Here is a 57,671-nt window from a genome sequence, read left to right as displayed (position 1 = left end):
ACATATTCTCGACTCACTCCGCAATCTCACGGCTGAGAATGAAATTGTAGAGTTTAAGGAAGCCAAATCAGGCTATGACTTCGGCAAATTAGGCAAGTATTTTTCTGCCCTGAGCAATGAAGCCAATCTAAAAGGTACGCCTTACGCGTGGCTGGTATTTGGTGTGGAAAATAAGAAGCATAATATTGTGGGTAGTCAGTTTCGCCCACAGCGAAAAGATTTAGACAGTCTTAAAAGTGAAATAGCGAACAAAACCACCAATCGGATTACTTTTATTGAGATTTATGAATTAAACGAACCCGAAGGTCGTGTGGTGATGTTTCAAATCCCTGCTGCCCCAAAAGGCTTTCCTGTTGCTTTTGATGGGCATTATTATGGCAGAGATGACGAAGAACTTTCCCCATTGAATTTAGAAGAAATTGAACGTATTCGTGCACAAGCCACCACAGAAGACTGGAGCGCTGCCATTGTGCCTGATGCAACAGTAGATGATCTAGATCAAGAAGCGATAGCCTTAGCCAGAAAAAATTTCAAGAATAAATTCCCTGAAAAAGCCATAGATGTTGATGGGTGGGACGACATTACCTTTTTAAACAAGGCGAAAATTACTATCAAGGGAAAGATTACCCGCACGGCTATTATTCTGTTAGGTAAAGAAGAGTCTGAACATTATATCAATCCGGCGGAAGCAAAAGTGAGATGGCTATTGAAAGATGTACAAGGGAATGATAAAGACTATGCCATTTTTAGCTGTCCTCTGATTTTAGCAGTTGATAAAGTGTATTCAAAAATTCGTAACCTAAAGTATCGCTACATTAAAGAAGGAACACTTTTCCCTGATGAAGTAAATCAATACGAACCCTACTCCATTCGTGAGGCATTGAACAACTGTATTGCACATCAGGATTATACCAAGCATGGTAGAATCAATGTGGTAGAAATGGACGATCAATTGGTGTTTACCAATCTTGGCTCCTTTATTCCTGGAAGTGTAGAGAAGGTGGTTAAGGAAGATGCCCCTGAGGAACACTACAGAAATCGTTTTTTAGCTACAGCTATGTTCAATCTCAAAATGGTTGATACGGCCGGAGGGGGTATCAAAAGGATATTCAATTACCAACGTGAACGCTTTTTCCCAATGCCGGATTACGACCTTGCCGGCGGCAAGGTAAAAGTGACCATTTCAGGTAAGATACTTGACATGGAGTATGCCCGCTTGCTGGCCAGAAACAGAGACTTGACTTTGGAAGAAATCATTATACTCGACAAAGTCCAAAAGAAACAGATGTTAACTGAGTTAGAAGAAAAGCACCTGAAAAGCAAAAAATTAATTGAAGGGAGGAAACCCAATTATTACATCGGTTTAAAAGTAGTTGAAAAAACAGGTCAGAAAGCTGCTTACTCTAAAAATAAGGCTTTTGATAAGCGTTATTATCTTGATTTAATAGAGAAGGCAATTAGCGAACACACAAGTTTAGAAAGAAGTGATGTGGATGAGTTGCTATGGAATAAGCTGCCGGATTGGATGGAGGAAAAGCAGAAGAAAATAAAGATAAACAACTTGTTATCAGAGTTGAGAAAGAAGAATAAAATAGAAAACAAGGGGACATTCAAAATGCCAAAGTGGGTTCTAATAAATCAGAAGTAATTAGAAGGTCTATTAGAAGGATTATTAGAAGAAATGAATAAGTATAAACAGCTAATTGTCTATATACAGTTAAAGATTCTCTGTAATTAGCATCCGGTTCTTAAAAAAATTAGAAAATAATGGACACGCCGAGTTTTAAAGAAGACCATATCAGCCAGGTTCCGGCATTACAGATGTTGGTGAATTTGGGTTATACCTATTTAAGTCCATCAGAAGCCGAGAGGCAAAGAGGGGGCAAAACCACTAATGTCTTGTTGGAAGACGTTTTGCGAAAACAATTGAAAGAAATTAACAGCATCAGGGTAAGTGCCACTAAAACCAGCATTTTTACCGACGAAAATATTGAGCGGGGCATACAGGTTTTGAAAAACCTGCCTATGAATGAGGGCTATATGGTAGCCAGTGAAAAGGTCTACAACCTACTCACTTTAGGACAGGCATTGGAGCAAAGTATAGATGGCGATAAGAAGAGCTTCACCCTTCAATACATTGACTGGAAAAACATCAACAACAATGTATTTCATGTAACCGAAGAATTCAGTGTTATTCGAAGTGCCAGCAAAGAGCATTACCGTCCGGATTTGGTATTGTTCATAAATGGCATTCCACTATGCATTATTGAGTGCAAGCGACCTGATATGAAAGAGCCGTTGAAGCAGGCAATCAGTCAGCATTTACGCAACCAACAAGAAGATGGGATTAGAAATCTATATATTTTTTCGCAATTGATATTGAGCATTGCCACACAAGAGGCAGCTTATGCAACCAACGCCACACCCGAAAAATTTTGGGCAAAATGGCAAGAGAAATTCAGCAATGATGAGGAAGAGCACAACTTCAAAAACAAATTAGAGGAACTCAAAAACAAACCACTTTCAGTTTCAATAAAAGAACAACTGTTTTCAGACCGCTTTAAATACGTTCGGCAATACTTTGATGTACTGGAGCAAGAAAAAATTCTGCCAACCGAGCAGGATCATTATTTGTTTGGCTTGTGTCGTCCTGAACGATTGATGGATATTATTTTCAATTACATTTTATTTGACAATGGAGAAAAGAAAGTAGCCCGTTACCAGCAGTTTTTCGCCATTAAGAAATCCATGCAGCGCATAATAACTGTAACAAACGGGAAACGAAAGGGCGGTGTAATCTGGCATACACAAGGAAGTGGAAAGTCGTTGACCATGGTGATGTTGGCACAAGCCATTGCTATGGAACCAAGTATCCGCAATCCTAAAATCGTATTGGTAACAGACAGAACCGATTTGGATAACCAAATTACCAATACTTTTAGAAAGTGCGGCATGTTTGTAGAAAATGCAACCACAGGGCAACGATTAGTGGAGTTATTAGAAAGTAAAAGTGATGCTGTAGTAACCACTATCATCAACAAGTTTGTTGCTGCAGTAAAGAAAATTAGTAACCCCTTACAGAGTCAAAACATTTTTGTATTAGTAGATGAAGGACACCGTACACAACATGGTACTTTTAATATTGACATGCAAAAGACTTTGCCGAATGCTTGCTTTATTGCCATGACAGGAACGCCACTTTTTAAGAAAGACAAAAGCACAGCAGCGAAATTCGGTGGTGTAATTGATGCCTATACTGTTGACCAGGCAGTTAAAGACCAATCGGTTGTTCCATTACTTTATGAAGGAAGATTGGCTTTGCAGGATGTAAATGCAAGCCCGATTGACACTTTCTTTGGTATGGTATCTGAGCCTTTAACCGAATACCAAAGAGCAGATATCAAGAAGAAATTTGCCCGATATGATCATTTGAATTCAGCCGAGCAGAAAATGAGAATGATTGCATGGGATATTAGCTATCATTTTCGTGACAACTGGCAAGGGAGAACACCATTCAAAGCTCAGTTGGTTTGTGATAAAAAAGTGAATGCTATTAAATACAAAGAGTATTTGGATGAAATAGGTATTGTAAGTAGTGAAGTATTGATATCATCAATAGATGAACGAGAGGGTGAAGAAAGTGCTTATGAAAAGTCTACCGAAAAAGAAAATCAGTTTTGGAAAAAGATGATGGATGAGCATGGCAATTCAAAGACCTATGAAAAGAACATAATCAATCGATTTAAAAACCAAAAAGATCCTGAGATAATTATAGTAGTTGATAAATTACTTACTGGTTTTGATGAGCCGAAAAATACGGTTTTATATCTCACGAGAAATTTACAAAGTCACAAACTCTTGCAAGCCATTGCAAGGGTAAATAGAATTTACCCTGATAAGGAGTTTGGTTACATCATAGACTATTATGGTGTAATTGAACATTTAGATGAGGCTTTACGGTTGTACTCTTCATTTGAAGATTTTGATGAAGAAGACTTAGCGGGAACGCTGACCAATATTTCTGATGAAATTAAAAAACTGCCACAAAAGCATTCAAACCTTTGGGATATATTTAAAACTATTGCCAATAAGCGTGATGCGGAAGCCTATCAGCAATTATTGAAAGATGAAGTGGTCCGTGTACTGTTTTATGACAAACTGGCTGCATTTGCCAAGAGTTTAAAACTGGCATTATCTTCCATTCAGTTTCATAAAGAAGTAGAAGAAAGGGTGATCAACCGGTATAAAGAAGATTTGGCCATGTTCTTGAAGTTGCGTTTAGCAGTCGTAGAAAGATACAGCGATGAAATTGACTACAAACAATTTGAAGGGCAAATACAAAAACTGATTGATACACATATCACCACAGAAAAGATTAAAACCATCACAGAACTGGTGAACATTTTTGATAAAGATAAATTTCAGCAAGAAGTAGAAAATACTATAGGCAAAGCTGCCAAAGCAGATAAAATTGCGAGCAGAACAGCCAAGCATATAACAGAAAAAATGGATGAGGATCCGGCTTTTTATAAAAAGTTTTCTCAAATGCTGAAAGAGACAATAGCAGACTATGAAGCTAAACGAATCAGCGAAGCGAAATATCTGAGTAATGTTCAAAATATCATGAATAATGTTTTGGCTCATACTGATAATGATATTCCAGAGCAACTGAAAGATAGAGATATAGCTAAAGCATTCTATGGTTTAACAGTGGAAGCATTATCTGAAAAAATCCAGGACAACATAATTCGTAAAGAAGTTTCAACCCAGGCTGCTTTACAAATTGATGACCTGATTCAAAATGCTGTTTTAGATAATGAGAAAGCTATTATTGACTGGCAATACAAGACAAACATTACCGGAAAATTGCTCATTGAAATAGGGGATTACCTGATTGACGAAGTGCGGGATAAATACAAGGTAGACCTGTCATTTAAAGACATGGATAAGATTGCAGAAGACTGTATTGAGGTCGCTAAAATCCGTTATAAGTAATGACAGCAGCTATACAATTTGGAAGTAAAACCATAGATTTTCGATTGGAGTATTCAGACCGAAAATCACTTGGCATTACAGTTACTCCTGAAATAGAAGTGTTGGTAAAAGCACCGATAGGCATAAACTTGGAAAAAGTGAGAGAGGCAATAAGGAAAAAAGCGCCTTGGATAATAAAGCAACAAAGCTTCTTTCTTTCCTTTCAGCCAAAAACACCTAAAAGAAAATATATAAGCGGGGAAACTCATTTGTATTTAGGAAGACAATATCGTTTACAGGTTCAAATAGGGAAACAGGAGTCTGTTAAGCTAAAAGGAAAGTTTATTGAAGTGATGGCCAATGAAAAGTCCAGAGCAAAGGGCTTGCTCAATGACTGGTATTTACAACATGCCCGGACAAAATTTCATTTAATTGCTGCATCGCTAATCGATCAATTCAAAAAATACAAAGTAGAACCTGATTCTATTGTTGTAAGAGAAATGCCAACACGTTGGGGAAGTTGCACACCAAAAGGGAAAATTATTTTAAATCCAGAACTGATTAAAGCACCCAAAGGTTGTATTGAATATGTGATTGTACATGAACTATGTCACTTAATACATCATGACCATACACAGAAATTTATAGACTTACAGACTAAGGAAATGAGAGACTGGGAAAAGTGGAAAATGAAACTTGAGAAATTATTAGCTTAAAATGAAGGCTAACTTTTGGAAAGTTCCGAAACTTTCCAAAACTCCCTTGTCTCCGGAGTTTGCTATAACCCAAGCAAGTTTATTACTATCTAACAACAGAATCTGTTATAACTCTCCAATAAAGTCAATCCTATTTTGTCCACTTTACCCATCCTGTTTCGCAAACCGTAGAGGTTTTACTCAGCTTTACAACATAACTAATACACTATCCCAACAGCCCATAACACTGTTTTAGTGTTAAACTGTGTACATACTGTGTTGTTGGTCTGAGTAACCAACTGATACTAAACGCATTAGCTTCTTGTGTTTTTGGGTGAAAAACGACTGTTTTCAGAGGGGTAAAATGGCAGAGACGATCTGCCCAATAATACGAAAATCATTTTCCAAAAGTTTGTCCTCTGCAGACCGACAAATTGAAATGCCAATGTCTTATAATCTGTGAAGCTCCTACTATGGTATGTTCAGAGACAAATATGGTATTGAGTAGATGACAGACCATTCTCACCCCAACGAATGATGGGGTTGCCGGCATTGGCATTTTAAGCCCCATTTAGCTACGCTATTTTCAAAACAGGTAAATCCTTGGAAAAGAAAAGATCATCGATTTCTCTTCGGGAAAACTACCCCTTAGCGCTGATTATTCGTGTAAACTGGTTGATGCTTCGGGTTTTGTTTATACCATCGCCGTATCATCACCGTACCTGCTTCAAGCGTTCTTAGCGTTTTCTTCGGTAATTCCCGAAGCCGCTTCGGAAATCCTTCGGGAACGCCCGAAGCGCTCCCGAACAAACCCCGAAGAAATCCCGAAGAAAGTACGGCGATGGTGCCTGCCAAGTTCGAAAAAATACCGAATGTCTTATACTGAAAAACTTTACTGGTCGCATCGTCTTGAAAAAGCTGGTCAATTGGTGTGAAACTGTGTTTTATTGTCAGAAAAAAATAAGTTGTTCCCTTATGAAGTCAGTGGTATTTTTCCTGATGTGCTCATCTGCAAAGAGGCATCATCATACATGATGCAGCATGAATAACTATTTACTGATTATGCTGGCTGTATGAGAAAAAGTGTATCATATGTTGCGTGATTTCTAATTATTCAGGCAATCATTCTATCAATAATAGCAAACCGTCTAAATGCTGTTTTTCATGGTATTTTGTTATTACATTCGGGTGAAACGAACATCAGATGATTGTAAATAAACAATATGGAAAAAGCAACCATTATACAATTGAGCAGAACTTTTGAAGAGTATGCTTATGAAGAAGACGGTATTGATTACTGGCTTGCACGTGAACTTCAAACCCTTTTGGGGTATGCAGAATGGCGCAATTTTTTAAACGTAGTTGATAAAGCAAAAGAAAGCTGCAAAACCACTGGTGAAGCGGTTTCTGACCATTTTGTTGACGTCAACAAAATGGTCGGAATTGGTTCCGGAGCGGAGAAGTCTGTTGATGATATTATGCTCACTCGGTATGCATGTTACCTGATTGCTCAGAATGGTGATCCAAAAAAAGAACCCATAGCTTTTGCTCAAAGTTATTTTGCTATCCAGACCCGTAAACAGGAATTACTGGAAGAGCGAATACAACTCAATGAAAGGATAAGGGCAAGAGAAAAACTGGCAGCTACTGAAAATGAGTTGTCAAAAAATGTGTATGAAAGGGGTGTTGATAGCAAGGGTTTTGCTAATATTCGCAGTAAAGGCGATTGGGCCTTATTTGGCGGCCATAACACCAGTGCTATGAAAAGAAAATTGGGTATTGCAGAAAAAAGACCTTTGGCCGATTTCCTGCCCACCATTACTATCACAGCCAAACAATTGGCTACTGAAATCACCAATTTTAATGTAAAGAAAAATAACCTGAAAGGAGAGAAAAGTATTGTTAGTGAACATGTAAAAAACAATAAAGATGTAAGAGGGTTATTGGGTAAAAGTGGTATTAAACCGGAAGCATTGCCTCCTGAAGAAGATATCAAAAAATTAGAGCGGAGAGTAAAGTCGGCTGATACCGAAATTTCAAAGAAAAAATTGAAAAGGAAATAATAGTAGTATCATGAACACCGCTTTCTCTGAAAAAATGAAATAGCCGTAAAGCCAATGATGAAGCAGTTTCTGACCATTTTGTTGACGTCAACAAAATGGTCGGTATCGGGATTGTTTCTGAAGCAGGCTACCTGTATGGCAGCTGCTGTTACATCAGTTATTCCTTACTTAAAGTTGAACCAACCAGGTTATTTGACCTCGGGAACAGTTTACAACCGATCGCAACCATTCTGCCCTTTTCCTGTTAAATTTGTAACTCATATCTCATTTATGCAGGCATATTGTCATTCCCTAACGGAATATAAACGATTAAAAACCAGGGAAGTACGTGTAGGCGATCTTTTATTGGGTAATTTTCACCCCATCCGCCTGCAAACCATGACCACCACCGATACCATGGATACCCTTGCCACGGTAGAACAGAGTATCCGTTGTATAGAAGCCGGTGCCGAACTGGTACGCATTACGGCTCCGAGTAAAAAAGAGGCTGAAAACCTCTTGCATATTAAAAATGAACTGCGCCGCAGAGGTTATGCTACTCCATTGGTGGCCGATATTCATTTCACCCCCAATGCTGCTGAAATAGCCGCCAGAATTGTAGAGAAAGTAAGGGTTAACCCCGGTAACTATGTTGACAAAAAGAAATTTGAACTCATAGAATATACCGATGCCGATTATGCAGAGGAAATAGAGAGAATCCAGGAGAAGTTTACACCTCTGGTACGCATCTGTAAAGAACATGGAACAGCCATGCGTATCGGCACCAACCATGGTTCACTCAGCGATCGTATCATGAGCCGTTATGGCGATACACCCATGGGTATGGTAGAAAGTGCCATGGAGTTTTTACGCATCGCCCGCTACGAAAGCTATCACAATATTGTACTGAGCATGAAAGCCAGCAATCCGCAGGTGATGGTACAGGCTTATCGTTTACTCATACAGCAGATGGATGCTGAGTTTGGTGAATGTTACCCCCTGCACCTGGGTGTAACAGAAGCCGGCGACGGAGAAGATGGTCGTGTAAAAAGTGCAGCAGGCATCGGCACATTACTGGAAGATGGTATCGGCGATACGGTTAGGGTTAGCTTAACCGAGGATCCTGAATTTGAGATACCTGTTTGCCGCGATCTGGTAAAAAGATATACGGCTAAAGAAAGAACAACAAAACATATACCTGTCATCGATAAAATAACCTATAACCCCTTCAACTACCAGCGTAGAGAAAGTTTTGAAGTAGGAAATATCGGAGGCAAGCAGGTGCCCATTGTAGTGGCCGATCTGAGTAAAGCAGGAAAAATAACCCCTGCCACGCTGGAAAGAGTGGGTTATACCTATGATGCTGATACAGATAAGTGGAATATCAGCGATACAGCAGCCGATTGCATTTTCACCGGCGATCAGTTATTGAATTTTGCCTTACCCGGCACCTTAAAAATAATTGTGTATCCCCCCACCTGGAAGCAGGCTAAGGATCAGGAAAAATATTGTCCGATTGATGATATCAATGGATACCTCAGCAATCCGGACAGGAGTAAGACGCTGAATTTTGTGATGATTGATTGTTATAACGATGGCAGCATTCCACCAGCCGAACAGTTGCAACAACTGGGAGCAGATAAAACGGTGGTTCTCTGTTTAAGCAGTACCAACGAACACGCCATGCCTTCGGTGAGAAGAATGTTTGTGGAACTGCAGGAACAGAAAATACAGAACCCGGTTGTGCTCATTGTAGACAGTAACTGGCAAACAACCGATGAACACCTGATTCATTATGCCACAGAAGCAGGAGCTTTGTTACTGGATGGTTTTGGTGATGGTGTTTGTTTTGGTATGACCGGTAAGAGTTATGAGCAGGCAACATCGGTGAGTTCAGATACCAGTGGAAGAAATTATGTATCGAACACATCTGTTGAACAGTTTGTAAACGCCACCGCATTCAGCATATTACAGGCCACCCGTACACGCATTTCCAAAACAGAATATATATCCTGTCCGAGCTGTGGCAGAACCCTGTTCGACTTACAGGAAACTACCGCAAAAATCCGATCGGTAACCAACCACCTGAAAGGCGTAAAAATTGCGATCATGGGTTGCATTGTAAATGGTCCGGGTGAAATGGCAGATGCCGATTTTGGGTATGTGGGTAGTGGTGTAGGAAAGATTACGCTGTATAAGGGCAAGGATGTGGTGAAAAGAAATGTAGAGAGTGAAGTGGCAGTGGAAGAGCTGATCAATATTTTAAAAGAAAATGGTGCATGGGTAGAACCTGCATCTTAAAATAACCTTGTTTCAATATTTCTTTTTCTCCTTACCCCGGACTCAAGTCCGGGGTAAGGAGAAAAAGAAATACAGACAGGAGAGATAATAATTTATGCAAACAGACTTTCTCGTTATAGGATCAGGTATTGCAGGGTTAACCTATGCACTTAAAACAGCACGTTATTTCCCTGACAAAAAAATTACGGTCATCACCAAAACCCAGGCCGATGAAACCAATACCAAATATGCACAGGGAGGTATAGCAGGTGTCTGGGACGAAAACAGAGACAGCTACGATAAACATATTGAAGACACACTTATTGCGGGTGACGGCTTATGCAATTCCGCCATTGTAGAAATAGTAGTGAAAGAAGGACCGGAAAGAATCAAAGAAATCATTGCTTACGGAGCAGAGTTTGATAAGGATGAAAAAGGAGAATACAGTTTAGGTAAGGAAGGCGGACACAGTGAAAACAGGATTCTGCATCACAAAGATGTTACCGGTCAGGAAATGGAACGTGCATTACTGGAGGAGTTGAAAAGCGTTCCCAATATTGAGCTGATCAATCACTGTTTTGTGGTTGATATTCTTACGCAACACCACCTGGGTTTTCTGGTAACCAAATCAACCACCGATATTACCTGCTATGGTGTTTATGTGCTGAATCTTCATACCAACCAGATTGAAAAGATACTCGCAAAAATTACTTTGCTTGCTACCGGTGGTTGCGGACAGGCTTATCGCACGACTACGAATCCTAAAATTGCCACAGGCGATGGTATTGCCATGGTATACCGTGCGAAAGGAAGAATCGAGAACATGGAGTTTATCCAGTTTCACCCAACTGCACTCTATGAACCCGGCACTTCTCCTTCCTTTCTCATTACAGAAGCAGTAAGAGGCGATGGTGGTATACTGCGTAATAAAAACGGGGAAGCGTTTATGGAGCGGTATGATGCACGGAAAGACCTTGCTCCCCGCGATATTGTAGCCCGTGCCATCGATAATGAAATGAAAAAAACAGGTACCGAACATGTGTACCTTGATTGCAGGCATATGGATAGAGAAAAATTTATCCATCACTTCCCGAATATTTATGAAAAATGTCTGAGCATCGGTATCGATGTCATGCAGCAGATGATACCTGTTGCACCTGCTGCACATTATAGCTGTGGCGGTATTAAAACCGATGAATGGGGCCGAACTTCTGTACGGCATCTGTATGCCTGTGGCGAATGTGCTAGTACAGGTTTACATGGCGCAAACAGGTTAGCGAGCAACAGCTTACTGGAAGCCATGGTATTTGGTCATCGCTGTTACCTCGATAGTATTAATGCCCTTGAACATATTTCATTTGAAGAAACCATTCCAGACTGGAAAACAACAGGTACAACAGACCCGAGAGAGATGATTCTCATTACACAGAGCCTGAAAGAATTGCAGCAAATCATGAGTGATTATGTTGGTATTGTAAGAACAGACGTACGTTTGGAAAGAGCCATGAAACGCCTTGATTTATTGTTCGCTGAAACTGAGGAGCTGTATCGTTCCACCAAAGTATCACCACAGTTATGTGAACTACGCAACCTTATTACAGTGGGTTATCTCATTGTAAAAGGCGCACAATTCAGAAAAGAAAGCAGGGGGCTACACTATAATACCGACCACCAGGAGAAAAGTGAACTGCTGCAAAATATTATTTTATAATTTTTTTGATTTTTTAATCTTTGATTTGTCGATTTTAAATCTGAGATCAAAAAATCCGAGATCAAAAAATACATCATGTACCCCATCGTTTACGGACTCTTTTATCTTTTGTCGTTGTTGCCATGGCGGGTATTGTATTTCATAAGCGATGGATTATACCTGCTGGTGTATTATGTCATCGGGTACAGGAAAAAAGTAGTACTCCAGAATCTCGCCATTGCTTTCCCCGAAAAAACCGAAGCAGCACGTACACGCATAGCCAAAGATTTTTATCACAATTTTATAGATAGTTTCATTGAAACCATCAAGTTGCTTTCTGTTTCTGAAACAGCATTCAGAAAAAGGTTTACAGTAAATATCGATGTGCTGAATAATTTGTATACCGGAAATCAGAATGTGCAGATTGTTTCAGGACATTATTTCAACTGGGAATTTGCAAACCTGGGGGTATCGCTTGACAGTCAATTTCCTTTTATCGGCGTATACATGCCATTGAGTAATAAAACCTTTGACAAATTAATTTATAAGCTGCGCACCAAATTTGGAACCTTACTGGTACCGGCCAATGAGTTCAAGAATAACTTTCATTTCTATGCCAAAAATCGCTATGCCCTTGGGTTGGTAGCGGACCAGAATCCGGGTAATCCCGCAAAAGCTTACTGGACCTCATTCTTCGGCAAACCCGCTCCTTTTGCACGTGGTCCGGAGAAAGGAGCCAAATTGAACAATACAGCGATTGTATATGCACACTTTTATAAAGTAAAACGAGGTTATTACAAACTCGATTTCGAATTGATCACCACAGAACCCGGCCAGTATGCCGACGGGGCACTTACTAAATTGCTCGTAAAAAAAGTAGAGGACTCTGTCCGTAAAACTCCAGCCAACTATTTATGGAGCCACAGAAGATGGAAATGGTCGCATGAGTACGAGAAGTACAAGCACCTGATGGTGGAGTAGATTTTGGATGTCGGATCTCAGATGTCAGATTTGGGATATTGTTAAATCCGACATCCGACATCTGACATCAATTCAAAACTTCTTTAGATTTTTCGAACTTAAACTTATCGTTGAGTTCTTTTATCTTACCCCAGCCGCCTACAACATTTCTGAGGTTATGTATGCCTTGTCTTTTCATCAGTGATGCTGCAATTACACTTCTGTAACCACCGGCACAGTGAACATAAATGTTGTGGTTGTCTTCAAGATGTGCCATGCTTCCCGGATCGCTTAATTCATCAAGCGGAATATTGAGTGCTTCCTTGATATGACCATCTGCAAATTCGGGTACTTTTCTTACGTCAACAATCACCAGTTGATCATCGAAGGGCATATCCATGGCCAGTTCATCGGCTTCCACATCAATAATCATATCAGTAGGTTCGCCATTGTTTTTCCATTGCTCAAAGCCACCTGACAGATAACCGGCAAACTTTTCAAAACCTACGCGCGCCAGTCTTACGATGGTTTCTTTTTCTTTTCCTTCATCCGTCACTAACACAATTTCCTGGTCGAAGGGAAGCAGGCTGCCTGCCCATTCTGCAAAGCGGCCTTCAAGACCGATAAAGATGGAGCCTGGAATAAAGCCTTCGGTAAATACAGTTGCTTTTCTGGTATCAACAATGATCACATTCGCTTCTTTGATTTTCTTTTTGAAAGCAGGAATATCCAGTGCCGTCATTCCTTTGGCCAGCACTGCATCGAGGCTGTCATATCCTTCTTTATTGATGCGGGCATTAATAGGGAAGTACTGTGGTGGTGCGGCAAGTCCGTCTGTAACCGCTTTAATAAAGTCTTCTTTGCTTTGTTGCTGCAAAGCATAGTTGTTTGCTTTTTGTTCGCCGATGGTGCTGAATGTTTCGGGTCCGAGGTTTTTGCCACAACTGCTGCCCGCACCGTGTGCAGGGTAAACAATTACATCGTCTGCCAATGGCATGATTTTGTTTTGCAGGCTTTCATACATCATGCCTGCCAGATCGTCCATGGTAAGTTCATTGGTTTTTTGTGCCAGGTCGGGGCGACCTACATCGCCTACAAATAAGGTATCACCGGTGAAAATGGCATAATCTTTCCCTTCCTCATTTTTCAGCAGATAACAACTGCTTTCCATGGTATGGCCAGGCGTATGTAATACTTCTACATGCAACTTTCCGATCTCAAATACTTCTCCATCTTTTGCCACATGCACAGGGAAGCTGGTTTGGGTACCCGGGCCATATACGATAGTGGCTCCGGTTGCAGCAGCCAGATCCAGATGTCCACTTACAAAATCGGCATGGAAATGCGTTTCGAAAATATAACGGATACTGCTGTTACGTTCTTTGGCGAGACTAAGGTATTCTTCAATATCGCGCAAAGGGTCTATAACAGCGGCAATACCGTTGCTTTCAATATAATAAGCTGCTTCACTCAGGCAGCCGGTATATAGTTGCTTTACAAACATATTCGCGAGTTTAGGCAAAGATATGACCAAGGATCAGGCCAGACCCTTATCAATTACGGAAAAACAGGCGTAATGTCAGTTAAACTGTCAACCAACCAGTGATTCTACAAAACCGACCACTTCGGTTAATCGACTGTAGTTTACGGAATAGAAGATGAATTTACCGTCTCTTGTAGTACTTACAATACCGGCTCGCCTAAGGATAGCGAGGTGTTGCGAGGCTACAGACTGCTCCAGGCGAAGCTTCACATAAATTTCCGTAACCGTCATTTTTTGATGATCGTCAAGTAATTTGATGATTTGCTGTCGGAGTTTGTGATTGATGGACCGCAGGATAAGGGCCGCTTTCTTCGTGTGAAGAAAGTCCACCTTTATCGCGTTTTTCCCGTTGTTTAAAACAACAGATTGCAATGATTGGCTCATGACAATTAAGTTATGATGGGGGGTTAACAAACTAAAATTGCACTGATAAAGATATACAAATCTTTATAGTTTTTATAGTATATTTTTTATATACCATCAAGCAATCCCTGAAAATGCTATTTTTTTGAGGTGTCGAAAAAAGCCTTGAGGTATAAAGGTTCGCTATAGGCGAGGTCTGCAAAATGTGCACTGGTAAAGGCTTTGAACGAAAGTTGGGCCAAATCACCTGCATCATGTTGTATAGCGGAAAACCTTGCATTCGGGTGACCTGAAATTTTGCTTAATTTTTCCATTCCACTTCCCGAAAACTGTACAACGGCTGTATCCAGCAAAGCTGCAAACGATTGCTCTTCCAGCACCATCGCTTGTGGTGAAAGTCTGCTTTGTAATGAACGGTCATATACTGCTGTAAAAACTTCCATTCTTCTGGCATCGATTAATGGGCAAAATAACTGTACTTCTTCATCAGCATTTTTGATGGCTGCCGTCGCCATCACTTCCAGTGTATTAACAACAATCAGCGGCTTGTCCAGTGAAAAACAAATGCCTTTTGCGGTAGCCATTCCAACCCTCAATCCTGTATAACTACCTGGTCCACCGGTAACAGCAATGGCTGCAAGATCAGTTAATGCAATGCCTGTTTGCTGCATAACCGAGGCAATCGCCGGCTGGATAAAAGAAGCATGATTTTTTTGATCAGTACTGGTTAAAATAGCCAGCACATCATTATCCTTACTCAGGCAAACCCCTGCAGTTGCTGTGGCGGTATCGATATTCAGTATATAACTCATGGTTTCGTGTTGAGTTGGGCAACTTCATTCACCAATGCGGGTGCCGGGGTATAACGTTCATCTTCTTTGGAAAGCATACTTAATAATTGATAAATATTGCTGACACCAATTTTTTCGCACCACTCAAACGGACCATACGGATAATTGGTGCCGAGTTTCATGGCGGTATCAATATCTGTTTTGCTGCTGACATCATCACCCCAGGTAAAATAGGCTTCGTTAATAATCATAGCAATGATTCTCGCTGCAATCATTCCGGGAACATCTGGCACAAGGGTAAATGACCAACCCAGCTTGTTCATCAATGTTTTCACAGCATCTGCATGGCTTACCGTTGCAATTTCTGTAACAGGTCTTTCCAGAAAACCATTCCATGCATTGATACGAACATAATTGTCAGGTAACTCATTTGAAATAGATAATACTGCATTCGCAAAAACGACAGTATCTGTAAGCTCTTTAAATGCAGGGCCTTCTTCTTCATAACAAAGGTCGAACCAGGCATCGGCTTTTTCGGGTAAAACATCGCTGTCATACCAGTAAATGCGACTATTGGCTGGTAATGCTTTTGATAAAAATGCCTGTTGCTGTTGTGCCGAAGCCCTGACCACTATTTGCATGCTGCAAATTTAGGTTGGTGGGTTGATAGAAAAACAGCAATTTGCCAGTCACAAAAGAAAAGAGACCATGTCTAAACAAATCATCAACACCCCTAAAGCACCAGCACCCATCGGACCCTATAACCAGGCGGTTAAAGCCAATGGTATGGTATACCTCAGCGGACAGGTAGCTTTTGATCCGGCAACAGGCGAACTGTTAACCAGCGATCTGAAAACAGAAACCCATCGGGTGATGCAAAACCTGGCAGCAGTGCTGGAAGAAGCGCATATTACATTTGAACATGTGGTGAAGACTACCATTTTCCTGAGCGATATGGGACATTTTGCAGCAGTAAATGAAGTGTATGGCGCTTATTTCAAAGGCGATTATCCTGCCCGAGAAACAGTGGCTGTAAAAACATTACCCAGGAATGTGAATGTAGAGATCAGTATGATTGCGGTGGTGGATTTATAATAAGCTTCCCTCCCTCTAAATAGGCAACAAACCCTGCACAGGATTTAAACCCCGTGCAGGGTTTGGCTTATAATAATGTTATCCGATAACCTGTACTACATACAACTGTTTCACCCGGTTGCAGATAACGCAGCCCCATTTTATTATTAAATGCATCCGGGGCAGCAGTAAGATTTTCAATGGCAATACTCTTACGATGTGCTGGCGTATAAATCTGGAGATAAGGATAAGCAGCATCTGGTTCAATGCTTATGCTTACTTTTTTCCCTTTTAATATACAATGGCCTTTTTCATGATCGGGTAATACAAAACAATTGTCGAGTTCAATACCATCGAGTAAAGCACCCGCTAAAAAACGATCGTCTTTTTCTTCTGCACCTGTTGGTACCAGTTCATCATCAAATACCAGTTTCCTGCTGGTATTGAATGAAAGAATGGAATGATCGATAGAAGTGTCTGTTGAGAAATAAGGATGCCAGCCATCTGAAAACGGAATCACAGCATCGTGTTCATTTGTGATACTAGTACTTACAGTCAGGTAATGGTTATTGTGCAGGGTCCAGGTAACGGCTATGGTATACGGAAAAGGATAACCTTTATCTGTTGCTTTATATTGATGCGTTAATGTTACCCATGCTTTACCGTTATCGGTTCCCATATCAGTTGGTTCAAACACTGCATGGCATAATAAACCATGAATGGCATGTCCATTTAAGTAAAAGCCTTCTATTTTGAAATCGGTGTCTTCAAACCGGTATTTACCGTCCCGCATTCTACAGACAAAGGGGCTGAGTTTAGCGCTTTTAAAACCATTGTTCATTGTGGCTTTCGCATCATCCACATCCTTAAAACCATCAATTACATTCACGGAACGGCCTTCCGATTGTATGGTGAATGCATTTAATAAACCCCCAAAGCAAAATATTTCTGCATGGGTTCCTGTATGGTCATCACAAAGTGTGATCGTTTGCTGGCTATTGATTCCTTTTTCCTGTATGCTGAATGACATCTGGTTGTTTTTGTAAACTTAGCCATCAAAAAACTAACGATTGTTAACCATTCGGCTGAAAGCTGTAAATTTGCCATTCAGTGAAAAGAAAGGATATGTCGTATCAACCCCAGCATAAAATCCGCATTGTAACAGCCGCCAGTTTATTTGACGGGCACGATGCCGCCATCAATATCATGCGCCGGATTCTGCAGTCAAAAGGAGCCGAAATCATACACCTTGGTCATAACAGGAGTGTGGCTGAAATTGTAGAATGTGCCATAGAGGAAGACGCACAGGGTATTGCCATTACCAGCTACCAGGGTGGGCATGTGGAGTTTTTCAAATACATGCGCGACCTGCTGGATCAGAATGGTTGCGGACATATTAAAATCTTTGGCGGTGGCGGCGGAACCATACTTCCGGAAGAAATCAGGGAACTGCATCACTATGGTATCACCAGAATCTATAGCCCTGATGACGGAAGAAAAATGGGACTGGAAGGTATGATTGAAGACGTGATACGTCAATGTGATTTTAATTTGAATGGAAACGGTACTTATACCAAACCGATGACACTGGGTGAGGTGAAAGATATTCGTACCATAGCGCGGCATATTACCAATGCAGAGAACGGAACAGGAGACAAGGAACAAGTGAACAAACAACAGGCTACTGCCGTCATTCCGGTATTGGGTATTACAGGTACAGGTGGTGCAGGTAAAAGTTCTGTGACCGATGAAATTGTAAGAAGATACCTGCAGTTACTGGAAGATAAAACCATTGCTGTTATTTCTGTTGACCCTTCCAAAAAGAAAACAGGTGGAGCTTTATTGGGCGACCGTATTCGGATGAATGCCATTTCACATCCACGGGCCTATATGCGTAGCCTGGCAACACGCGACGATAATACAGCACTCAGTGCCCATGTACAGGATGCCATTGATATTTGTAAGCAGGCAGGGTTTGACTTTATCATTCTCGAGTCGGCAGGTGTGGGACAAAGCGATGCTTCGATACTTGATTTTTGTGATGTGAGTTTATATGTAATGACACCTGAATACGGTGCTGCTTCCCAGCTGGAGAAAATCAATATGCTCGATTATGCAGATGTGGTTTGTATCAACAAATTCGATAAAGCCGGTGCATTGGATGCGCTGCATGATGTTCGTAAACAATATAAGCGCAACCATAATTTATGGACAGCAAAAGATGAAGAATTACCCATTGTAGGCACCATTGCGGCCCAGTTCAATGACGCAGGTGTAAATGCATTATTTGAAAAAATAATGCTGGCTGTTGAACAGAACACAAAGATATCGTTTGGCGATTTCTCTGGAGAAGACAATAAAAAAGATACGACCACCAAATCGCAGATCATTCCTCCCAAACGTGTACGTTACCTGGCGGAGATTGCAGACAATAACCGTTCTTACGACAGTTGGGTAAATGAACAAACCACCATCGCCAGCAAACTATACCAGATCACAGGTACTTTGGCATCGGTAAAAGGTGAACTCGCCAAAGGGTTGGAAGAAGTAAAGCAATCTTTTGAAAAGCAATTACACACCGACTGCCAGCAACTCATTCAACAGTGGCCGGCACTGGTAAAACAATACGAAGCAGATTTCTTTGAATACAAAGTGCGTGATAAAGTCATCAGACAACCACTCACTACTACATCACTTAGCAAAACCCGCATTCCTAAAGTGGTATTGCCCAAATACAAAGACTGGGGCGATATTCTTCGCTGGCAGTTACAGGAAAATGTGCCGGGCTCATTTCCTTATACAGCAGGTGTGTTTGAACTGAAGAGACAGGGCGAAGATCCTACGCGGATGTTTGCAGGGGAAGGTGGTCCTGAGCGAACCAATAAGCGTTTCCACTATGTTTCTTTGGGGCAGCCTGCTATCAGGTTATCTACTGCATTTGACAGTGTAACATTGTATGGGGAAGACCCAGCCATCCGTCCCGATATCTACGGAAAAATTGGTAACAGTGGTGTTAGTATTGCCACAGTAGATGATGCCAAAAAACTATACAGTGGTTTCGATCTCTGCGATCCGAAAACATCCGTTAGTATGACCATCAATGGCCCGGCACCTATTTTGCTCGCCTTTTTTATGAATGCCGCCATTGATCAGCTTTGTGAAAAATACATTGAAACAAATGGTTTATGGGGCAAGGTGGAAGAAGTGCTGGCAAAGAAATATAAGCATGCGCCCAAGCCTGTTTATTATAACCCATCTTCTCCCGAAAGATTACCTGAAGGTAATAATGGACTGGGTCTTCGTTTACTCGGACTAACAGGTGATGAAGTATTACCTGCGGATGTGTATGCTACTATTAAAGCAGAAGCATTGTCGCAGGTGAGAGGAACGGTGCAGGCCGATATCCTGAAAGAAGACCAGGCGCAGAACACCTGTATCTTCTCTACTGAGTTTGCATTGAAACTGATGGGCGATGTGCAGTCCTATTTCATTGATCATAAAGTGCGCAATTTTTATAGTGTAAGTATCAGTGGTTATCATATTGCAGAAGCAGGTGCCAATCCTATTACACAACTGGCATTTACACTGGCCAATGGATTTACCTATGTTGAATATTACCTGAGCAGGGGAATGCATATTGATGATTTTGCGCCCAATCTTTCTTTCTTCTTCAGCAATGGAATGGATCCTGAATACAGTGTGATTGGTCGTGTGGCAAGACGCATCTGGTCAAAAGCCATGAAGAACAAATACAAGGGTAACGACCGTTCACAGAAACTGAAATACCATATCCAGACCAGTGGCAGAAGTTTGCATGCACAGGAAATTGATTTTAATGATATCAGAACCACATTGCAGGCTTTGTATGCGATCTACGATAACTGCAACAGTCTTCATACCAATGCTTATGATGAAGCCATTACAACACCTACCGAAGAGAGTGTGAGAAGGGCCATGGCTATTCAGTTAATCATCAACCGTGAACTGGGTTCTGCCAATACAGAAAACTTTATACAGGGAAGTTTTGCCATAGAAGAACTGACCGACCTGGTGGAAGAAGCCGTATTGGTTGAATTTGAAAGAATCAGTGAAAGAGGCGGTGTGCTGGGTGCTATGGAAAGAATGTACCAACGCAATAAAATACAGGAAGAAAGCCTGTATTATGAAACATTAAAACATACCGGTGAACTTCCATTGATTGGTGTAAATACCTTCCTTAATAAAAAAGGAAGCCCGACCGTATTGCCAGGTGAAGTTATTCGTTCAACTACAGAAGAGAAAGAACAGCAGATTCAAAACCTGCAGGCATTCTGGAAAAGGAATGAAGCAAAATCGGCAGCAGTACTCGCTTCATTAAAACAAACGGCAAAACAAAATGGCAACCTGTTTGAAGCATTAATGGAAACTGTTAAGTATTGTTCCTTAGGACAGATTACACATGCCTTGTATGAAGTAGGCGGTCAATACAGACGTAACATGTAAGCTTCCCGGAAAATTTACTAAATTGGATGCTCAATAATGTTGGTCAGATGCGTATTCAACTATCTGTAGGTACAGTTTTGTTTTTTTTCTGTTTGCCTGTTATGCTGAACGCGCAGCAACCGGCAAGGAAATACGATTCTACCATGAAAATTGGTAAAGTCGGGTATAAAGTGAATTGCAGCAATCGCAATGCCGATAAAAACACGATTAATATTTCACCGATAGGTTTTGATAACAGTATGCGCGATTTCAGCTTTGAGATCAAAGGACGCATTCGCCGCGCAGAAGTTGATGATGTAAACCGTGATAATTTTCCTGATCTAGTTTTGTATGTCTATAGCGGCGATACCCTGAACAAAGGAACTGTGATATGCATCAGTTCTGAAGCTAACAATACGGTATTACCCATAGTATTTCCGGATATTATTGATGATCCGAAATTGCGAGAAGGTTATAAAGGCAATGATGAATTTTTGTTGATGGAAGGAGTGCTCACCCGCAGATTTCCGCTGTTTACAACCGATAGTGCAGGGGTGTCAACATTTACGGGGAAAACCAGACAGGTGATGTATCGTGTAGCACCTGGTGATAAAAGCGGACAGAAATTTGTAGTGATGCGTACGTATGATTATGTAAAGCAATAAGTGAATCAACGACCACCCGCCAGTACAATTTTAGTGGCAACCCTTTCCAATCCCTCATCATCACGAATCAATACAAGGTACACGCCGCTGGCTACTTTAGTACCAAGATAATTTTTTCCGTTCCAGATAGCCTGTCCTCCCAATGATCTGGTCTGGTACACAAGCCTTCCATTTAATTCGGTGATTTTTACCAGCGCATTATTGGTCAGTCCGCGAATGGCAATGGTACCGTTATAGCCAGGGGGTACGGGATTCGGAAACACCAATACATTCTGTTGTGTGGCAGTTCCTTCTGTAGCGGTGCTCCTGAAACTACAGATACCGTTAAAGGTTGCCATAAAAACTTCTCCTGTTACCGGATCAACACTGATCTTTCGAACATCATTACTTAAAAGTGGGCTGTTTTCTGCCGTATAACGGTAAATGATTTTATCGCCATTTGAACTGATAAGCCATACCCCATTGCGTGTGCCTACCCATTTCCTGTTTGCGCCATCTACCGCCATACATTGTACCACTTCATCCCTGAACAAAAGCCCTGCCAATTGATCCTGCTGAATAATCGGCTGAATGGCTTCACATCCACTGGCGCCAAAAACTGTCTCCGGGCAGCGGATGATACCAATACCTTTATCTGTTCCCACCCAGATAAAACCATTTTTATCCTTTAGAAGTGAATACACATTGTTGGAGGGGAGGTTACCATTGCCAGTTCCCTGCCGGTAATATTTCCAGCGATCATCATTGCTGTTATCAATATTGGCGCCGGGGCTGTAACAAAATAAACCATTGCCTTTGGGACTCATGATCCATAACTGGTCAAGGTCATCCACCACTATTTGTGCCACCGCATTTTCGCTGTGTGAAAATGGAATGCTGAAAGAAGTCCAGCTACTATCTGTTTTTCTTACATGCAGATTCTGTGGAGCGCCATAATTACTGACCCATAAACGCTGACGGCTGTCAAAAGCTAAACCACTTACCCGAACACTCCCGGGGTCGCCAATAGCAGCGCGCAGAGTGCTGTTCTGTTGTTTAAATAGTTGAGTGGATGATTCCCTGAAGCGAACAAGTCCGCCTCCATAACTGCCGGCCCAGATACTTTTATCACGCGGGTCTTCGGCCAGTGTAATAAAATCAAAAACAGAATCAAGAACGGGGGTGTTGAAATAACCGCGAAACGACCAACTATCATCTTTTAACTGAAACACACCATCACGGTTATACAGATAGTTCCAGGCATCATTCACACTACCGGCAGCAGCATGAACTGCTGTTTCTGTGGCTAAGAGATCGCCTGTAGCAATTCCTGGAGGGCCATTGGGTATAAAACGATCAACACTGTTTCCAAAACGGGAGAGTCCGCCAAAACGATCGGCCACCCACACGGCAGTATGATCAATGATGGCTGAACGGGGAAAAGAGATCACACCGCTTTGTGTTATGGTTCTTTCCACCAGGCCATTGGTATTGATGATGATGACACGCGAGGCTCCGCTATTCGTACGCTGGCAAATCAGTAAACGATTTCCGCTTGCCGTAACACTTACAATGGGCCAGGCAGCATCATGATAAAGTAACTGCCAGTTGGTACCATTGAGTATGAACAAGGAGTCGTTTTTCTGCGTAACAAGTGTATTATTTACTGACAGGATATGCTGGTAAACACCGGCAGGTAAACCGGCTGAACCACTTATAGGTAACCAGTTCCTGTAATCTGCCAGGTTGCTGGCCGTAGCCGAAGCATATTTTAGTCCCTGTTCAGTGGCGGCGTACCATTGATTATTAAATAGGTTGGCAGCATAGGTTTTTACCTGCGCACCATTGTTACCAATGATCCAGGTGTCTTTAATTTCGAGACGGGCAAGATCAACCAGTACAATGCCTAATCCGGTTGAGAGATAGGCGATTCCATTGTTGCAGTAGATCTGCAGTATAGATTTATCTCCACTGATGGTACTTCTTTGAATGTCACTGATATTTTTAACGATACTGCCTTTGATAAGATCCAGGTTACTGTTGTTATAGGCTACTAGCAACTGCTCGCCGGTATTGTCCCACCCAATGGTACTGATGCCAATATCATTGAGACCAGTTACTTTGGAAAAACGTTCTGCTTCTTCTTTATCGTTGATGGAAAAAACTGCCTGGGTAGTAGCGCAATAGATACGATCTCCTTTTACGACCTGAATGGCCTGTTGGTAATTAAGGTGTTCACGCCATTGACCAAGGGGTGGAATTTGTGCTTTAGCAGTATGGAATGTAACCAGGCAAAGCAACCATTGAAAGGCCATACAAAAAAAAGAATTGCCTGCTTTCCTGCTAATCATGGTTAAAGTTAGCAAATCTGTTATGAATGAACTGGTAGAAGCAAGGGAAAGTTCAAAGCAAATAATAGTAGATTTTCTATTTACGGTGAATCAACATCAGGTAATTATATCGCGAACCAGTTGCAGAAAAATCAGGTATTTCTACGTGTTTTTTTAATGGTAAAGCTTTCTATTTTGGCTGTTTAAAACAGTATGTATGAAGAGTAGAATTGCGATTGAAAATTTCAGGAAAATCGATGAGCTGATTGCGAGGAAAAATACGGGTAAACCCGCAGAAATGGCTGTAAAGGTCGATTGTTCATTAACCACCCTTTTTACTTACCTGTCTATGATGCGTTCGATGGGAGCTCCGATCAGGTATAACAAATACAAGCATACCTATTACTATGAGGAGGAGGGTAATTTTGTAATCGGGTTCAGGTTAAAATGAAATGTACGCTGGAGAATAACAGATCAGACAGTTACGATTCCGTGTTTAATGGCAAATATGGCCAGACCTACGCGTGTTTTGATATCCAGTTTTTTAAAGAGGTTATCGCGATAAGTGTCAACGGTACGTGGGCTGATATGCATTTCTTCTGCGATTTCCTTGTAGGTTTTATCGCTGCATATCCACTGGAGGAATATGGTTTCGTTTTCTGTTAAGCTACTTAATGGGGAACCGTCTCCCAGGAAAGAGTCTTCGTTGCTGATATAGTGCATCAGCTTATCGCTTACCAGTTCATTGATGAAATAGCCTGTGTCGCGAATGTTTTCGAGGGCTTGTTTAAACACTTTGGGTTTACTGTCTTTCAGCAAATAACCACGGGCTCCATTTTTAAGCATACGGATGATAGCGATATCATTCTCAAGCATGCTCAATACCAGTATACGGGTTTCGGGTAAATTGGCTTTAATCCATTCTGCCGTTTCAAAACCATCCATCATGGGCATATTAATGTCGAGCAGTACGATGGCAGGTGGTTTGTTGGTCTTAAGTGCTTCAATGAACTCTTTACCGTTGCCGGCTTCCATTACTACTTTGAAGCCATCAAATGAGTTGATCATCGAGGCCAGCCCGCTGCGTAGTAATTCATGGTCGTCCACTAATGCTACAAAAGTCATACTGATTGATTGGAATTATTTGGATTTAGCCTGCAATATAATAGCTGTTCCGTTCCCGGGCTCACTTTTTATATCAACAGTTGCATTTATCATTTTAGCCCGGTTAAATATGTTCTGTAAACCTATTCCCGGACCAGCTGTTTTAAATTTCTCCATATCGAAGCCCACGCCATTATCTGTAATGGTGAGCTTGGCTTCGTTCTCATTTCCCTCAATATCTACCGAAATATGGTCGGCTTTGGCATGTTTCATGATATTGTTGATGATTTCCTGTACCATCCTGAACATGATCAGGTCTGTGTTCTTGTCGATGCCTGTGAAGTTCTCCACAATTTGCAGATCTGTTTTATATCGACCGCTTTTCTGCAGATTTCCTAATAGCTGACGTATCGATTCAACGATGCCTATATCCTGAATGCGATTGGTTTGGAGACTATGGCTAAGGTCGCGAAGATCTTTAATGGCTTTACCCAGCAGATCATCGGTATGCTCAAGTTTCTCATGATCGGAAATATCAGAAAAACTACTTAGGTTGAGTCTTACCAAACTTAACACCTGACCGATATTGTCATGAATTTCACGGCTGATATGGCTGAAAGTCTGTTCCTGTATTTCTAATTGTGATTTAAGGATGGTTTGCTCAAACCTGTTTTTCATTTCATCACGTTCTTGTTGAAATTTTCTTTGACGACGTAAAAAAACAAACACAATAAGCAATAAAAAAAATCCAATCAATACCAGAAAAACAGAAGCAATTACGATGGTGATGATGATATCTTCTTGTTTTTGCATAAAATAAATGCTATACTAAATGACCCATATAAAATTACATTTAAGCTATTAATAATAGCCTGATAAATTTTCGCCCCCTGATTTTGTAAATCGTTGCTCGATAAGTATTCAAACATAGCAAAAACTACAACTGATCCAAGAAAAAAGAAAAGCAGGCCAACATTCACCCAAAAAAAAGGTCTTGTAACAAGTTTTACATGTAATGTCTCTGGTAGAATTGCCTCATAGAAAAACATCCAAACAAAGGAAACGATAAAAAATGAGCCGAGTAAAAAAATATAATTGTGGTACACATATATACCTTGAATAAATAAAAGATTGATGAGAAAGCAAACCATATAAATTACACAAAAAAGCAGTATAAGTCTTTTTAGTTTTGTCAGATTAAGGTTGTAGTAAAACAAAAAGGCTAAAAAAAGGAATTCAAATACCGAATAAAAATTATACATCACATGTTTAAAAGTTCGGCTTTTGTCTATGGCATAAACCTCAATGATGACTGTGACAACTAAGAATAAAATAAAGTATTTGAAGACGGAGTGTTGAGAAAGGCTTTTATAAAAAATAAGAGCTATGAGTAAGCAGAAGATTTCAACATAATGGTTCAAACTCATACACCGTTTATTTTTCAAATAAAAAAGGCTATATCGATTTAAGATACAGCCTCTTTAATAATTTCTTTCCTACGTAAAGACAAATATAAATATATTTAAAATGCTGTCGGAAATTATGGACGTAATGTACCGTGGTTCAGGAATTCAGTTTCTTTACCAATTTCTTCACTATTTCTAATATTTCCAGATCTTGTCTTCTTATCACCAGAGAAAAATACAGTCAAACGACCGTTCTCGTACATACCAAAATTAACGGTGATATTTGCGGAACCCTGACGTTTCAAAATGTTTAAGTAATTCTGAATATCTTTTACAGAGAATGTTACTCCGGTAGATTTATTCAGGCCAGCAGCTGCATAGCGTGAAGCAAGCGCTGCTGCCTCATTTTGTGGAATGATTCCAGGAATACTTGATGCATCTACTTCTATTGCGGTGATTGATTCGCTGCTTGATCCATTGCTGGTTTCAGTTGTAACACCATCCTGTTCTTTCTGGCAGGCTACCAGAAGTATGGTAACAACTGACAGCAGTAAAACTGAGCCTAAGATTTGAAACTTTTTCATCTAATCTGTTTTTAATAGGTTTTTTGACCAAGGTTTGTTTGAATGGGCATTACAAGGTTTCGAGAAGAGAATTATTCAATTTTTATTCCCATCTGGTACAAAGGTCTGCTTTTTTTCTTATGTATATGCTATTTAATCACTGAATTAACTACCGTTTTTTCACTGAATTTGGGTACGGTGTTTTAAACGAATTTTATAATTAACTATACTTAAAGATATTGATTGTCAAAATATTTAATAATTAATTTTAATGTATTTTCTAATGTTGATAAAATTAAATATACCAATTAAACAAAGGATTATAAGGGCTGTCAACGTCGTTTCCAATGAAATGAAGGGATTTATATACACTTGCTGGCCAGCTAAAAGCCTGAAAGCCCAGTACTGCAACAGGCAAACGATGGCAAGTGAAATAGTAATAATGATGATATTGGAAGGGAAAAACTGTCGCATTAAAAAGCGCGATAATTGTTTGGGCGAAGCCCCCAACGTAAGCAACAATTTTATTTCTTCTTTACAGGAACTGATGGTTAGCTGGATAAAAAGCGTAAAGGTCAGTACGGCAAATAATAACATCAGTAAACCTGTTGCACCGGAAATATTTACCACCATATCCACCACCTGTCTGTACCTGCTGAATCTGGTTTTATCCTGATCGGTACTCAGTTTTTTTTCTTTCAGGTAACGTATTAAATCAGGATCGCCCGGATCTTTGGTACGCAGGATAATCCTTGATGGTGCTGCATTACCGTCAGCTCCATATCGCTGATTCGCCCAATCCATAAACGATTGAGGAACGAGCAGAGAAGATATCCTGTCACTGAAGCCTACCACTCTTCCGCGCATACTATGTGCTACACCATTTTCATCATAGATATTTACCTGGAAGAATATCATTTTTACGACTTCTCTTGTTAATTGTGGTAAACCCTGCGATAAAGAAAACTGAAAATTGTAAATGTCTAAAAACATACCAGGCACGATAATGGGAACAAAACCGGAAGACTCCTCCCAGGCCCATTCCTTTGTGCTTACATCCAGAAAACTGTCCGGTACACTTTCAAAAGCAATATCTGTATAAAACGGAAACTGGGCACTACTGCTTTGAATGGAGGCTTTGAAACGACTGTTGTGTAAAACACCCACTGCATCCGCAAAACGCTGGGCCTTGATGTCATTTATTTCGGCATCGGAAAGTGTGGTGTTCTTTAAGTTTTGATCGGTAAGTATTTTATTGATCACCAAAAAATTGGCAATGCTATCACGGTTACCACTTCCACTCAAAAGCTCTTTATAATTGCTTTGTAACTGAACTGCAGAAAGTATAAGTACCATGGCAATCGACAAGCCAACAATGGCCATGGCAAACCGAACTCTTCCGGCACCGGTTTTAATTAATTTTCGCAGCAGTATGTTCAATCCTTTCATAGTTATTGCTATAAAACAAGTTTCCGGGTATAATTAAAATGATCATCGTCATGCAGGTCGGTAATGATGATGCCCGCATTTCTTTCTTTGCAGGCTGCAGTAATCAATGCAGCGGCTTTGACTGCATTTTCTTTGTCTAAGTGACTGAAGGGTTCATCCATAATAAGCCATTCAAAAGGCTGAACCAATGCCCTTATAATGGCCACGCGCTGTTGCTCACCATAACTACAGAGAGCTGCAGGTTGTTGCATAATATGCTGCACTCCCAGCATTTGAGCCATTTCCATGATCCGCTCTTTTTCGCAATAAGCTGTTTGCAAAATCCTGTTAAGCTCTATGTTTTCACATGCTGTAAGATTCGGAAATAAGCGAAGATCCTGAAAAACTATGCTGATTTTTTGCTGACGAAAAACAGCCAGCTCTTCAACCGTCAATGTGCTGATATTCTGGTCATCCCATTTTATTGTTCCTGTAAAATCTGTTCTGAGTCTATAAAGCGAATGAATAAAAGTGGTTTTACCCGTTCCGCTGGGCGCCTTGATCTTGACCCATTCCGGTGTTGTGAAAACGAGTTCACTATTCCAGATACCAGATGCCTGTTGCAGCAATTTTTCTTTCAGAGGAATCGGCACTACTTTATGAAGCGAGATGGTCATGCGACTATATTTTTAAGCCAAAGAAAAAGTCCTGCCATGGCAGGACTTTTTTACGATAACTGTTTCAATTAATTAGTCCGGATGATAGCTGGTATGCCACCTGGGAACATTTTTTCTTCCAGTTCTTTTTGTTTTTTGGCGGCTACCCGCATATCTACAGCAATATCTGTAAGCAGACTCGTAAGTGTTACAAGACTGTTTTGTTTTTCATTCTGCATACGCACTTCAAACTCACCTTTCACACTTTTTCCGTCGAAATTGTCGGATGTGCCAATAATATCTTTAAATGTTTCTTTAGCCGTTCTCATCGATTTATTGTAATCGCTTGCAGCATTTCCATTCATAAAACCTCCGATGGTATTGGCGATGTCGAAATAGAAAACAGTAGACTTCCCTTTAAAACGATTGAGTACATCATTGTTGATCACTGCCTGATTTTTATTCGACATATACTGTGCATAGGTTAATGAGTCACTGGCGATTACCAGGTTCTTATCATCGGCCTGCATATAAATGCCCAGTATGCTCATTAATTCGCCGCTTTTATAAGTGCTTCCTTCTTTACGGATATAACCCAGCTCCACTACTTTATCCATTAATTTGGTAAAGCTTGCTTTATCAGCAACAGGCGCATTGAAGATCATTTTGCCCAAAGGTTTTTTTCTGGTCATATCTTCCTCATCGGTTTTTTGCTGGGGTTCTGGCTGACTAAACCCAAGGTCAGAAACTACAACTGCGATTTCACCTTTCAGTGATTTATACAAATCCTGAATGGTAAAACCAGCTTTCTCCAGCCTGCCATTGATCAGTCCTTCCATTTCAAGTTGCTTTAAAAAGCCACTGAATATTTCGGGGTTGAATGAAGCCAGCATGATACCATTGATTTTATCGGAAGGATATCTTTCAATCATCGAAAGATTCACAGTTGGACCAGCATATTGTTTCAGGATATTGCTTACAATCGGATTGGTATAAGTAGCAGATTTAGCTACAATTTTACCCGCCTCGAAGCTAAGTGTAGCAGAAGAATAATTGTCTTTCATTAACTCTTCTACTTTAGGCAGCGATAAAGGCAACATGCTTAATGCACTCAATGAACTGTTGGATGAACTAAAAACATAACCATCGGCTTTATCTTTAAACATGCCAGTGAAGGCTGAAACACCAGCCATTGAAGCATTTTTCTCCTGCGTATAATAGGTATTCACTTCTTTTTTCAGGTCTGCTTCCACATTTTTCTTTTCTGGAACTTTGAACTCCATGGCTACTGTATCATAGCTTGGTCTTTGCGTGTAATTATAGATGGTTACGATTACATTTTTATCGGTCCATGAGAGTGCAGTATTGCCTTCTGCCAGCAGGTAAGAGTAGGTTTTCTCTTTGGTGATGGTTTTTGAGGAGAACTCTTTATGTCCTTTGACCCAGGTTTCAAATTTGGCAGCATCAGCTAACCCACCCATAATGTTCATAATGGTTGTGTTACCGTCATTCGGATTACCTTTTTGAGAGAAAGAAAAGAATAGTTGTTTTTTCCAGTCGATACCTGCATTATGTCTGAAGTCATCTAATTTTTTTCTGTCTTCTGCATCTGATGAATCGTTTTTGAAGATGCGACTGAAAAGCGTATCAACGCTGATTCCTCCTGAAGTCAGTTTATCCTGCATGGCACCCGGATCGAGTACAATAACAGCACTGGCCGTTTTAGGAATTAAAGCGGCTTCCTTTGGTCCTTTATTGGAGCAGGAAGTAAAAATGACCATCAGTATGGTCACTGGCAGAATGTAACGCAGAGCAGACTTCATATGCTTATATTAAGATTATAGCATACGAAGTTATAGTCTGTTGGCGAAATATGCCAGAAATCTGGTTTTACTTCATAATAGCTCCATAAATGGCTTCCTGTATGTTTGGGCGTACATTCATACGGCCCAGTTTATTGTCGTTTCGGGTCGGATTCACCCTGCTGGAGAGGAAAATATACACCAGCTCTTTCTCGGGATCTACCCAAACACAGGTGCCGGTAAAGCCAGTATGACCAAAAGTAGATAAAGATGCACGCAGCGAAGGATAGGGTTCTTTGCGTGTGGCATTGTCTTTTTCAGGCTTATCAAAACCAAGTCCTCGACGGCTTATATCGCTACTATAGGCTGTAAAAAGATCAATGGTAGACTTGTTGAGTAAACGCAAGCCATTCAACTCGCCGCCATTTAATAACATCTGGTACAATTTAGCGAGGTCATACGCATTACTGAATAAACCTGCATGACCAGCGACACCGCCAAACATGGCAGCCCCTTCATCATGCACATCACCCTGTATTTGTTGTCTGCGGAAATGTTTTTCTACTTCTGTTGGTACCAGTGTACTCAGTGGCATGGTTTCCCGTGGCTTAAAGCCTGTACTGGTCATGCCGAGTGGCTCATAAAATGTTTTACGTACATAGCTGTCCAAAGACATCCCACTTACAGCTTCTACTATTTTCCCAAGGAAAATAAAATCGTTGTCGCTGTATACATATTTCCCCTGGGTAGTTAATTTACTTTTCAGGATACGCGCATACATGGTATCGTGCCAGTCGTTGCGCAGGTATAAATTTTCTGCCACCCGGTGTGAAAACTGAGGGGTAGGTGTCTGTACAAAATATTGCGGGAAGGGTTGTCCGGTGGCCGTATCAATCACTTCACGATAAAACGGAATAAAAGGATTGAGACCTGCCTGGTGTAACAAGATATCTTTCAGTTTTAATGGGGCTTTGTCACTACCATTCACCCAAGACAAATAATCGCCCAATGTTTTGTTCAGGTCTACTTTCCCCTCTTCATATAATTTCATGATGGCAACAGTGGTAGCCGAAATTTTGGTGACCGAAGCAAGATCAAATACCATATCACTGGTCATAGGTACTTTCCTGTCGGTGTTTACATGACCAAAAGATTTGTGATACACGAGCTTGCCGTTTTTTGCAACCAGTACGACCATGCCAGGTGTGGCTCCGCTGTCGATGGCTGCTTTAGCAATTGTTTCAACTTTATTAAGTGAATCACTGATCAATCCAACAGATTCCGGTGTGGCAACCGGTAACATATTGTTATACACGATGCCATCTCCAAACCGAAAGCCTTCGCAAACAGTAACTGGTAATTTTCCTTTGGCATTTATTTTTCCAAACAAAAGATCTGCGGCAGCATCCTGCGTGATGATATCATCTTCATAACAAACCACTAGGTTGCTGGCATTGCAGATATACTGAACTGCATAAGGGTTGCCAAAGGCGAAGGTGATACTGTTGTTTTTCTGAAGTTTGTTCAACAGTTCCAGGCTGTTTTTACTTAGCCCAAACTGGTTGGCGGGTCTGCGACTATAGTTGTGAAAGCCTATCACCACTGCATCGTACTGTTCCAGTTGTTGTAAAATTTTATCTGCTTTTTCAGTGTTGTCTTTGTTCTCAAAGAAAAACAGATCAGCATTCAGTTGCTGCTGAATACGGGTGGCAAACTGGTTGGCTTTATCAATACCCACACCTACAAAAGCTACTTTTTTAGCGTTGAGGGGTAAGAGGTTATTGTTGGTTTTACGCAGTAAAGTCAATGCATCGGCAGCCAGTACCTTTTTAATTTCTTCTGTTTTAGCATTCAGATCTGCAACAATATTTGTGGTGTCAATTACTTGTTTTTTATTGAGTCCAAGATGATATTTGGCCAGTAATACTTTTTTTACGCGTGCATTAATATCATCCCAGTTCAGTTTTCCTTCCTTTATAGCCTTTCTTACTTTGGCAATACTACCCGGAATATCGCCGGGCAAACAAAGCATGTCATTACCTGCAATAAGCGACATCACAGAAGCATCGCCTTGCGGAAAAAATTTGGTAACACCCTGCATTTCGAGTGCATCGGTAAAAGAAATACCCTGGTAACCCAGTTCATTGCGTAAAAGGTCGGTCACATTTTTGGCAGACAAAGAAGTAGGCAGGTTAGCGGTTGTATCGATGGAAGGAATAGCAAGGTGTGCTATCATCATACTACCTACACCAGCTTTAATCAGTTCGCGAAAGGGATAGAGTTCAAGCTGGTCAAGCGCTGCACGTGATTTATTAATGACAGGCAGATCATAATGTGAATCAACACTTACATCGCCATGTCCCGGAAAATGTTTTGCACAGGCCATCACACCTATATCCTGCATACCTTTCATATACTGTACGCCAAAGAGTGCTACTTTGTATTTGTCTTCTCCGAAACTTCTGTCGTTAATGACAGGGTTCATTGGATTGTTATTGATATCAATATCCGGTGCGTAGTTTACATGGATGCCAATTCTTTTACATTGCTCTCCAACGGCCAGTCCAAACTTGTAAATAAGACGTGCATCAGGTACCGCACCCATCATCAATTGACGGGGAAAATTAATGACGCTGTCCAAACGCATACCCAGCCCCCACTCGCCATCAATGGCAATCATCAATGGTGTTTTGGCGATTTTTTGGTAAAAGTTGGTGAGTTTGGCCTGGCGAACCGGTCCGCCCTGAAAAAAACAAAGACCCCCTACATTGTATTTTTTGATGAGATCAGTTACTTCTTTCACATGATCAGGTCCCAGATTGCTGTGTGCCCTGATAATCATTAATTGGGCAATGCGTTGGTCTTTCGACAATTTGCGGAACTGTTTTCTTACCCATTTATCGGCCGCAGGCGTATGTTCATAAAACTGCTGGGCCGATAAACCACTTAATAAAACAAGAAATAAGAAGGAAAGAATTGATCTTTTCATATAGCTAAGTTCAGCACACAAGGTAAGGATTCTGGGTAATTTTGCGGTTTTTTGCGGGTTTTAAATCGCAAGCAGATCATGGTCAGGTTGATAATACAAAAAAGCCGCACTTAGAAAGTGCGGCTTTTGCAATGTTATAAGGGAAAGATCAGCCTTCTGTTTCTTCATCGGCTTCTTCTTCAGTGATTTTCAGTTCAACCTCATTGGCTTTGAGGATACCAAACCATTTCACCATTTTTTTCATGTCGCTGGCATATACACGGGTGAAATCCATATCGGGATATACTTTCTCGAAATAAGCTTTTACCGCTTTCGGATCGTTTTCAGCAGGCAACGCCGTTTTGCTGGCAGCCATGGCCTGGAACAGTTCCACCAGATTTACATTCTCACGAACAGTGTACACTTCAATACTCTCTAAATGTGAGAAATTATGCACACGGCTGCTGACAAATTTGGTTGTTTTATCATCCAATGAACGAACAATGGCACCATCTGTTTTGCTGCCTACCATTTCAAACAAACCGCTGAGACCAGTGATGGATATCAGTTTACTATACTCCATATACAATATTATTAGGGCTGCAAAGTAAGGGAAAAAGGGTTAGACTGGAAGGGTGTTTATGTTTTTAATTGTTATGATAAGCTGGCCGCGAGCCGTGAGCTTTCAACTTTTAATGGTAGCTCGTAAAATTATATTACTTACTCACAGCTTATGGCTTATGGCGCGCAACTCTCCCTTTTCTTACCGGCCATCAAAATACTCCGGTAACGGTAGGATTCATCGACAGGAGGTTATAATTTGTGACAGGTGATGCATTGTTGATCTGTAAGCTTTTGTCTTTAGCAAAACTGCTTGTCATGAAACAGCTCATTTTAGCTTTCTTGTTATTTCCACTTTTTTCATTGGCACAAAACAAGCCGAGACCACGTTGTGCTGATCAACCCGTATATCAACAGTTTGATTTTTGGGTGGGTGAATGGAATGTATTTGCGTTAAATGGTCAGCAGGCAGGCACCAGTAAAGTAGAGCGATTACTCGACAGTTGTGTATTACTTGAAAACTGGTATGCGGCAGGGGGCTCCAGTGGAAAAAGTTTCAATGCCTATAATGCCGCCAAAGCGAAATGGCAACAGTATTGGGTAGATAATAATGGAGGTGTTACAGAATACCTGAATGGGCGTTTTGAGAATGGATCGATGATCATGGAAACAGAAAAAATTCTATTGCCCAATCAAACCTCCAGGATTATGCGAATGACTTTTACACCACTTTCAAAAGATAAAGTTCGTCAGCATGGACAAAGTTCAACCGATGGCGGACAAACATGGAAAACAGATTTTGATCTTGAATATCGTCGTAAACAATAACTTATGCGCAGAAGTGCTGCGTAACTTTTATTATGGAACGTATAGATTTTTTAAAAACTTTTTCCATAGGTGCCGCTGCGCTTTATGTACCCGCATCTGTAGCAGCTCAAATGGACAGACCACCCCAGCTCGACAAACAACAGATCATGGATTTTGTTGGAGCAGGACATAATAACCTTGATAAGGTAAAACAGATGTATGCAGAACAACCTACCCTAGTATATGCTGCACATGATCTGGGTGGCGGCGATTTTGAAACGGCACTGGAAGGTGCCGGACATGTAGGGAATAAAGAAATCGCCAACTTCTTAATTGAAAAGGGAGCACGTACCAATATGTTTGTGTTAACCATGTTAGGCAAAACAGCGATCGTTAAACCTTATCTCGAAGCATTTCCTTCTTATGTATTTGCAAGAGGTCCGCATGGACTTACTTTATTACACCATGCTATGCGTGGTGGTGAAGATGCAAAAGAGTTGCTCGAGTATTTAAAAAGTAAAGGCCTGAAAGAAACAAAAACCAAACTGTAACCCCAATAATCTATCATTATGATACATGCCATTAGCTGGTTCGAAATTCCTGTGACGGATATCGACCGTGCCCAGCGCTTTTATGAAGCGATTTTTCAATTCACTATGATTCCGCTTGATTTCCCCAATATTAAAATGCGGATGTTTCCTGTAGAAAGTCCGGATTCAATCGCCGGCGCTTTATGCGATAGCGGTGGCTTTCATCAGCCTTCTGCCACACACGGGCCACTGGTGTACCTGAATGCCAATCCGGATGTTCAGATTGTACTGGACAGAATTGAAGCGGCAGGCGGAAAAATTCTTGTTCCTAAAACCGAAATATCGCCTGAGTATGGCTGTATGGCAGTGTTTTTAGACAGTGAAGGAAACCGTATTGCATTACATAACGTACCACAATAAACCTTACACCAAATAATAACAACAGTATGAAAAAGATGATGGCTATTTGCAGCGCTCTATTTTTGATGATCCTGCAGTCGGATGCACAATTCAACAACGATTCACTGAAAGCACAATTGGTGAAAGACTGGGAGAGAGCAAAAGTATATACCGCTGAATACCTGGCTGCCATGCCAGCCGATAAATACACGGTTAAACCTGTTGACGGTATCCGTAGTTTTTCAGAACAGATGCTTCATCTGGCACAGGGTACCATTGGATTGAGTGCCAACGGAACAGGTAAAACAAGAATTTTCGCCGGATATAATATGGAGCGTTCAGCAACAGCACAAACCAAAGATTCAGTTAGCTATTATGTAAATGCTGCATACGATTTTGCCATCGCAGGTGTCAAAGAAATGGATGCATCTAAATTAACTGAGCTGATAAAAAGAGGCAATTTCAATGAATCGAGATTAAGCTGGATTTTGAAAGCACATGAACACCAAACGCACCACCGCGGACAGTGTACCATTTATATTCGTTTTCAGGGGGTAACACCGCCGGCGGAGAAATTGTTTTAACTTTTTGTTCGAATAATTACTGATAGCGTTTAGTAAATTAGAAAGATGAAAAAAAGGAAAACAATATCAACTTCAGGATGGATATTAATGGCCATATTTCTTGGCTTTCTCAGTTTATTTCTTTTCTTACCCAAAGAAGATAAAGGGGTATTAACAGAGGCTTTCCTTATTTCATTTCTAACTGTTACGGGCTTTCGTGAGTTATTACCCGATTCATGGTTTAAACCATTCAGAAGAAAAGAACGGAATCCATTATTGGAAGAATAAGCAGACTTTTATATAAGCCGCAGATGCACAGATTATTCAATTAAAATCTGCGCATCTGCGGCTTATAATTTTTCCCCTAATCAGGGAATAAAGTCTTGTCAATATTTGGAATAATGCGCAGTGCGTTTTTATAATACACTTTCTTCAATACATCATCACTCAAACCCATACCATACATTTTCCAAAACGCATGGTATTTTTTGTGATAAGGAAAATATTCATCAGTTGTTTCCAATACCCTGAAATAAGTGGGGTATTCATCCGGTACCCAACTGTCTTTTCCAAACATGATCCTGTCCTGGTATTTATCGAAGAACATTTTTGCCATTCTTGGCTGGCGACCCAGTTCCGCGATAACGGCACCAAATTCAACATACATATTGGGCATGGCATCTAACAAACTTCCGAGTTTAGCGAGGTCATTCGGATACCAGCCAAAATGTGCAGCAATAAAATTTGTTTTGGGATGACGCTTAATAATGTTGTGTTGTTGCTGAATCAGGTCTGACCATGGTGCGGGATCATTGTTGTTTCTTTTTCTGTCCGGACGTGTAGCCAGTTCCAGCCAGCGCTCATTTTTATCATCAAGCGGTTGCCAGAAAGGTTCGGGGTCTGCGCTGTGTATGAGTACGGGTATTTTGAGTTCACCACATTTGGCCCAGATCGGATCGAGTCTCGGATCATCGATACGTAATAATTTACCTGTATTGTCTTTGAAGGAGAACCCCAGATTTTTATAAATTTTCAAACCATTGGCACCTGCTTTTACATCGTTCTCCAATTCTTTTACTGCCTTATCTGCCCAGCCGGGTTCACCCACTCCAATAAAAGATACATTGGTAAAATGAATGATACGGTTAGGGGTAGATTTTTTAACATTCGCAATCGCATCAGCCAGGTATTGCGGATCCTGTAATCCGAATTGTCCGTTCACCGATCTGGATCCTCTCCCGCTCAGGTTCACCATGACACGCATATTCAGGTTGTCCATTTGTTTGAGCAATGCTTTTACATCCTGTGTAGGCATGCCAAACTGGTGGTTGTGTACATCAATAAAGGGGAACTTGGATCGGGTGATTTTATGTTCCGGAACAACGAGGTTGCTTTTGGGCTCATATTTTTCAAAATCCATGCTGGCATTCTGCGACAGTGCTGCATAAGAGAGAAAAGAAAATACAAAGGTAAAAACTTGTTTCATGTGTGTCTGTTATTGATTTTGGCCACATGGAATTCGCCAATAAATATGCTGTTTTTGGTATGGCTCATTTCATGTGTATCGGGTTTGAACAGGGAAGCTATTGTGGAGAGCGGAAAACGAGGAGCCGCTCTTATATCTTAACGTTTTCTTGTAAAATCAATTGCCCTCACTTAATTCTTTCAATACATTATTCAGCCTGGTTTCCAGGGTTTCATAATCGGTGAAACCACGTGCCAGTAGATGAAATTTAGATTCATTCACCTGTAAAAGCACACAGGGGTATCCGGTAACCTGCAACTGTTTAACCAGTGAAAACTCATAATAAGCCTGCTCTTTGTAGGTTTCACTTTTTAGTTTACTGTAAAAGGTTTCGGGGTTAATGCTGTATTTCTCCAGGAGGTGACGATAGGCTTCATCATCTGTCAGATCGCGTCCTTCAAAATGTAAAGCATACTGAAGATCGGATGCAAATGCTACCTGTTTATCCGGATAAAACTCTTTGAAGATACAAAGCGCAATGGCTGGTTTTTCAGAATGAGGAAACCAGTCGCTCAATTCCGGGTTATTGATATGCCAGAGATAATCGGGGCCGAAGGTGATACCCGTATATTCTTCCACTGTTTTATAGGCTTTCTGGATATATCCGGCAGTGGCCGCAATGGCAACGGGTTCTTCAGGTAAAATCATCCCCCCCGATAACACTTCAACAGGCAGTTGTGGAAAGCTTTGATGTACTCGTTGCATCACCGGACTAAATCCATAACACCAGCCACAATAGGCGTCGTAACAATAAAAAAGCGTTGGAGTCATCTGGCAAAGGTAAGCAGGGGATTTGATGATGTCAGATGTAGGATGTCTGATTTGGTTAAAAAATCAGACATCCTACATCTGACATCAGACATTGAAGAATCCTTTCTATTTTTGCTGTCTAAATCAAGTCTTATGCCTGGTTATGAATTATTTGGTGCTGAAGAAAGAAAAGAAGTGAATGATGTGCTGGAAACAGGCATCCTGATGCGTTATGGTTTTGATGGTCCGAGAAAGGGCGTCTGGAAGGCACAGGAACTCGAGAAAGCCATTACAGAAGTATTTGGTTGTAAGTATGCACAACTCACTTCCAGCGGCACTGCTGCATTAACAACGGCAATGGCAGCTTTGCATATTGGTGCAGGTGATGAAGTAATCATGCCTTCTTTCACTTTTGTGGCCAGTTTTGAAGCGGTACTGAGTGTGGGTGCTATACCGGTACTGGTTGATATTGACGAAACGCTCACCCTTGATCCTGCCGCTGTGAAAGCAGCCATCACGCCAAAAACCAAATGTGTGATGCCGGTTCATATGTGCGGTAGTATGGCCGATCTCGATGCTTTAAAACAAATCTGTAAAGAACATAACCTCATATTACTCGAAGATGCCTGCCAGAGTATTGGTGGAACTTATAAGGGGAAGGCCTTAGGAACGATTGGCGATGCAGGAACCTTTTCGTTTGATTTTGTCAAAACCATTACCTGTGGTGAAGGTGGAGTGGTAATGACGAATAATGAAGAGGTGTACATCAAGTCAGATGCCTATACAGATCATGGGCATGATCATAAAGGCGTGGATCGCGGAGCCGACCTGCACCCATATCTCGGATATAATTTCCGTATCAGTGAATTACATGCGGCTGTTGGTCTGGCACAGATTCGTAAACTCGATACATTCCTTACTATCCAAAGAAAAAATAACAAGACTTTGCGTGCTTATCTCGAAACCATTCCTGAAGTCAGTTTCAGAAAAGTGCCTGATGCAGCAGGAGATAGCTGTAGTTTTTTAAGCTGGTTCCTGCCAACAGAAGAACTTACAAAAGCTCTGGTAGCGGAATTAAAGGAACAGGGAATACTGGCAGGTAATTTTTACTGGTATGCCAATAACTGGCATTATATCAGCAAATGGGATCACCTGAAACAGGCAACCAGTCTGAACAGGTTAAGTGAAGCACAGGAGAAGGCATTGCTCAAATTGCAGACCAACCGTTTTGAAGCAAGCGATGCCATCATGAGCAGATGTATCTCTACAGCCATTGGTTTGTTATGGACCGATGAGCAAATCAAAGAAAAAGGAGAGAAGCTGGCTGCTGCCATTCGTAAAGTATTAGCCAATAGTTCGGTGCATGCCTGAACCTAAATCATATACTGCTTATTATAAACCATTGGCTCTCGGCTTCTGGTTCTACTTCTGGGCAGTGTTACTGGCAGCTGTTATTATCTTTAACCTGATAAGATTAATATGGCCTTTTGCTGATATCAGCGATTGGAAAGATTGGGTTAGTCCGGCAGCGAATCTGCTTATTTTTTACAGTATTGCAGAACGGCTTTATAAGCAATATAAAAACAGTAGGATAAAAAATTGTTTTGTCGCAGTCGATGCGTCAGGAATCAAATGGAACCTGAATCAGGGAAATTACGACGTAAAAGAGCGTGAAATGATTTTATGGAGTGATATAAAAAAAATTGTCATCGAAAACGACAAGTTTATAGTGAAGTACATGTCTACCTATTTTTCTGATACCATTCCTATAGCAAAGTTGACAGAAGAAGATCAACGATTATTGATGGAGGCTTTAGCAGATCAGATTCAATACAGATCTATTACCTGCGAGAACCGGGCAGCGGCCTGAAAGAAGCAGGTTGATGGGCTTGTTGTTTTCCCTCTAACATATTTACATGATCAAGGCTACCTAAACGAAACCGAAAGGGTAATTTGGTCATCTTTTCCAACTCCAACTCTTTTTTGCAGAAAAAGGAAAGATTTTTACTGTAATAGTTTTCAGGTAACAAACGAAAAAATGCCGGTCTGCTGCTATCGGCGATAGTTTTGCCGGGTATAACAGCCGTAACAGGCATTTGCGCTTTACCCGCAAAGCATGTAATTAGGAATAAATTCACAAACAAACAAATCCGTTTCGCAAACATCTTGCATTGATTGTATGTAAATTTACGGCGTTTTAAGATCGGGAGATGTTAAAGCTGAATTACCCGTAAACAGGGCCATTCATTATTGTCTTTAGTTTGTATTATGTCGTTAAGCCAGTCACTACAACAAAAATTATTACAAAAACTGTCGCCCCAGCAGATTCAGTTAATGAAGCTGTTGCAGGTGCCTACTGCCAATCTTGAAGAACGTATCAAGGAAGAGCTGGAGGAAAATCCGGCACTGGAACTGGATGAAGAAGGGCATGCTGATGAATTTGGGGATGAACTGAAAGATGAATTTGACAATAATGCCGATGATGACCTGGACCGCGACGGTAGTGAAGAAGACTATGATAATGTAGACATCAGCGAATATGTAACAGATGATGATGGTGAGATTGCTGATTATAAAATGAAGGATGATAATTACCCTGAAATGGATGACCAGAAAGTAATTCCGATCAGGGTTGAAACAAGTTTTCATGAATTGGTGTTGAACCAGTTAGGCATGCTCGAACTGGATGAACGCAATTTTAAAATAGCAGAACAGGTAGTCGGCAGCCTCGATGATGATGGTTACCTGCGCCGTGAACTGACGTCCATTGCCGATGATCTCGCATTCAGGCAGGGGTTAACGGTAGAAGACAAGGAAATTGAAGCCATCATCCAGCAGATACAACAGTTTGATCCACCCGGGGTTTGTGCCCGTGACCTGAAAGAATGTTTGTTGTTACAACTCAAAAGAAAACTAGCAGAAGGGGGATCAGTTGAATTGGCCATACAGGTACTCTCTAAATATTTTGATGAGTTTACCAAGAAGCACTATGAAAAAATTCAGCGCGGACTTAACCTGAATGATGACCAGATCAGGGATGTCATTAACCAGATCATCAAGCTGAATCCCAAGCCAGGAGGTAATATCGGGGAAATTAATAAAGCAGAGAGTTATATCGTACCCGATTTCTTTGTCCTCAATAACAATGGTAAACTCGAACTTACCCTGAATGCGAAAAATGCACCAGACCTGCGTATCAGTGAAGGATACCGCGATATGCTGAAAGAATACGACAAGGGAAGTAAAAAAGATAAACGACAGAAAGAGGCAGTACTCTTTATCAAACAGAAAATCGATTCTGCGAAGTGGTTTATTGATATGATCAAACAAAGACAGGATACCTTGATCGGAACGATGAGTGCCATCATGAAACACCAGCAGGAGTTTTTTCTTACAGGAGATGAAACCACCATGCGGCCAATGATCCTGAAAGATATTGCTGAACTTACAGGACTTGATATATCAACGGTGAGCCGTGTGGCCAATAGTAAATTTGTTCAAACAGAGTTTGGTACTTATCGGTTGAAATTTTTCTTTAGTGAATCATTAAGTACCGATAGCGGTGAAGAAGTAAGTACAAGAGAAGTAAAGAAAATTCTGAGTGATATTATTGAAGCAGAAGATAAGCGTAAACCGCTGAGTGATGAAATACTTACAGACATGCTGCAGGAGAAAGGATACAATATCGCCAGACGTACGGTGGCCAAATACCGGGAGCAATTGAATATACCTGTAGCGAGGTTGAGAAAAGAGTTGTAGTGATATCCCTACTTTTTTATTGAATCAACAAAAATCCTTGAATTTTCTTGATTTCAGGTTGATAATCTGATTGCTTATTCGTGGTTTTCTCTACCTTTATTTTATCTGCACGGGCAGCTAAAATTCAATATCCATCCACGTGAAAAAGCGAAATGTATTATTTCCTTTATTCATGGCTTTGCTTATGGCCATGTCTCAACCTAGTCTGTGTGCATCTTATGCTGCAGATACAACACGTTTCATTATTCAGTCCGACACTACCATTTGTAAAGGCGTATCTGTTCAATTGGAATTACGTGATCCTTTACCCAAAGACACTTTATTACCTGGTGTATGGAAACAACTGATCAGCAGCAGCCAGATTAATCCTGCACTGTTTAATATCAGACCATTTGGTTATGATAAGGTGAACCAATACCTATATTCAATTATTAACCGCACAGTTACACGGTATGATCTGAAAAAAAATGAAGTAACTATTATCCCCGCTACCAACTGGCCTGGTGATTATAGTGAGTTTGTATATGATTTCACCAATAACCGTTTATTGTGCTGGAGAAGTGGAAGGGACAATATTTATGCATTACCAGCCAATGGTGGCACATGGACGCTGGTAGGAGCAGGCGTAACAGACAATGAATGTTATGGAGCGTCTGCCTATTGGAATCCGATGTTACAGCAAATAGGCATTTACGGCGGTTATGGATCGGCGCAAGTAAAGAGCTGGATATTTGAACACAACGGAACTGCATGGCAGATGAAAAAAAATAATCCAGCTATCGATATGGTTCCACCAAAAGGCGGAAACATTGTTGCAGGCAATAAAGATGGTTCCAAACTTTATCTTTTTTCTGGTCAGGGTAATTACAGTGGTAGTGAGTTAACGGGTGCATGTGCATTGGGAAGTCCATGGGCAACTGCTACCGGTATTTTCTGCTGGCTCAAAGATTTGTGGGAGCTGGATCTGAACACCTATCAATTCCGAAATATATTACCGGTAAATGATCCATCCATTCAATATGAAGGGGCGCTGGCTTATGATTATAATAAGTCGCGGTTTTATCTTTTTGGTGGATTTCAGCCAACGGGTGATTATATTACCAACCAGTTCCTTACCAATACGAATAAAACATTTCGTTTTGATCCCTCTAAAGATGCCGGATTTACTGAGTTTCAGGCAGAAGGTACGGTAAGACCACCAGCCATGGCAAGAACATCATTGCCCAATCATGCTTATTACGATGAAGTAGGTAAACGTTTGATCTGGGCAAGGTTTGATGGTATATGGGCCTACTATCCCGATTCAACAACAGCACCCAAACCCGATACGGTTTATACCTGGTCAAATGGTGCTACTACAAAAAACATAAAGGTTGAGCCAGTACAAACGACACGATACACTGTTACAAGAACCATTGGTGCTGATGTTTCAAAAGACAGTATCCTGATTACAGTAAATGCGTTAAATGCTGCACTGACTGACAGCGTAAAACTCTGTGCCGACAGTACACTGCTCGATGCAGGAACTGGTTTCAGCTCCTATCTATGGAATGATGGTACAACAACACAAACCAGATGGGCAAAACAAACCGATCGGTACATCGTGACTGTTTCAGACGGAACCTGCTCTGTAAAAGATACCACTGAAGTATTACTCGGACGTATAACAGATGATTTTACGATAGGTGTGGCAAAAGATTCTGTTTGCAGGGGAGAATCAGATTCATTATTTATCAGGTCGCCACAAACAGGCGTTACTTATCAATGGTATGTGCCGGGTAATTCAACTGCTGTCAATACAGGCGAATACCTGAAACTCAATAGTGTGCAGTCTGATACTACATTTATGGTAAGTGCCAAAGGTAATCCTGCATTGTGTCCGGCAAAAGCAGCAAATGCAACCATTATTGTCAGAAAAAAAATTACACCGCCTAATGTTCAGGCAGATAATATTACAGGTGTATCCATCCGCTTTCGATGGAATGCTGTAGAAAATGCTATTGGCTATAAACAGAGTGTTGATAGTGGACTTATTTACAATGATCCCTCATCTGGTTTTCAGGGACTCACGCATAGTGTGAACGGATTGCAACCCAATCAAACCATTAAACTATGGGTAAAAGCGATTGGTAATTATACATGTGAAACAAGTGATAGTGTAAAAGTAATAGCCACTACACTCAATCCATTTGGTGACGGAATTTATATACCCAATGTATTTACCCCCAATGGCGATGGGGTTAATGATTTGTTCCAGGTATATGGTAATACCATTGAAACGATGCGACTGGTTATTTATAATCAATGGGGGCAGGAGCTGTTTATTACAACCGACCGACAGAAAGGCTGGGATGGAATATATAAAGGCAACCAGTCTCCTGCCGGAAGATATTCCTATGCATTGGAGGTGAAAGTGCAGAATGGAAATAAGGTAACAAAAGCAGGTTCATTTAACCTGATCAGGTAAATCAATCTATCATTAAATATATGTAGATGCGAAAAATTATACTCACGATCAGTCTCACGATCATACTAATTGTGAACAGGTCAGAAGCGCAGGTGGATGCACATTTTACACAGTATTATGCGCATCCCTTATGGCTTAATCCGGCATTAACGGGTGTGAATGACGGTTACTACCGCGTAACGGCCAATTATCGTTATCAATGGCCATCCATATCTTCTCCCTTTACCACCAAAGGCATTTCGGGTGATATGGCTTTGTCTGATGCTTTTGCAGTTGGATTAACTGTATTAAGCCAGACCACCGGCGACGGAGGATATTATTATAACAACGGTTATTTATCGGTTTCTTACAAGGCAAGATTGACTGAGTATAAAATCATCAGTGGAGGATTTCAGGTAGGTATGCTGAATAGAGGTATTGACCCGGGAAAATTTCAATATGGAAATCAATACAATCCGCTGGTAGGTTATGATCCTTCGATTCCGTCGAATGAGCAATTTATGCGAACCAATGCTACTGCATTGGATGGAAGTGTAGGTCTGGTTTATTTTGATGCAGAGCCGGAAAAAGCCATGAATGCGTTTTTTGGTGTAAGTGCCTATCATCCAACACAACCACGTAACCAGTTTCTGGCAAATGGAAACAACAACAAAATTCCTATGCGTTATGCTGTACATGGTGGTGTTAGAATGCGTATGACCGATAAAGTTGATATCACTCCTCATGCCGTATTGCTGAAACAGGGAGATGCGAGCGAAATTACAGGTGGGGTGTCGCTGAATATGCAAATACAGGATGGAGCCGATTTACTTTTGGGTACCACTTATCGTTTGAATGATGCAGTGGCTCCCAATATCGGTATTCACCTGAATGGACTCACTATAGGATTCAGCTATGATATCAATATGTCGAAAATGAAAACCGCATCCTCAGGTAATGGAGGATATGAATTATCTATCAGTTTTATTGGTAGAAGAAAAATCACTGACTCGAAGTTTGTATGCCCAAGATTGTAAGCCCTAAATATTGTTTTTTATTTTTTACCATTTTGTTACTCTCTTTTGTAAAGGGTAAGCAGGATTTATATGCACAGCGCGCAAAAAAAATACTTAAAACGGCTGATGCATCATTTAAAACAAAAGATTATTACCAGGCGGCAAAACTATATGCAGCCGTTTTATATGATAGTCCATTGGTAAAATCAACACCCGGAAAAGTATATCCATATCAGCCAATAAGAAAACGCGGAAAGCTTAATCCATCCGAAATAACCAGCGCAACTTTTCAGTTAGCAGAATCATACAGACTTTATAATGACAATGCCGCAGCCCTGCAGCAATACAAAACATACCTCGGTTATAGCGACAACCGCTTTCCCCTGGCAAAGTTGTGGTATGCTAATATGTTACTCTCAGTTGGCGACCCTCACAACGCACAGAAAGCATACAATGATTTTTTAACACAGTACCGGAAAGAAGATGAATATGCAAGCATGGCGAGACTGGGTATTGCATCCAGTTTATTTGCCATCAAAGAAGTAAAAGAAAATCCAAGGGCAACCGTTACAAAAAATACGTTAACAGGCTCGGCAGATGGTTCCAATTTTGCCCTTGAAAAAACAAATGACAGTACGATCTGGTTTACCAGCTCAAGACATGAAATGGTTCGTAAGCAAAAAATATTTCCTGTGCGTATCTATACAGGGAATGAAAACAGTGCATTTGTAAAGAAGCTGGCTTCCGGTGCAGACGAAGAGTTAAATATGGGTGCTTCATCTTTATCAGCAGATGGACTGACCATATATTTCACAGGATGGAAAACCAATAAAGGGTCAGCAGATGAATATCGAATCTATTACATGGAACGTAGTACTGTTTCAGCACCATGGGGCAAGCCAGTGCTATTGCCTGCTCCGGTAAATGTAAAAGGGTATCAGTCGAAACAACCATTTATCAGTCTTGATGGGCGGTATCTTTTTTTCTCTTCCGACCAGCCGGGAACAAGAGGTAACTATGATATCTGGTTTGTAAAAATGAATGGTAAAACACCTGAAACCGCTGCTATCAATGCAGGGGTGAATATCAACACGGTAAAAGAAGAGGTTTCGCCATATTATGATGCAGGTGACAGTAGTTTGTATTTTAGTTCAGATGGTGCAGTAGGCTTGGGCGGAATGGATATCTATAAAAGTCATGGAAATCCTGAGCAAAATCTGTGGTCGGGTACAAGCAACCTGGGGCACCCGCTTAACTCTGGTAAAAATGATCTGTATTATAAAAAATACAAGGGGTCAGATACAGTTTATTTCAGTTCAGACAGAAACTCCTCCTGTTGTCTCGAGATATTCAATGCAATTTTACTGCCATTTATACCCAAAGCCGATACGATAGCGTTTGTAGCTCCAATACTTAAAAAAGATACGATACAGGATAAGCCGGTAATACCACCAGTTAGCAAACCGGATTCAGTTCAAATCATGCAGGCGCTGGTAGATTCTGTGGATGCTATTACCCAAAACAGATTGCATATCAATTACAATTTTGCGAGTGCACGCATTAGAAACGTTGACATTCCTACACTCGAAGGAATTGTTCGCCAGTTGAAAGCAAATCCGGAGCTTAATATTATGGTTGCCTCTTTTACTGATTGTATTGGCTCAAGAGAGGCTAATATAAATATGTCTAAAAAAAGGTCTGCATCTGTAAAAGCATACCTGATGAGACAAGGTATTGACCCTGCAAGAATCAACACCGATTTCTTTGCCAAAAGATATTTCCTGCTGGCTTGTAAGGAAGATGCTTCTTATAATAAGGCAGCGCAAATGGCGAACAGAAGATCTGATCTGATTTTAACAACAGAGAAAAATCCACGTTGGGAGCCTTCCGGAAAAGAAGTGGATGCCAATGGATTGGTTGATAATACAATGTCTGCTACTGATAAAAAAGTAAACAGCGAATTGAAAGAAGCTGACGAGAACGCAGACTCGTTTAACAAAAAACAGTTTAGTACAAAAGAAAGTCAATCTAAATCAACAAAACGAAAACCCCGGAACCAAAAAGCAAAAGAGCCTGAGACTGATGTAAATACTAAACAGCAATCAGGTAAATTTAATCTCATCAAGCCAGCTACTGCAAATGGAAACAAACAGAAGCCGCTTGTTGATAAGGAAGCTAAAACAGGTCAGGGGCAATATAAAAAACTAGATATAAGTGAGTTGCTTGAGTTTGTGCCTAAGGTAAAAGCCACTAACCTTGTGGATGAAATGAAAATGCGAATTCCAAGTAAACCATTGTTTGTTTATACCACATCCGATTCTGTTCGTATCGATTTATATGATAACGGGTCCTTTGACTATGATTCCTTATCTGTTATTTATAACAAGGAGATAGTGGCCTATAAACAATTGCTTCGGACTAATAAACCTGTTAGTTTTTATGTGAAATTAAGCAGCGATCAGAGTAAGAATGAAATGATCTTCTTTGCGGAGAGTCTGGGTATTACGCCGCCCAATTCTGCACTGATGGTCATTACAGATGGTGAAAATAAACGTACAGAAGTGAATATTTCCAGCGATTTCAATTTTAATACGGTGGTGTATTTTATCAAAGTCAGCAAGTAGTCGTAGTATTGCGGTGTCAAAATACAGCATTGGCACTTAAAACCGCTTTATGAAAGACGTTGTTGAAATACAGGAAAATAAACAGCCGTTATTATTGGTGATTATAGCGAAAATCATTTCTTATGTTTTTCACCCACTGTTTATTCCTACTTATATTTTCTTCTTTTTGATGCAGCAGGTGCCTTATGAATTTGCCGGTATTACTGCCTGGCAGTTAAAGATGCGTTTGTTTGGTCTGTTCTGGCTCACAGCTTTTTTCCCGGCATTTGCGGTTTTTCTTTTGTGGCGACTGAAATTCAGCGAAAGTATTTTTCTGAGAACACAGAAAGAAAGAATCATTCCATTTGTGATTACGATGTTCTTTTACTGGTGGATGTATTACCTGAGCAGAAATTTTGCCGACCAGCCAGCAGTACTTAAATTCTTCTTTATGGGAATTTTTATTGCAACATCTGTTGGGCTTGTGTTTAATAATTTTATTAAAATCAGCCTGCATGCAATGGCAGCAGGGGGAGCAGCAATGGCGGTTATTTTATTCGCTTATTATTACCAAGCGCCATTCGGAGTTTATATCAGTATAGCATTGTTGCTGACAGGACTTATATGTACCTCACGGCTATTGGTGAGTGATCATACCAATGCCGAAATCTATTATGGCTTACTGGTAGGGTCGGGTTGTCAGTTTGTTTCGTATCTATTTGTAATGTAAAACTAATCAGAATCTTACACACCTTGTTTTATCGATTGTTGAGTTTCTGATTTTAAGAAAACCTCGGTAAGTTGCTGTGAGTTCGAGACCGCCTCTCCAGTTTGATACTACTTTTAATTTTGAAATGTTTACATCATAGCTAACGCCTACACTAAAATGCTCGAATTCCATTTTAATAGTTGGAATCAATGCATCACCCCATCTCATAAAGCTTCCAATATAAAACAGGTCTGGCTCGTTACCATCATCATACTCCCTGATGGTCATTCCATATAAAACACCACCCAGTATTTGTTTGTTATTGTTCTGCGTGAAGTAATCAATGAAACCCATAATCCTACTACGTTCACCGGAAGGAGCATTGATTCCGGCATTGAGTGATAATCTTGGAGAAAGAAAATTTTCAGTGGTGCCAGTAACTGATTTAATGGTGGGATTGGTTACATGTGATAAACCGGCTGCTACATATACCCTTGTTTTATCGTTGAATGATGTGCTTAACGACAAGCCTGTGCTAAGATCCCAGTAAGAATAACTGGTGTTGGTAATAGGCTGCGATGTTGGGTTAGAAGCATTATATTCTCCCCCCCTGAACTGGTCACCCATTTTTAATTTGGAAGCGTCAAACTGACTTGAAACAGGTCCACCCATAAATGCCAGCGACAGATAAGTGTCATCATTATTGCTTAATGATTTATGATAGTTGATGGCAGGGAGTATTTGTGTTCTTCTCAAACGAAGATCTCCGGCTACATCGATACTCATTTGAGAAGCAACCGTGAGGAAATCATTTTTTCCGCCCATGGGAATTTTGTGTTCTATACTGAATGACGATGTCTTATAAGGAACCGTTACACTGCCCCATTGACTGCGATGCGCCACTGAGGCCCTGATATCACCTGTAAATACACCTGCTAAAGAAGGGTTGCGTAACAATGGTTGCTCATAAAACTGAGAGAAGGTAAAATCCTGTGCATGGATTTTACCAGCGATCAGTAGTGCTGTCATTGCAATGATGCGGAGGGTAGAATTTTTGCTCATTTGAGTATGGTTATATTTCCTTTAAATGTGGTTGGTAATCCTTTTTCACAGATGACTTCCGATACATATACAAATACATCGGGAGTTACCGCTTTTCCAAAAGCAGTACCGTTCCATGCATATGCAGGATCGCCAGGTGAGAAGTTGGCTTTTTCAAAAACCAATTGACCCCATCTGTTGTATATTCTGAAACTTTTGATCAGTTTAATACCCTTACCCTGAACCAGTAATACATCATTCACGCCATCTCCATCGGGTGAAAATGCATTCGGAACAAATAGTTCTGTTGCAGGACAAAGGGTTTTAATGCAAAGGGTATCTGTACTAACACATCCATAATTGTTTACCACTGTACAGGATATGCAGGCGTCATTTGAAAGTTTTACTTCAGGTGTTGGACATGTTGGGCAACTGATGGATGCTGCACCACCCCAACGCCATTTACGGATTTGATCATTGCTGCCGTTAATGGCATTTACTGATAATACCCCTAGCTGGAAACTTGTTCCTGCGGTAATAACAGTATCTCTTCCTATATTAATTGGTGTTGGACGGCCAACGACTACCTTGATCTGTGCCGTATCTGTAAAACAGTTGTGGTCATCTTTACCAATTACATTGTAGACTGTTGTTTCAACTGGTCGTGCAACCGGGTTGGCGACACTTGTATTGCTTAAACCTGTTTCAGGATACCACCTGTATGTACTTGCACCTGTTGCGGCCAATTGTTTGCTTTCTCCTATACATAATGTATCGCCCTGTGCGGCAAACATTTTCAATGGCTGAATAACACGGATACTGGTAGACTTAATGTCACTGCAACCATGCTGATCGTACCCGATCACTCGAACAGTTGTACTTCCTACAGGTCGTACAATTTTTGAAGCAGGCCCTGTTGCAGTAATATTATTGAGTTGATCGAACCAGATATAATTCATGGCACCTGAAGCTACGAGGCGAATAGAATCACCTTTGCAGATAGTGCTGTTTGGTGTAATGTTGATTATTGGTAACGGATGTACCGTCATCGCTTTGTAAGCCGAATCAAAACAATTATTTACAGTTGTAGCAGTAAGGCGAACTGTATATTGACCATCTACGAGATAACGAACAGAGATGAGAGAATCTGTACTTCTTGTGCCATTACCAAGATTCCATAATAACATGGCAATGGTATCTCTTGAATTAACAATGGGTGCCAATTGGGTAAGCTGACCCTTGCAAACATCTCTGATGGCATCGATATCAACCTTAGGAAATTCGAATATGTCAACAAAGAACTGCGCTTGCAATGAACTAACACAGCCAGCATTACTTTGAACACTGAGGTTCATCGTATAGGTTCCTTCAGTTGTAAACCTGATGGTGTTTTCTTTTTGAGAAACCGTATCGCCCGGCGCAATACTCCATTTCCAGTTGCGGATACCAAAATTGGAACGACTACCGTCATTGAACTGGTAAACGGTATTGCCGCAATTATGAACACCTGATAAAGTAAAGTCTGCTATTGTCTGGTCAACATTTACAGCTACCGTATCTGAAGAACTTACACAAACAGCATTTGATATTTCCCATGCAAACCGGTAAGTGCCAGTTACAAGTCCTGAAATGACAGTATTTGGTTTGGTTGGGTCAGCAAGTACAGCAGTATTAGGACCGGTTATCTGTTTCCACATACCTGTTCCGACTACAGGTGTATTTCCCTGGAGCATGGCAGATGTAGCTGCATTACATACAAGTATATCTGAACCGGCATTGGCCACTGTTACCGGCGCCACAACACTAATTTCAACCGGGCTGGAATACATAATCGCACAAGTGCCATTTTTAACGAGCGTTCGGTATAAAGTATTTCTAGTAAGGTTTACATAACCCAACGTATCGCTAAGTGGTGCAGTTAATACAGTCCAGTTGGCTCCACTATTTTCTGATGACTCCCACTGCACAATGCTTCCAAGCCTTCCAGATAAAATAATATTTCCACTGTTATTATTATAGCAAACGGTGTCTGCCCCGCTTAATGCTCCTGCTACAGTAGCTGCATCAACAACAATATTTACAGAGTCGCTGAATGCAGCAGAACAAACGCCACTTTGTACCATTACCCTGAACATGGTTGTAGTAGCTAAATTGCTGAAGCTGTACTGAGCACCAGTATAATTAATCAGGTTCCAGTTTTTTCCATTGTCTGTAGATGACTCCCAACGAATGAGATCACCTACATAATCGGTTAGCTGTAATGTGCCATTATTTGAAGTAACACAAACGGTATCATTTGCAGCAATATGTCCGCCTACGGTTAATGGATTAACGGTGATGGTAACCGTATTTGAATATAGAGAAGCACAAACGCCACTCTGAACCAGCACCCTGAATCTTGTCGTAGCGGTGAGATTTGAATATGTATAGCTGTTTTGTGTTGTACTGATAACAGTCCAGTTGGCGCCATTGTCTGTAGAACTTTCCCATCTGATAATTGATCCGGTATAGTTACTGATTGACAGTGAGCCGCTGTTAAGATTGGTACAAACTGTATCATCCTGGCTAAGCTGACCAGCAGAAGTAGGCGGATCAATTCTTACCTCAACCTCATTACTTGAAGAAGGGCAGATATTATTTGAAATAGTCCACATGAAACGATAAGTACCAGTACTCAAACCCGACAGGTTTGTACCTGCATGATTGGCATTGCTGAAGAGGGCTGTTGTAGGGCCTGCAGTCTGGCTCCATACACCAACACCGGAAGAGGGGGTGTTTCCATCAAGCCTTGTCGTGCTGCTGTTACATATAACCTGGTTTAATCCGGCAACGGCATTGGTAACCGGAGGCATTACCGTAATCAATACAGGGTTTGAATAACCTGTTGCACAAACGCTGTTCTTAACCAAGACCCTGAATAATGTGGAAGTAGTAAGATTATTGTAGGTGTACTGAGCAGTACTGCTTGATATGATGGTCCATGTTGCTCCATTATCAGTTGAGTATTCCCAATGGATAATATTGCCAGTTGTACCTGTTAATTGTAGCGTACCTGAATTAGAACCTGAACATACAGTTGTATGAGATGATAAGGTTCCGGGAACAGTAACAGGTGCAACAATAATCTGTACGGTATCTTTTGAATCAGCACAAAGATTGTTGGTGATGGTCCATACAAAAGCGTAAGTGCCGACACTCAAACCTGTTATAACTGTATTGGGGTCTCCTGCATTTGCAAAAACAGGAACTGTTGGTCCGGATAAATATGTCCAGGTACCTGTTCCTGAAACAGGTTGATTTGCCTGTAACACAGTTGTCGCTGCATTACAAAGTGTTTGATCAGGTCCGGCATTTGCAAGAGTTACCGGTTGTAATACGGTAATGGTAACATTATTTGAATACAATTGATTACAAGTGCCACTCTGCACAAGAACACGATAAGCAGTGGTGGTACCCAGGTTTGTATAAGTCTGGTTGTTAGTGGTATTTGCAATATTGTTCCATGAAGCACCACCGGTAGTTGAAAACTCCCACCTGAGGATATCACCCGTAAATCCACTGAGCGAAAGAATATTACTATTGGCAGTGGCACAAACTGTGGCATCGGCTACCAGCGTTCCGGGAACAGTTGGGGCATCTATTGTTACCTGAACAGTATCTGCTGAATTGGCACAAGTTCCATTCGCAATGGTCCATATAAACTGATAGGTGCCGATGGTTAAACCAGATACTGTAGTATTTGGATCATTCGCATTGGTAAAGTTCACAACAGAAGGAGCTCCTGCAACTACTGTCCATGTACCCGTACCAGAAACGGCAGTATTACCATTAAGTGAAGCACTGGTTACATTACACAAAGTCTGATCCGCACCAGCATTGGCAGTTGTAACCGGAGGTATAACAGTTACAGTCACTTCGTTAGAATACAGTGCAGGACAGATTTCATTTTGATTCAATGCCCTGTAAGAAGTAGTCGTATTCAGGTTATTATAAGTGAAAGTATTGGATGTGTTGGAAATATTGGTCCATGATCCGCCATTGTTAACCGAGAATTCCCAACGGATAATATTTCCGTTGTTACCAGACAGTGTGAGTATATCGGTATTATTGGTTGCGCAAACAGTAGCAGAAGCAACCAGGTTGCCGGCAATGGTGGGTGGATGAATGGTTACCTGAACAATATCTGTTGAATTGGCACAAGTTCCATTCGCAATGGTCCATATAAACTGATAGGTGCCGATGGTTAAACCAGATACTGTAGTATTTGGATCATTCGCATTGGTAAAGTTCACAACAGAAGGAGCTCCTGCAACTACTGTCCATGTACCTGTACCGGAAACTGCAGTATTACCACTGAGGGTGGCAGTGGTAACGTTACACAAATTTTGGTCAGTACCAGCATTGGCAGTTGTAACAGGAGGTATAACAGTAACAGTCACTTCATTAGAATACAGGGCAGGACAGATTTCATTTTGATTCAATGCCCTGTAAGAAGTAGTCGTATTCAGGTTATTATAAGTGAAAGTATTGGATGTGTTGGAAATATTGGTCCATGATCCGCCATTGTTAACCGAGAATTCCCAACGGATAATATTTCCGTTGTTACCAGACAGTGTGAGTATATCGGTATTATTGGTTGCACAAACAGTAGCAGAAGCAACCAGGTTGCCGGCAATGGTGGGTGGATGAATAGTTACCTGAACAACATCAACAGAATTGGCACAAGTTCCATTGGCAATGGTCCAGATAAACTGATAGGTACCAATGGTTAAACCAGATACTGTAGTATTTGGATCATTCGCATTGGTAAAGTTCACAACAGAAGGAGCTCCTGCAACTACTGTCCATGTACCCGTACCGGAAACTGCGGTATTACCATTGAGGGTGGCAGTGGTAACATTACACAAATTTTGGTCAGTACCAGCATTGGCAGTTGTAACAGGAGGTATTACGGTTACAGTCACTTCATTAGAATACAGGGCAGGACAGATTTCATTTTGATTCAATGCCCTGTAAGAAGTAGTCGTATTCAGGTTATTATAAGTGAAAGTATTGGATGTGTTGGAAATATTGGTCCATGATCCGCCATTGTTAACCGAGAATTCCCAACGGATAATATTTCCATTGTTACCAGACAGTGTGAGTATATCGGTATTATTGGTTGCACAAACAGTAGCAGAAGCAACCAGGTTGCCGGCAATGGTTGATGGTACAATACGGATTTCAACGGTATCAGATGAACTTGCGCAGAGAGTATTCGAAATGGTCCAGATAAAACGATACGTACCATAAGTTAATCCATTCACAGTAGTAGAAGGGTCGGCAGCATTGGTGAAACTTGCTGATGAAGGAGCACCTGGAACAAGTGTCCATATACCAGTACCCGAAACAGGGGTATTGGCAGTCAATGCAGCAGCAGTTACATTACACAATACCTGATCGCTACCTGCATTGGCTGGAGTAACTTCTGGTAAAACAGTAACGGTTACAATATTGGTAAATAATGCAGGACAAACGCCATTTTTTATCTGACCACGATATTGAGTGGTTTGCGTAAGGTTGGTATAACTTATATTGCTTTGATTCGCTGTATTGCTGATGCCAGACCAGGTGATACCATTATCAATCGAGAATTCGGTTTGAACAATATTGCCAAAGAATCCGGTAAGGGTTAATGCTCCAATATTACTGGTGATACAAACTGTATTGTCTGCGCTAATATTCCCTGCAACAGTTGGTTGCTGAATGGTGATGGCTACTGTGTCTTTCGAGTCGGAACAAATACCATTTGAAATAGTCCATACAAAATAATAAGTACCAAATGTTAAACCACTCACTACACTATTTGGATCTACAACATTGGAAAATGCAGCGATGGTTGGATTGCCGGGTAGTGCTGACCATGTGCCCATGCCCGAAGTGGGACTGTTGCCGGCAAGTGTAGTAGATGTTGTGTTACATAGCAATTGATCCGGCCCGGCATTGGAAGGGGTTACCAGTTCAAGCACAGTAACTGTTGCGGCAATACCAGAATATAATTCTGCTCCAACACCATTTTTTACCAATGCCCTGAACAATGTGGTTTGTGTAAGATTACTATATGTGTAAGTATCCTGGTTGGTGCCAACAGTAGAAGAAATGATAGACCATGTAACACCATTGTTAACCGATAATTCCCACTGAAGAATGGTTCCAAGATAATCGGTAAGCTGAAGTGTACCATTGTTGTTACCAGTACAAACCACCGCATCGGGTCCGATTACACCCGGGTTGGTAGGCGGTTGTACTGTAATCTGCATGGTATCTCTTGAAACCGGACAGTAGCCATTCGAAATGGTCCAAACCAGTAAATATTTACCATCTGTTGGTGGGGTACCGTGAACATAATCAAGACCTGTAATGGTAGACCTTGGATTAGTTATACCAGAAAAATTAAGTGTAGAAGTTGCGCCTGGTACAACTGACCAGATGCCTGTTCCTGAAGTAGGTGTATTGCCATTTAACATATAACTCGAAACACCATTGATAAACGTGGTATCAGGTCCGGCATTGGCGGGTGTTACTGGCTGTAATACAGTAATGGTATTAAGGTTGCTGTACAGTACAGGACAATTTTGATTTTGTACAGCAGCTCTGAATGTAGTAGTTGAACTTAAATTGGTATACTCAAGCGTATTGGTAGTGTTGCTTAAAGTAGTCCATGAAGTGCCATAGTCGGTTGAATATTCCCAACGCTGAATGTTACCGGTAAAACCACTCAAAGTAAGCGTTCCGTTATTTGATATTGCACAAACAGTAGCTTCTGCCGCAATATTACCTGGAACAGAAGGAGGATGAATAACAACCTGAACTGTATCCTTTGAATCCGCACAAGTGCCATTAGATATTGTCCATACAAATTGATAAGTACCGGCAACCAAGCCACTTACTGTGGTTGAAGGATTGGCAGCGTTTGTAAATGTAACGGCTGAAGGCGCACCTGCAAGAACAGACCAGCTGCCAGCTCCCGAACTTGGGTTATTACCATTTAGTGTAATGCCGGTAACATTACAGATAGACTGATCAGTTCCAGCATTGGCAGTGGTGACAGCGGGTAAAACGGTAATGGTAACAATATTGGAATACTGAGGAGCACAAACACCGCTTTGAACAGAAGCCCTGTACTGCGTGGTGGTAGTAAGATTTGTA

General features: G+C 41.0%; 41 protein-coding genes (1 of these 41 only partly in view). 23 read left to right on the top strand and 18 right to left on the bottom strand.

The features are described from left to right. From ACH3Z1_RS03100 to ACH3Z1_RS03070, 7 genes are all read left to right on the top strand, one after another. A protein-coding gene (locus tag ACH3Z1_RS03100; RefSeq protein WP_490820382.1) for a DUF8451 domain-containing protein crosses the window boundary here: on the top strand, window positions 1-1,648 show its 3' portion. Its footprint begins 20 nt before the window's first position; 1,648 of the gene's 1,668 nt are visible here — the last part of the coding sequence; its start codon lies off the left edge, out of view; it ends in the stop codon at window positions 1,646-1,648. Window positions 1,649-1,767: 119 nt separating this feature from the next. After that, on the top strand, window positions 1,768-4,995 hold the full coding sequence (locus ACH3Z1_RS03095) for a type I restriction endonuclease subunit R (protein WP_490820381.1): 3,228 nt from the start codon (window positions 1,768-1,770) through the stop codon (window positions 4,993-4,995). Then, window positions 4,995-5,690: a M48 family metallopeptidase gene (locus tag ACH3Z1_RS03090; RefSeq protein WP_490820380.1), complete on the top strand. Its 696-nt coding sequence runs from the start codon at window positions 4,995-4,997 to the stop codon at window positions 5,688-5,690. Before ACH3Z1_RS03095 ends, ACH3Z1_RS03090 begins: the two co-directional genes overlap by 1 nt. Before the next feature lie 1,202 nt (window positions 5,691-6,892). Further along, on the top strand, window positions 6,893-7,732 hold the full coding sequence (gene dinD / locus ACH3Z1_RS03085) for a DNA damage-inducible protein D (protein WP_490820379.1): 840 nt from the start codon (window positions 6,893-6,895) through the stop codon (window positions 7,730-7,732). A 270-nt stretch (window positions 7,733-8,002) separates the two neighbouring features. Continuing rightward, entirely contained in the window at window positions 8,003-10,012 is a 2,010-nt protein-coding gene (gene ispG / locus ACH3Z1_RS03080; RefSeq protein WP_490820378.1) for a (E)-4-hydroxy-3-methylbut-2-enyl-diphosphate synthase, read from the top strand. 94 nt (window positions 10,013-10,106) lie between these two features. After that, complete coding sequence (gene nadB / locus ACH3Z1_RS03075; RefSeq protein WP_490820377.1) at window positions 10,107-11,702, top strand: L-aspartate oxidase; 1,596 nt, start codon at window positions 10,107-10,109, stop codon at window positions 11,700-11,702. 45 nt (window positions 11,703-11,747) lie between these two features. Further along, window positions 11,748-12,662, top strand: coding sequence for a lysophospholipid acyltransferase family protein (locus tag ACH3Z1_RS03070; RefSeq protein WP_490821233.1), 915 nt, complete (start codon window positions 11,748-11,750; stop codon window positions 12,660-12,662). Between the two features lie 67 nt (window positions 12,663-12,729). On the opposite strand, the gene ACH3Z1_RS03065 is transcribed toward ACH3Z1_RS03070, so the two are convergent. The 4 genes from ACH3Z1_RS03065 to ACH3Z1_RS03050 all read right to left on the bottom strand — a co-directional run bounded on the left by ACH3Z1_RS03065 (window position 12,730) and on the right by ACH3Z1_RS03050 (window position 15,979). Then, complete coding sequence (locus ACH3Z1_RS03065; RefSeq protein ID WP_490820375.1) at window positions 12,730-14,145, bottom strand: MBL fold metallo-hydrolase; 1,416 nt, start codon at window positions 14,143-14,145, stop codon at window positions 12,730-12,732. Window positions 14,146-14,232: 87 nt separating this feature from the next. Then, window positions 14,233-14,514 carry an ArsR/SmtB family transcription factor gene (locus ACH3Z1_RS03060; RefSeq protein ID WP_490820373.1) on the bottom strand — a complete coding sequence of 94 codons (282 nt, stop codon included), beginning with the start codon at window positions 14,512-14,514 and terminating at the stop codon, window positions 14,233-14,235. Between the two features lie 170 nt (window positions 14,515-14,684). Further along, a complete protein-coding gene (gene tsaB / locus ACH3Z1_RS03055) occupies window positions 14,685-15,359 on the bottom strand; it encodes a tRNA (adenosine(37)-N6)-threonylcarbamoyltransferase complex dimerization subunit type 1 TsaB (protein WP_490820372.1) in 675 nt (224 codons plus the stop codon). Continuing rightward, window positions 15,356-15,979, bottom strand: coding sequence for a 3-hydroxyacyl-CoA dehydrogenase family protein (locus ACH3Z1_RS03050; RefSeq protein WP_490820369.1), 624 nt, complete (start codon window positions 15,977-15,979; stop codon window positions 15,356-15,358). Before ACH3Z1_RS03050 ends, tsaB begins: the two co-directional genes overlap by 4 nt. A gap of 67 nt (window positions 15,980-16,046) precedes the next feature. On the opposite strand from ACH3Z1_RS03050, the gene ACH3Z1_RS03045 reads away from it, so the two are divergent. Then, window positions 16,047-16,433, top strand: a complete 387-nt coding sequence (locus ACH3Z1_RS03045; RefSeq protein WP_490820368.1) for a RidA family protein — start codon at window positions 16,047-16,049, stop codon at window positions 16,431-16,433. A gap of 67 nt (window positions 16,434-16,500) precedes the next feature. Here the strand turns inward: ACH3Z1_RS03045 and ACH3Z1_RS03040 are convergent, their stop codons facing one another. Then, entirely contained in the window at window positions 16,501-17,442 is a 942-nt protein-coding gene (locus tag ACH3Z1_RS03040) for an aldose 1-epimerase (protein ID WP_490820367.1), read from the bottom strand. A gap of 95 nt (window positions 17,443-17,537) precedes the next feature. On the opposite strand from ACH3Z1_RS03040, the gene ACH3Z1_RS03035 reads away from it, so the two are divergent. Beyond that, entirely contained in the window at window positions 17,538-20,894 is a 3,357-nt protein-coding gene (locus ACH3Z1_RS03035) for a methylmalonyl-CoA mutase family protein (RefSeq protein WP_490820366.1), read from the top strand. 47 nt (window positions 20,895-20,941) lie between these two features. Beyond that, window positions 20,942-21,538: a hypothetical protein gene (locus tag ACH3Z1_RS03030; protein ID WP_490820365.1), complete on the top strand. Its 597-nt coding sequence runs from the start codon at window positions 20,942-20,944 to the stop codon at window positions 21,536-21,538. 5 nt (window positions 21,539-21,543) lie between these two features. On the opposite strand, the gene porZ is transcribed toward ACH3Z1_RS03030, so the two are convergent. Continuing rightward, window positions 21,544-23,868 carry a type IX secretion system anionic LPS delivery protein PorZ gene (gene porZ, locus ACH3Z1_RS03025; protein ID WP_490820363.1) on the bottom strand — a complete coding sequence of 775 codons (2,325 nt, stop codon included), beginning with the start codon at window positions 23,866-23,868 and terminating at the stop codon, window positions 21,544-21,546. 196 nt (window positions 23,869-24,064) lie between these two features. On the opposite strand from porZ, the gene ACH3Z1_RS03020 reads away from it, so the two are divergent. Then, entirely contained in the window at window positions 24,065-24,298 is a 234-nt protein-coding gene (locus ACH3Z1_RS03020; protein WP_490820362.1) for a hypothetical protein, read from the top strand. Between the two features lie 23 nt (window positions 24,299-24,321). Here ACH3Z1_RS03020 and ACH3Z1_RS03015 read toward each other — a convergent pair whose 3' ends face one another. The 8 genes from ACH3Z1_RS03015 to ACH3Z1_RS02980 form a co-directional block, all read right to left on the bottom strand. Beyond that, a complete protein-coding gene (locus tag ACH3Z1_RS03015; protein WP_490820361.1) occupies window positions 24,322-24,972 on the bottom strand; it encodes a response regulator transcription factor in 651 nt (216 codons plus the stop codon). Window positions 24,973-24,987: 15 nt separating this feature from the next. Further along, complete coding sequence (locus ACH3Z1_RS03010) at window positions 24,988-25,764, bottom strand: sensor histidine kinase (protein WP_490820360.1); 777 nt, start codon at window positions 25,762-25,764, stop codon at window positions 24,988-24,990. A 727-nt stretch (window positions 25,765-26,491) separates the two neighbouring features. Further along, window positions 26,492-26,941, bottom strand: a complete 450-nt coding sequence (locus ACH3Z1_RS03005; protein WP_490820359.1) for a hypothetical protein — start codon at window positions 26,939-26,941, stop codon at window positions 26,492-26,494. Between the two features lie 234 nt (window positions 26,942-27,175). Then, window positions 27,176-28,369 (bottom strand): FtsX-like permease family protein, encoded by a 1,194-nt coding sequence (locus tag ACH3Z1_RS03000; RefSeq protein WP_490820358.1) that lies wholly within the window; start codon window positions 28,367-28,369, stop codon window positions 27,176-27,178. Window positions 28,370-28,377: 8 nt separating this feature from the next. Next, window positions 28,378-29,025, bottom strand: coding sequence for an ATP-binding cassette domain-containing protein (locus tag ACH3Z1_RS02995; protein WP_490820357.1), 648 nt, complete (start codon window positions 29,023-29,025; stop codon window positions 28,378-28,380). Between the two features lie 68 nt (window positions 29,026-29,093). Next, window positions 29,094-30,827, bottom strand: coding sequence for a hypothetical protein (locus ACH3Z1_RS02990; protein WP_490820356.1), 1,734 nt, complete (start codon window positions 30,825-30,827; stop codon window positions 29,094-29,096). Window positions 30,828-30,894: 67 nt separating this feature from the next. Continuing rightward, window positions 30,895-33,795, bottom strand: a complete 2,901-nt coding sequence (locus tag ACH3Z1_RS02985; RefSeq protein ID WP_490820355.1) for a serine hydrolase domain-containing protein — start codon at window positions 33,793-33,795, stop codon at window positions 30,895-30,897. 148 nt (window positions 33,796-33,943) lie between these two features. Beyond that, the gene (locus ACH3Z1_RS02980; RefSeq protein ID WP_490820354.1) at window positions 33,944-34,357 is read right to left on the bottom strand and encodes a DUF5606 family protein; all 414 of its coding nucleotides are present in this window, start codon (window positions 34,355-34,357) and stop codon (window positions 33,944-33,946) included. A 296-nt stretch (window positions 34,358-34,653) separates the two neighbouring features. Between ACH3Z1_RS02980 and ACH3Z1_RS02975 the strand changes: the two genes are divergently transcribed. The 5 genes from ACH3Z1_RS02975 to ACH3Z1_RS02955 are packed head-to-tail and all read left to right on the top strand — an operon-like array spanning window position 34,654 to window position 36,922. Further along, window positions 34,654-35,163, top strand: coding sequence for a hypothetical protein (locus tag ACH3Z1_RS02975; protein ID WP_490820353.1), 510 nt, complete (start codon window positions 34,654-34,656; stop codon window positions 35,161-35,163). A gap of 32 nt (window positions 35,164-35,195) precedes the next feature. Beyond that, window positions 35,196-35,693 carry a hypothetical protein gene (locus ACH3Z1_RS02970; protein ID WP_490820352.1) on the top strand — a complete coding sequence of 166 codons (498 nt, stop codon included), beginning with the start codon at window positions 35,196-35,198 and terminating at the stop codon, window positions 35,691-35,693. A gap of 18 nt (window positions 35,694-35,711) precedes the next feature. Then, window positions 35,712-36,092: a VOC family protein gene (locus tag ACH3Z1_RS02965; RefSeq protein ID WP_490820351.1), complete on the top strand. Its 381-nt coding sequence runs from the start codon at window positions 35,712-35,714 to the stop codon at window positions 36,090-36,092. A 26-nt stretch (window positions 36,093-36,118) separates the two neighbouring features. Continuing rightward, window positions 36,119-36,655 (top strand): DinB family protein, encoded by a 537-nt coding sequence (locus tag ACH3Z1_RS02960; protein ID WP_490820350.1) that lies wholly within the window; start codon window positions 36,119-36,121, stop codon window positions 36,653-36,655. Window positions 36,656-36,700: 45 nt separating this feature from the next. Further along, window positions 36,701-36,922 carry a hypothetical protein gene (locus ACH3Z1_RS02955; protein WP_490820349.1) on the top strand — a complete coding sequence of 74 codons (222 nt, stop codon included), beginning with the start codon at window positions 36,701-36,703 and terminating at the stop codon, window positions 36,920-36,922. A gap of 76 nt (window positions 36,923-36,998) precedes the next feature. Here the strand turns inward: ACH3Z1_RS02955 and ACH3Z1_RS02950 are convergent, their stop codons facing one another. Together ACH3Z1_RS02950 and ACH3Z1_RS02945 are read right to left on the bottom strand one after the other, a co-directional pair. Beyond that, window positions 36,999-38,120, bottom strand: a complete 1,122-nt coding sequence (locus ACH3Z1_RS02950) for an amidohydrolase family protein (protein WP_490820348.1) — start codon at window positions 38,118-38,120, stop codon at window positions 36,999-37,001. A gap of 156 nt (window positions 38,121-38,276) precedes the next feature. Beyond that, entirely contained in the window at window positions 38,277-38,930 is a 654-nt protein-coding gene (locus ACH3Z1_RS02945) for a DsbA family protein (protein WP_490820347.1), read from the bottom strand. Between the two features lie 132 nt (window positions 38,931-39,062). On the opposite strand from ACH3Z1_RS02945, the gene ACH3Z1_RS02940 reads away from it, so the two are divergent. The 7 genes from ACH3Z1_RS02940 to ACH3Z1_RS02910 all read left to right on the top strand — a co-directional run bounded on the left by ACH3Z1_RS02940 (window position 39,063) and on the right by ACH3Z1_RS02910 (window position 49,463). Beyond that, window positions 39,063-40,280 carry a DegT/DnrJ/EryC1/StrS family aminotransferase gene (locus tag ACH3Z1_RS02940; RefSeq protein ID WP_490820346.1) on the top strand — a complete coding sequence of 406 codons (1,218 nt, stop codon included), beginning with the start codon at window positions 39,063-39,065 and terminating at the stop codon, window positions 40,278-40,280. Further along, window positions 40,273-40,779: a hypothetical protein gene (locus tag ACH3Z1_RS02935; protein ID WP_490820345.1), complete on the top strand. Its 507-nt coding sequence runs from the start codon at window positions 40,273-40,275 to the stop codon at window positions 40,777-40,779. Before ACH3Z1_RS02940 ends, ACH3Z1_RS02935 begins: the two co-directional genes overlap by 8 nt. A 398-nt stretch (window positions 40,780-41,177) precedes the next feature. Then, window positions 41,178-42,668: an RNA polymerase factor sigma-54 gene (rpoN, locus tag ACH3Z1_RS02930; RefSeq protein WP_490820344.1), complete on the top strand. Its 1,491-nt coding sequence runs from the start codon at window positions 41,178-41,180 to the stop codon at window positions 42,666-42,668. Window positions 42,669-42,807: 139 nt separating this feature from the next. Beyond that, window positions 42,808-45,135 carry a T9SS type B sorting domain-containing protein gene (locus tag ACH3Z1_RS02925; RefSeq protein ID WP_490820343.1) on the top strand — a complete coding sequence of 776 codons (2,328 nt, stop codon included), beginning with the start codon at window positions 42,808-42,810 and terminating at the stop codon, window positions 45,133-45,135. 26 nt (window positions 45,136-45,161) lie between these two features. Next, window positions 45,162-46,151 carry a PorP/SprF family type IX secretion system membrane protein gene (locus tag ACH3Z1_RS02920; RefSeq protein WP_490820342.1) on the top strand — a complete coding sequence of 330 codons (990 nt, stop codon included), beginning with the start codon at window positions 45,162-45,164 and terminating at the stop codon, window positions 46,149-46,151. Next, complete coding sequence (locus tag ACH3Z1_RS02915) at window positions 46,136-48,754, top strand: OmpA family protein (protein WP_490820341.1); 2,619 nt, start codon at window positions 46,136-46,138, stop codon at window positions 48,752-48,754. The genes ACH3Z1_RS02920 and ACH3Z1_RS02915 overlap by 16 nt, the downstream gene beginning before the upstream one ends. A gap of 49 nt (window positions 48,755-48,803) precedes the next feature. Continuing rightward, on the top strand, window positions 48,804-49,463 hold the full coding sequence (locus ACH3Z1_RS02910; protein ID WP_490820340.1) for a hypothetical protein: 660 nt from the start codon (window positions 48,804-48,806) through the stop codon (window positions 49,461-49,463). Between the two features lie 6 nt (window positions 49,464-49,469). Here ACH3Z1_RS02910 and ACH3Z1_RS02905 read toward each other — a convergent pair whose 3' ends face one another. Then, complete coding sequence (locus ACH3Z1_RS02905; protein ID WP_490820339.1) at window positions 49,470-50,504, bottom strand: PorP/SprF family type IX secretion system membrane protein; 1,035 nt, start codon at window positions 50,502-50,504, stop codon at window positions 49,470-49,472. Further along, window positions 50,501-57,671: DUF8696 domain-containing protein (locus ACH3Z1_RS02900; protein WP_490820338.1), on the bottom strand; the 7,171-nt coding region annotated here is incomplete at its 5' end. The genes ACH3Z1_RS02905 and ACH3Z1_RS02900, both read right to left, overlap by 4 nt.

Source organism: Sediminibacterium sp. FW305-C-49, from assembly GCF_058231085.1.
This window is presented reverse-complemented; position numbering and strand designations above follow the sequence as displayed.

Bases quoted from the DNA above. Each gene is read 5' to 3' on its own strand.
- ACH3Z1_RS03095 (WP_490820381.1), top strand. From the start codon at position 1,768: ATGGACACGCCGAGTTTTAAAGAAGACCATATCAGCCAGGTTCCGGCA.
- ACH3Z1_RS03090 (WP_490820380.1), top strand. From the start codon at position 4,995: ATGACAGCAGCTATACAATTTGGAAGTAAAACCATAGATTTTCGATTG.
- dinD (WP_490820379.1), top strand. From the start codon at position 6,893: ATGGAAAAAGCAACCATTATACAATTGAGCAGAACTTTTGAAGAGTAT.
- ispG (WP_490820378.1), top strand. From the start codon at position 8,003: ATGCAGGCATATTGTCATTCCCTAACGGAATATAAACGATTAAAAACC.
- nadB (WP_490820377.1), top strand. From the start codon at position 10,107: ATGCAAACAGACTTTCTCGTTATAGGATCAGGTATTGCAGGGTTAACC.
- ACH3Z1_RS03065 (WP_490820375.1), bottom strand. From the start codon at position 14,145: ATGTTTGTAAAGCAACTATATACCGGCTGCCTGAGTGAAGCAGCTTAT.
- tsaB (WP_490820372.1), bottom strand. From the start codon at position 15,359: ATGAGTTATATACTGAATATCGATACCGCCACAGCAACTGCAGGGGTT.
- ACH3Z1_RS03050 (WP_490820369.1), bottom strand. From the start codon at position 15,979: ATGCAAATAGTGGTCAGGGCTTCGGCACAACAGCAACAGGCATTTTTA.
- ACH3Z1_RS03045 (WP_490820368.1), top strand. From the start codon at position 16,047: ATGTCTAAACAAATCATCAACACCCCTAAAGCACCAGCACCCATCGGA.
- ACH3Z1_RS03040 (WP_490820367.1), bottom strand. From the start codon at position 17,442: ATGTCATTCAGCATACAGGAAAAAGGAATCAATAGCCAGCAAACGATC.
- ACH3Z1_RS03035 (WP_490820366.1), top strand. From the start codon at position 17,538: ATGTCGTATCAACCCCAGCATAAAATCCGCATTGTAACAGCCGCCAGT.
- ACH3Z1_RS03030 (WP_490820365.1), top strand. From the start codon at position 20,942: ATGCGTATTCAACTATCTGTAGGTACAGTTTTGTTTTTTTTCTGTTTG.
- porZ (WP_490820363.1), bottom strand. From the start codon at position 23,868: ATGATTAGCAGGAAAGCAGGCAATTCTTTTTTTTGTATGGCCTTTCAA.
- ACH3Z1_RS03020 (WP_490820362.1), top strand. From the start codon at position 24,065: ATGAAGAGTAGAATTGCGATTGAAAATTTCAGGAAAATCGATGAGCTG.
- ACH3Z1_RS03015 (WP_490820361.1), bottom strand. From the start codon at position 24,972: ATGACTTTTGTAGCATTAGTGGACGACCATGAATTACTACGCAGCGGG.
- ACH3Z1_RS03010 (WP_490820360.1), bottom strand. From the start codon at position 25,764: ATGCAAAAACAAGAAGATATCATCATCACCATCGTAATTGCTTCTGTT.
- ACH3Z1_RS03005 (WP_490820359.1), bottom strand. From the start codon at position 26,941: ATGAAAAAGTTTCAAATCTTAGGCTCAGTTTTACTGCTGTCAGTTGTT.
- ACH3Z1_RS03000 (WP_490820358.1), bottom strand. From the start codon at position 28,369: ATGAAAGGATTGAACATACTGCTGCGAAAATTAATTAAAACCGGTGCC.
- ACH3Z1_RS02995 (WP_490820357.1), bottom strand. From the start codon at position 29,025: ATGACCATCTCGCTTCATAAAGTAGTGCCGATTCCTCTGAAAGAAAAA.
- ACH3Z1_RS02990 (WP_490820356.1), bottom strand. From the start codon at position 30,827: ATGAAGTCTGCTCTGCGTTACATTCTGCCAGTGACCATACTGATGGTC.
- ACH3Z1_RS02985 (WP_490820355.1), bottom strand. From the start codon at position 33,795: ATGAAAAGATCAATTCTTTCCTTCTTATTTCTTGTTTTATTAAGTGGT.
- ACH3Z1_RS02980 (WP_490820354.1), bottom strand. From the start codon at position 34,357: ATGGAGTATAGTAAACTGATATCCATCACTGGTCTCAGCGGTTTGTTT.
- ACH3Z1_RS02975 (WP_490820353.1), top strand. From the start codon at position 34,654: ATGAAACAGCTCATTTTAGCTTTCTTGTTATTTCCACTTTTTTCATTG.
- ACH3Z1_RS02970 (WP_490820352.1), top strand. From the start codon at position 35,196: ATGGAACGTATAGATTTTTTAAAAACTTTTTCCATAGGTGCCGCTGCG.
- ACH3Z1_RS02965 (WP_490820351.1), top strand. From the start codon at position 35,712: ATGATACATGCCATTAGCTGGTTCGAAATTCCTGTGACGGATATCGAC.
- ACH3Z1_RS02960 (WP_490820350.1), top strand. From the start codon at position 36,119: ATGAAAAAGATGATGGCTATTTGCAGCGCTCTATTTTTGATGATCCTG.
- ACH3Z1_RS02955 (WP_490820349.1), top strand. From the start codon at position 36,701: ATGAAAAAAAGGAAAACAATATCAACTTCAGGATGGATATTAATGGCC.
- ACH3Z1_RS02950 (WP_490820348.1), bottom strand. From the start codon at position 38,120: ATGAAACAAGTTTTTACCTTTGTATTTTCTTTTCTCTCTTATGCAGCA.
- ACH3Z1_RS02945 (WP_490820347.1), bottom strand. From the start codon at position 38,930: ATGACTCCAACGCTTTTTTATTGTTACGACGCCTATTGTGGCTGGTGT.
- ACH3Z1_RS02940 (WP_490820346.1), top strand. From the start codon at position 39,063: ATGCCTGGTTATGAATTATTTGGTGCTGAAGAAAGAAAAGAAGTGAAT.
- ACH3Z1_RS02935 (WP_490820345.1), top strand. From the start codon at position 40,273: ATGCCTGAACCTAAATCATATACTGCTTATTATAAACCATTGGCTCTC.
- rpoN (WP_490820344.1), top strand. From the start codon at position 41,178: ATGTCGTTAAGCCAGTCACTACAACAAAAATTATTACAAAAACTGTCG.
- ACH3Z1_RS02920 (WP_490820342.1), top strand. From the start codon at position 45,162: ATGCGAAAAATTATACTCACGATCAGTCTCACGATCATACTAATTGTG.
- ACH3Z1_RS02915 (WP_490820341.1), top strand. From the start codon at position 46,136: ATGCCCAAGATTGTAAGCCCTAAATATTGTTTTTTATTTTTTACCATT.
- ACH3Z1_RS02910 (WP_490820340.1), top strand. From the start codon at position 48,804: ATGAAAGACGTTGTTGAAATACAGGAAAATAAACAGCCGTTATTATTG.
- ACH3Z1_RS02905 (WP_490820339.1), bottom strand. From the start codon at position 50,504: ATGAGCAAAAATTCTACCCTCCGCATCATTGCAATGACAGCACTACTG.